General features: G+C 51.0%; 56 protein-coding genes and 1 riboswitch (1 of these 57 running past the window's edge). Of the genes, 3 read left to right on the forward strand and 53 right to left on the reverse strand.

Going from position 1 to position 57671, the window contains the following annotated elements; translation table 11 throughout:
- Positions 1 to 431: 431 nt before the first annotated feature.
- Complete coding sequence (locus L6H98_RS29600; protein WP_236421302.1) at positions 432 to 980, reverse strand: hypothetical protein; 549 nt, start codon at positions 978 to 980, stop codon at positions 432 to 434.
- 95 nt (positions 981 to 1075) lie between these two features.
- On the opposite strand from L6H98_RS29600, the gene L6H98_RS29605 reads away from it, so the two are divergent.
- Positions 1076 to 1672 carry a TetR/AcrR family transcriptional regulator gene (locus tag L6H98_RS29605; protein ID WP_236421303.1) on the forward strand — a complete coding sequence of 199 codons (597 nt, stop codon included), beginning with the start codon at positions 1076 to 1078 and terminating at the stop codon, positions 1670 to 1672.
- A 110-nt stretch (positions 1673 to 1782) separates the two neighbouring features.
- On the opposite strand, the gene L6H98_RS29610 is transcribed toward L6H98_RS29605, so the two are convergent.
- The 37 genes from L6H98_RS29610 to pth all read right to left on the reverse strand — a co-directional run bounded on the left by L6H98_RS29610 (position 1783) and on the right by pth (position 42079).
- Positions 1783 to 3120, reverse strand: a complete 1338-nt coding sequence (locus L6H98_RS29610) for a TrkH family potassium uptake protein (RefSeq protein ID WP_236421304.1) — start codon at positions 3118 to 3120, stop codon at positions 1783 to 1785.
- Positions 3121 to 3307: 187 nt separating this feature from the next.
- On the reverse strand, positions 3308 to 4819 hold the full coding sequence (lysS, locus tag L6H98_RS29615) for a lysine--tRNA ligase (protein ID WP_236421305.1): 1512 nt from the start codon (positions 4817 to 4819) through the stop codon (positions 3308 to 3310).
- A gap of 235 nt (positions 4820 to 5054) precedes the next feature.
- On the reverse strand, positions 5055 to 5531 hold the full coding sequence (gene greA, locus L6H98_RS29620; protein ID WP_236421306.1) for a transcription elongation factor GreA: 477 nt from the start codon (positions 5529 to 5531) through the stop codon (positions 5055 to 5057).
- Between the two features lie 248 nt (positions 5532 to 5779).
- Positions 5780 to 6799 (reverse strand): tRNA dihydrouridine synthase DusB, encoded by a 1020-nt coding sequence (gene dusB / locus L6H98_RS29625; RefSeq protein WP_236421307.1) that lies wholly within the window; start codon positions 6797 to 6799, stop codon positions 5780 to 5782.
- 108 nt (positions 6800 to 6907) lie between these two features.
- The gene (locus L6H98_RS29630; RefSeq protein ID WP_236421308.1) at positions 6908 to 7111 is read right to left on the reverse strand and encodes a helix-turn-helix transcriptional regulator; all 204 of its coding nucleotides are present in this window, start codon (positions 7109 to 7111) and stop codon (positions 6908 to 6910) included.
- A complete protein-coding gene (gene folK / locus L6H98_RS29635) occupies positions 7063 to 7611 on the reverse strand; it encodes a 2-amino-4-hydroxy-6-hydroxymethyldihydropteridine diphosphokinase (protein ID WP_236421309.1) in 549 nt (182 codons plus the stop codon). The genes L6H98_RS29630 and folK overlap by 49 nt, the downstream gene beginning before the upstream one ends.
- Positions 7612 to 7619: 8 nt before the next feature.
- Positions 7620 to 7982 carry a dihydroneopterin aldolase gene (gene folB / locus L6H98_RS29640; protein ID WP_236421310.1) on the reverse strand — a complete coding sequence of 121 codons (363 nt, stop codon included), beginning with the start codon at positions 7980 to 7982 and terminating at the stop codon, positions 7620 to 7622.
- Between the two features lie 123 nt (positions 7983 to 8105).
- Complete coding sequence (gene folP, locus L6H98_RS29645; RefSeq protein WP_236421311.1) at positions 8106 to 8969, reverse strand: dihydropteroate synthase; 864 nt, start codon at positions 8967 to 8969, stop codon at positions 8106 to 8108.
- The gene (locus tag L6H98_RS29650; RefSeq protein WP_236421312.1) at positions 8966 to 9850 is read right to left on the reverse strand and encodes an aminotransferase class IV; all 885 of its coding nucleotides are present in this window, start codon (positions 9848 to 9850) and stop codon (positions 8966 to 8968) included. Before L6H98_RS29650 ends, folP begins: the two co-directional genes overlap by 4 nt.
- A gap of 3 nt (positions 9851 to 9853) precedes the next feature.
- Positions 9854 to 10429: an aminodeoxychorismate/anthranilate synthase component II gene (gene pabA / locus L6H98_RS29655; RefSeq protein ID WP_236421313.1), complete on the reverse strand. Its 576-nt coding sequence runs from the start codon at positions 10427 to 10429 to the stop codon at positions 9854 to 9856.
- Positions 10430 to 10472: 43 nt separating this feature from the next.
- The gene (locus tag L6H98_RS29660) at positions 10473 to 12107 is read right to left on the reverse strand and encodes an anthranilate synthase component I family protein (protein ID WP_236421314.1); all 1635 of its coding nucleotides are present in this window, start codon (positions 12105 to 12107) and stop codon (positions 10473 to 10475) included.
- Between the two features lie 138 nt (positions 12108 to 12245).
- Positions 12246 to 13184 (reverse strand): cysteine synthase A, encoded by a 939-nt coding sequence (gene cysK / locus L6H98_RS29665; protein ID WP_236421315.1) that lies wholly within the window; start codon positions 13182 to 13184, stop codon positions 12246 to 12248.
- 363 nt (positions 13185 to 13547) lie between these two features.
- Positions 13548 to 14498 (reverse strand): peptidyl-prolyl cis-trans isomerase, encoded by a 951-nt coding sequence (locus tag L6H98_RS29670; protein ID WP_236421316.1) that lies wholly within the window; start codon positions 14496 to 14498, stop codon positions 13548 to 13550.
- 18 nt (positions 14499 to 14516) lie between these two features.
- Positions 14517 to 15407 (reverse strand): Hsp33 family molecular chaperone HslO, encoded by an 891-nt coding sequence (hslO, locus tag L6H98_RS29675; RefSeq protein WP_290371512.1) that lies wholly within the window; start codon positions 15405 to 15407, stop codon positions 14517 to 14519.
- A gap of 165 nt (positions 15408 to 15572) precedes the next feature.
- On the reverse strand, positions 15573 to 16343 hold the full coding sequence (locus L6H98_RS29680) for a type III pantothenate kinase (RefSeq protein WP_236421317.1): 771 nt from the start codon (positions 16341 to 16343) through the stop codon (positions 15573 to 15575).
- A 6-nt stretch (positions 16344 to 16349) separates the two neighbouring features.
- Complete coding sequence (gene nadC, locus L6H98_RS29685) at positions 16350 to 17216, reverse strand: carboxylating nicotinate-nucleotide diphosphorylase (RefSeq protein WP_236421318.1); 867 nt, start codon at positions 17214 to 17216, stop codon at positions 16350 to 16352.
- Positions 17213 to 18850: an L-aspartate oxidase gene (gene nadB / locus L6H98_RS29690; RefSeq protein ID WP_236421319.1), complete on the reverse strand. Its 1638-nt coding sequence runs from the start codon at positions 18848 to 18850 to the stop codon at positions 17213 to 17215. The genes nadC and nadB overlap by 4 nt, the downstream gene beginning before the upstream one ends.
- A gap of 35 nt (positions 18851 to 18885) precedes the next feature.
- Positions 18886 to 19824 carry a quinolinate synthase NadA gene (gene nadA / locus L6H98_RS29695; protein WP_236421320.1) on the reverse strand — a complete coding sequence of 313 codons (939 nt, stop codon included), beginning with the start codon at positions 19822 to 19824 and terminating at the stop codon, positions 18886 to 18888.
- Positions 19825 to 20123: 299 nt separating this feature from the next.
- The gene (gene ftsH, locus L6H98_RS29700) at positions 20124 to 22172 is read right to left on the reverse strand and encodes an ATP-dependent zinc metalloprotease FtsH (protein ID WP_236421321.1); all 2049 of its coding nucleotides are present in this window, start codon (positions 22170 to 22172) and stop codon (positions 20124 to 20126) included.
- A 100-nt stretch (positions 22173 to 22272) separates the two neighbouring features.
- Entirely contained in the window at positions 22273 to 22812 is a 540-nt protein-coding gene (gene hpt, locus L6H98_RS29705; protein WP_236421322.1) for a hypoxanthine phosphoribosyltransferase, read from the reverse strand.
- Positions 22813 to 22864: 52 nt separating this feature from the next.
- Positions 22865 to 24304 (reverse strand): tRNA lysidine(34) synthetase TilS, encoded by a 1440-nt coding sequence (gene tilS / locus L6H98_RS29710; RefSeq protein WP_236421323.1) that lies wholly within the window; start codon positions 24302 to 24304, stop codon positions 22865 to 22867.
- Between the two features lie 45 nt (positions 24305 to 24349).
- Positions 24350 to 25297, reverse strand: a complete 948-nt coding sequence (locus L6H98_RS29715) for a serine/threonine protein kinase (protein WP_236421324.1) — start codon at positions 25295 to 25297, stop codon at positions 24350 to 24352.
- On the reverse strand, positions 25281 to 26033 hold the full coding sequence (locus L6H98_RS29720) for a VWA domain-containing protein (RefSeq protein WP_236421325.1): 753 nt from the start codon (positions 26031 to 26033) through the stop codon (positions 25281 to 25283). Before L6H98_RS29720 ends, L6H98_RS29715 begins: the two co-directional genes overlap by 17 nt.
- Positions 26034 to 26117: 84 nt before the next feature.
- Positions 26118 to 28622, reverse strand: coding sequence for a stage II sporulation protein E (spoIIE, locus tag L6H98_RS29725; protein WP_236421326.1), 2505 nt, complete (start codon positions 28620 to 28622; stop codon positions 26118 to 26120).
- Positions 28623 to 29037: 415 nt separating this feature from the next.
- Positions 29038 to 29535, reverse strand: coding sequence for a S1 domain-containing RNA-binding protein (locus L6H98_RS29730; protein WP_236421327.1), 498 nt, complete (start codon positions 29533 to 29535; stop codon positions 29038 to 29040).
- A gap of 196 nt (positions 29536 to 29731) precedes the next feature.
- Positions 29732 to 30067, reverse strand: a complete 336-nt coding sequence (locus L6H98_RS29735) for a septum formation initiator family protein (RefSeq protein ID WP_236421328.1) — start codon at positions 30065 to 30067, stop codon at positions 29732 to 29734.
- 12 nt (positions 30068 to 30079) lie between these two features.
- A complete protein-coding gene (gene yabQ / locus L6H98_RS29740; RefSeq protein ID WP_236421329.1) occupies positions 30080 to 30649 on the reverse strand; it encodes a spore cortex biosynthesis protein YabQ in 570 nt (189 codons plus the stop codon).
- Positions 30646 to 30930: a sporulation protein YabP gene (gene yabP / locus L6H98_RS29745; protein WP_236421330.1), complete on the reverse strand. Its 285-nt coding sequence runs from the start codon at positions 30928 to 30930 to the stop codon at positions 30646 to 30648. Before yabP ends, yabQ begins: the two co-directional genes overlap by 4 nt.
- 196 nt (positions 30931 to 31126) lie before the next feature.
- Complete coding sequence (locus L6H98_RS29750; protein ID WP_236421331.1) at positions 31127 to 31405, reverse strand: RNA-binding S4 domain-containing protein; 279 nt, start codon at positions 31403 to 31405, stop codon at positions 31127 to 31129.
- On the reverse strand, positions 31405 to 31677 hold the full coding sequence (locus L6H98_RS29755; RefSeq protein WP_236421332.1) for an HU family DNA-binding protein: 273 nt from the start codon (positions 31675 to 31677) through the stop codon (positions 31405 to 31407). The genes L6H98_RS29750 and L6H98_RS29755 overlap by 1 nt, the downstream gene beginning before the upstream one ends.
- Positions 31678 to 31960: 283 nt before the next feature.
- Positions 31961 to 33454 (reverse strand): nucleoside triphosphate pyrophosphohydrolase, encoded by a 1494-nt coding sequence (gene mazG, locus L6H98_RS29760; RefSeq protein ID WP_236421333.1) that lies wholly within the window; start codon positions 33452 to 33454, stop codon positions 31961 to 31963.
- 130 nt (positions 33455 to 33584) lie between these two features.
- On the reverse strand, positions 33585 to 35288 hold the full coding sequence (locus L6H98_RS29765) for an oligosaccharide flippase family protein (RefSeq protein ID WP_236421334.1): 1704 nt from the start codon (positions 35286 to 35288) through the stop codon (positions 33585 to 33587).
- 134 nt (positions 35289 to 35422) lie between these two features.
- Positions 35423 to 35965, reverse strand: coding sequence for a stage V sporulation protein T (spoVT, locus tag L6H98_RS29770; protein WP_236421335.1), 543 nt, complete (start codon positions 35963 to 35965; stop codon positions 35423 to 35425).
- A gap of 270 nt (positions 35966 to 36235) precedes the next feature.
- The gene (locus tag L6H98_RS29775) at positions 36236 to 37402 is read right to left on the reverse strand and encodes a peptidylprolyl isomerase (RefSeq protein ID WP_236421336.1); all 1167 of its coding nucleotides are present in this window, start codon (positions 37400 to 37402) and stop codon (positions 36236 to 36238) included.
- The gene (gene mfd, locus L6H98_RS29780) at positions 37386 to 40913 is read right to left on the reverse strand and encodes a transcription-repair coupling factor (protein WP_236421337.1); all 3528 of its coding nucleotides are present in this window, start codon (positions 40911 to 40913) and stop codon (positions 37386 to 37388) included. Before mfd ends, L6H98_RS29775 begins: the two co-directional genes overlap by 17 nt.
- Before the next feature lie 270 nt (positions 40914 to 41183).
- Positions 41184 to 41414 carry an anti-sigma-F factor Fin family protein gene (locus L6H98_RS29785; protein WP_236421338.1) on the reverse strand — a complete coding sequence of 77 codons (231 nt, stop codon included), beginning with the start codon at positions 41412 to 41414 and terminating at the stop codon, positions 41184 to 41186.
- A 104-nt stretch (positions 41415 to 41518) separates the two neighbouring features.
- The gene (gene pth, locus L6H98_RS29790) at positions 41519 to 42079 is read right to left on the reverse strand and encodes an aminoacyl-tRNA hydrolase (protein WP_236421339.1); all 561 of its coding nucleotides are present in this window, start codon (positions 42077 to 42079) and stop codon (positions 41519 to 41521) included.
- 137 nt (positions 42080 to 42216) lie between these two features.
- Here pth and L6H98_RS29795 point away from each other — a divergent pair, with 137 nt between their 5' ends.
- The gene (locus tag L6H98_RS29795; RefSeq protein WP_236421340.1) at positions 42217 to 42417 is read left to right on the forward strand and encodes a hypothetical protein; all 201 of its coding nucleotides are present in this window, start codon (positions 42217 to 42219) and stop codon (positions 42415 to 42417) included.
- A 93-nt stretch (positions 42418 to 42510) separates the two neighbouring features.
- On the opposite strand, the gene L6H98_RS29800 is transcribed toward L6H98_RS29795, so the two are convergent.
- The 13 genes from L6H98_RS29800 to L6H98_RS29860 all read right to left on the reverse strand — a co-directional run bounded on the left by L6H98_RS29800 (position 42511) and on the right by L6H98_RS29860 (position 55283).
- Positions 42511 to 43464 carry a ribose-phosphate diphosphokinase gene (locus tag L6H98_RS29800; RefSeq protein ID WP_236421341.1) on the reverse strand — a complete coding sequence of 318 codons (954 nt, stop codon included), beginning with the start codon at positions 43462 to 43464 and terminating at the stop codon, positions 42511 to 42513.
- Between the two features lie 106 nt (positions 43465 to 43570).
- Complete coding sequence (glmU, locus tag L6H98_RS29805; protein ID WP_290371513.1) at positions 43571 to 44968, reverse strand: bifunctional UDP-N-acetylglucosamine diphosphorylase/glucosamine-1-phosphate N-acetyltransferase GlmU; 1398 nt, start codon at positions 44966 to 44968, stop codon at positions 43571 to 43573.
- 382 nt (positions 44969 to 45350) lie between these two features.
- Positions 45351 to 45635 carry a septation regulator SpoVG gene (spoVG, locus tag L6H98_RS29810; RefSeq protein WP_017691372.1) on the reverse strand — a complete coding sequence of 95 codons (285 nt, stop codon included), beginning with the start codon at positions 45633 to 45635 and terminating at the stop codon, positions 45351 to 45353.
- 185 nt (positions 45636 to 45820) lie between these two features.
- Positions 45821 to 46648 (reverse strand): pur operon repressor, encoded by an 828-nt coding sequence (purR, locus tag L6H98_RS29815; protein ID WP_236421342.1) that lies wholly within the window; start codon positions 46646 to 46648, stop codon positions 45821 to 45823.
- 95 nt (positions 46649 to 46743) lie between these two features.
- On the reverse strand, positions 46744 to 47598 hold the full coding sequence (gene ispE, locus L6H98_RS29820; RefSeq protein WP_236421365.1) for a 4-(cytidine 5'-diphospho)-2-C-methyl-D-erythritol kinase: 855 nt from the start codon (positions 47596 to 47598) through the stop codon (positions 46744 to 46746).
- Positions 47599 to 47743: 145 nt separating this feature from the next.
- Complete coding sequence (locus L6H98_RS29825) at positions 47744 to 47920, reverse strand: small, acid-soluble spore protein, alpha/beta type (protein ID WP_236421343.1); 177 nt, start codon at positions 47918 to 47920, stop codon at positions 47744 to 47746.
- 232 nt (positions 47921 to 48152) lie between these two features.
- A complete protein-coding gene (gene veg, locus L6H98_RS29830; RefSeq protein WP_236421344.1) occupies positions 48153 to 48428 on the reverse strand; it encodes a biofilm formation stimulator Veg in 276 nt (91 codons plus the stop codon).
- Positions 48429 to 48580: 152 nt separating this feature from the next.
- The gene (gene yabG / locus L6H98_RS29835) at positions 48581 to 49474 is read right to left on the reverse strand and encodes a sporulation peptidase YabG (RefSeq protein WP_236421366.1); all 894 of its coding nucleotides are present in this window, start codon (positions 49472 to 49474) and stop codon (positions 48581 to 48583) included.
- A 91-nt stretch (positions 49475 to 49565) separates the two neighbouring features.
- Positions 49566 to 50462: a 16S rRNA (adenine(1518)-N(6)/adenine(1519)-N(6))-dimethyltransferase RsmA gene (rsmA, locus tag L6H98_RS29840; protein WP_236421345.1), complete on the reverse strand. Its 897-nt coding sequence runs from the start codon at positions 50460 to 50462 to the stop codon at positions 49566 to 49568.
- A 5-nt stretch (positions 50463 to 50467) separates the two neighbouring features.
- Positions 50468 to 51013, reverse strand: coding sequence for a ribonuclease M5 (gene rnmV, locus L6H98_RS29845; protein ID WP_236421346.1), 546 nt, complete (start codon positions 51011 to 51013; stop codon positions 50468 to 50470).
- 150 nt (positions 51014 to 51163) lie between these two features.
- Entirely contained in the window at positions 51164 to 52351 is a 1188-nt protein-coding gene (locus L6H98_RS29850; protein WP_236421347.1) for a 3D domain-containing protein, read from the reverse strand.
- Between the two features lie 267 nt (positions 52352 to 52618).
- Positions 52619 to 52871, reverse strand: a riboswitch (cyclic di-AMP (ydaO/yuaA leader).
- 240 nt (positions 52872 to 53111) lie between these two features.
- Positions 53112 to 53882, reverse strand: coding sequence for a TatD family hydrolase (locus tag L6H98_RS29855; RefSeq protein ID WP_236421348.1), 771 nt, complete (start codon positions 53880 to 53882; stop codon positions 53112 to 53114).
- Positions 53883 to 54005: 123 nt separating this feature from the next.
- Complete coding sequence (locus tag L6H98_RS29860) at positions 54006 to 55283, reverse strand: HD domain-containing protein (RefSeq protein WP_236421349.1); 1278 nt, start codon at positions 55281 to 55283, stop codon at positions 54006 to 54008.
- A 358-nt stretch (positions 55284 to 55641) separates the two neighbouring features.
- Here L6H98_RS29860 and L6H98_RS29865 point away from each other — a divergent pair, with 358 nt between their 5' ends.
- Complete coding sequence (locus L6H98_RS29865) at positions 55642 to 55896, forward strand: AbrB/MazE/SpoVT family DNA-binding domain-containing protein (RefSeq protein WP_024633700.1); 255 nt, start codon at positions 55642 to 55644, stop codon at positions 55894 to 55896.
- A 281-nt stretch (positions 55897 to 56177) separates the two neighbouring features.
- Here the strand turns inward: L6H98_RS29865 and rsmI are convergent, their stop codons facing one another.
- The gene (gene rsmI, locus L6H98_RS29870) at positions 56178 to 57059 is read right to left on the reverse strand and encodes a 16S rRNA (cytidine(1402)-2'-O)-methyltransferase (protein WP_236421350.1); all 882 of its coding nucleotides are present in this window, start codon (positions 57057 to 57059) and stop codon (positions 56178 to 56180) included.
- Positions 57060 to 57671: the 3' portion of a tRNA1(Val) (adenine(37)-N6)-methyltransferase gene (locus L6H98_RS29875; RefSeq protein WP_236421351.1), read on the reverse strand. 177 nt of this gene lie beyond the right edge of the window; the window shows 612 of its 789 coding nt (coding positions 178-789); its start codon lies off the right edge, out of view — the gene reads right to left on this strand; its stop codon occupies positions 57060 to 57062.

A 57671-nucleotide genomic window follows, 5' to 3' on the forward strand; every position in this document is an offset into this window, starting at 1 on the left:
TTTATACAGTCATACGACATGCACCAAAAACCCTCGCATTACTCACTCGTTGTTCAGTTTTCAAAGATCAAACTTCGTTTTCGTTACTAAGTTGTTGTCCTTAGCAACTCTTATATCTTATCACATCCGAACCAACTTTGCAAGCACTTTTTTTAAGTTTCTTTTTTCGAAGCTTATTTGCTTTGCTTGCCGCACCATGTTTCTCGGTGTTTTCTTGGCCGGAAATAGAATATACCATGTACATAAATATTATGCAAGTGTTTTTTTGAAAAAAGTGTTTATCCTTATTGGATCTATAACTCTGGCGACCTAATTAAAATGGATATAATGCATCTCCCTCTCAAAATCATGAACATGCACACTGAACTGAACCAAACAAATTCAGGCGCACATGCCTTCAGCTCCCCACATGCGCACCCTTCTCACTCCACCTAGTTTACCTTCTTCAAAGGCTCTTTCTTTGGCCACAATGTGTAACTGAAACTGATCACAAAGTCGATAACCAGAATGATTCCCCATATTTGGACCAAGTCCGAAAATGCCTTTGTTCTCTCAGGGTCACCAATCCACCAAATCATGATATACAGGAATCCACTTCCGATACACCAAGCGACTGCATGCCGCAACCATCCTTTCCGCTCATGGCTGGCATGATCTTTGCCGTATCGCTTCATTTCCCGAGGATGGCTTCCTCCTTTAAACCAAAATTGAAAGTATCGATCAGCCCAAGAGATCATCTGATGCCCATAAGCAATGCTCACCCCGATGTATATGGCTGCTATGCCGTGTACCAGACTTGCCGTTGCCCCTCGTTGTAAATCAATGACGGTAGCTATAAGCAACAACAGATCCACCACCGGAGTTGCCGCGAGCAATCCCATACCCACCCTTTTCATTCCAAGCAAATATCGCACACTCAAACCGGCTATCACAAAAATCCAGAATGCAATCTCGCACCCAATGATAAAATAGGCAATCACTGTTCTATCTCCCCCCCTTTTTTTTATAATACAAGTGTACTGAAAACAATTTAACACAATTGTATTATATTAATCAATAGTGATATAATTCGTATATGCCTAAAATTGTAGATCACGACAAACAGCGCTTGCTCGTAGCCGAGGCAGCATGGCGCGTCATACGAAGGGATGGCATGGAACAAGCCTCTGTTCGCAAAATTGCCGAAGAGGCCGGCATCTCGCCCGGCTCCATGCGTCACTATTTTTCCACTCAGTCCGAGTTGTTGTTATATGCAATGACCTTGGTCTCGGAGCGTGTACACGAACGCATTAAAAGGCTGGACCTTAACGGCCCGCCATTGGAAAATGCAAAGAGGCTGCTGCTTGAGGTATTGCCGACGACGGAAGAGAACATGGCCGAAATGGAGGTGTGGTATGCTTTTACGGCCAAATCCAAGACAGATCCGGCGCTGAAATCGCTAGCAGACCAGGTATATGGAGAATTGCGTTATACCGCTTCCTCCGTCATTCAGTATTTAATCAAGCTCGGGTTGGCCAAACCCGATATGCAGGAACAACTGGAAACGGAACGTTTATACGCATTGATTGACGGCCTTGCCGTTCATGCCATATTGAATCCCGAGCAGATGGAACCCCAACTGTTGGAGGACATCGTTGAGCTGCATCTATCCTCTCTATGCAGTAAACCGTAATACAGACGAAACCAGACCCTGAAAAAAAAAAAAACCGCAAAACCCGATTCGACATTTCGCCCGAGCTGATGCCCTGGATGAAATTCGGCGGGTTTTGCGGGTTATTTGGTTTATCCGATAATGATTCGCCCTTCCGGATGGCGGTACAATCTCTTCTCCTTGCGAGGGCGTAATGCATACGCAATCGTTAACGGGCCGATCCGGCCGATGAACATGGTAAGGGAGATAATGATTTTTCCCCAATCGCTAAGCTCCGGGGTCACCCCTACTGATAGTCCTACCGTTCCGATCGCCGAAGCTGCTTCAAACATCAATGCAAGAAACGGCGCATCTTCTGTCGTGAGGAGAAGCATAACAACGATCATAAAGATGATCAACGAGACCATAATGATGGTTAATGCACGCATCAACAGCTCCTTGGGTACGCGATGCCGGAAAAACACGATATCCCGATTCCCTCGAATCATGGCGTACACTGCCCCGATCATGATCAGGAACGTCGTTGTTTTGATGCCGCCCCCGGTGGAGCCCGGCGAGGCCCCGATAAACATCAGCAGTATGAAGAAAAACTGCGTAGCCTGCCGCATTTCGGTAATATCAATGGTGCTTGTACCCGAAGAACGCGTCGAAACGGACTGGAAGAAGGAAGCATAGATCTTTTCGTCCCATGTAAGCGAAGCAAGCGTATGGGGATTGGTGAACTCAAAAATGAACAATACAAGCGCACCGATACCGATTAACGAACCCGAGACGGATAATACCAGCTTCGATTGCAGAGACAAACGCCGTTTTTTACGATACTCGAACAGATCATTAAGCACCACAAACCCCAGTCCGCCGGAAACGACGAGAACGGATGCAGTAATGTTGAACAACCAGTCTCCCGTAAAATATTGAAAACTGTTGCCGAACAGGTCGAAGCCACCGTTGTTGAATAAAGATACGGAGTGGAAAATTCCGTAATAAACCGCTTGGCCAAAGGGCATTTCAAGCGCCCATCGAAGAGCCAATATCACTGCAGCAATCCCCTCAATGGTAAACGAAAATATCAGCACCTTGCGGATGATGCGCACGATGCCTTCCATGCTGTCGGCATTAATGGCCTCTTTAAGCAGCAGCCTGTCCTTCAGGGAAATCCGCTTACCCACCACAAGCGCAAACAAGGTTGCAAGTGTCATGAATCCCAGTCCGCCCAGCTGCATTAATACCATAATAACGATCTGGCCGAACAGATTGAACGTCGTACCCACATCCACCACGACCAACCCTGTAACGCAAGCAGCTGAGGTGGCGGTAAACAGCGCATCGATCAATGGCAGATGTACTCCGCTCTGATTGGCAAAAGGCATCATAAGCAGAATGGTACCGATGGTTATGATCAATAAAAATCCACCTACCAGGATTAACGGAGGAGACAGGATTTTGGCTAAATGAAGCTTGAACTTCATAAAGGGCACCTCTTCTAAAACATAATAAAAACCGCATATTAAACCTAAAGAGGAACTTGCGCCAGCGGTAATGCCGAACAGCAGGTTCCTCTTCTATTATGAACGCTGGATGCGTCCCTTATTATTAACCGCAGCCGTTATTCGCAGAACGCCGACTCTCGATACTTTGACTCTTGCAGTACAACTCCTAGTCTTGCGTACGCGGACGCATATGAGGGAACAGCAGAACATCGCGAATGGACGGCGAGTTGGTCAACAGCATGATGAGACGATCAATGCCGATCCCCAGTCCACCTGTCGGCGGCATGCCGTATTCCAACGCACGGATGAAGTCGTCATCCATTTCATGCGCTTCGTCGTTTCCGTGCTCTTTCTCCAGCAGCTGCGCTTCGAACCGTTGACGTTGGTCGATCGGATCGTTCAGCTCCGTAAAGGCATTGGCATGCTCGCGACCGACGATGAACAATTCGAAACGGTCTGTAAAACGCGGGTCTACATCACTTTTCTTTGCCAGTGGAGAAATCTCAAGCGGATGTCCCATAATAAACGTCGGCTGAATCAGCGTCTCTTCTACGAATTGCTCGAAGAACGCATTCAGGATGTGACCGAAAGTCATATGCGGTTCAACCGGAACCTTATGTTCTTTGGCCAGACGATGAGCCTCCTCATCCGACATGTGCACGGAGAAGTCTACACCAACGACTTCTTTGACTGCATCCACCATGGTCACACGGCGCCATTGAGGCGTCAGATCCACCTGATGGTCTCCGTACTGGATGACCTGCGTGCCAAGCACTTCTTGGGCGATATGAGCAACCAAATTTTCAGTCAGACGCATGATGTCTTTATAATCGGCATATGCCTCATACAGCTCGATCATCGTGAACTCAGGGTTATGACGTGTCGACATCCCTTCATTCCGGTAAACACGACCGATTTCATACACTTTCTCCAATCCGCCTACGATCAGACGTTTCAGATGAAGCTCAATTGCGATCCGCATGTACAATTCCATGTCCAGCGCATTATGATGCGTGATGAACGGACGCGCAGCGGCACCACCAGCGATAGTATGCAACGTAGGGGTTTCCACCTCGAGATAGCCGAGGGAATCCAGGTAACGGCGCATCGACTGAATGATTTTGGAACGTGTAATGAATGTTTGTTGTACTTCAGGGTTCGTAATCAGGTCCACATAGCGCTGACGATAACGCAGCTCCACATCTGTGAGACCATGATATTTATCAGGCAGTGGGTAGAGCGATTTCGACAACACTTCCAAATCTTTAACTTTGACAGACGTTTCACCGGTTTTGGTCTTGAAGACCACACCGCTAACACCGACGATATCTCCGAGATCAAGCAGGCTGAATGCAGCAAATTTCGACTCTTCCACCGAGTCTTGACGAACATAAATCTGGATTTTGCCGCTCAGGTCCTGAATATGCGCAAAGCTCGCTTTACCCATTCCCCGCTTCGCCATAATCCGTCCGGCAATACTGACTTCGATTTGCTTTTCCTCGAGCTCTTCCTTCGTCAGTTCATTGTACTTCTTCAGAATAGAACCGGCTTCCTCGGTACGTACGTACTTTTTGCCAAACGGGTCGATTCCCAGATTGCGGAGCTCGTCCAGCTTGTCGCGGCGAATTTGCAAAAGCTCGCTAAGTTCGGTTTCCTGATTCAAGACTTCATCCGTCATGATCTATATTCATCTCCTTATTTACATTGCAGACAAAGGCGAATCTGCGCTTCCTCTCATGCCGGGAACATCGTTCATCGATGGTTTCCCGCAAAAGGCAGACCACGGTTGTCGGAAGTTTATGTTGCAGTATCAGGATGCAAGTGTACATCAATGTTTATGCATGCCGGACATGTTGAAAAAAGCTCCCCTAAGGAAGCTTTTGCCTCATTTCCCGACTGCTTCATTGATTATATTACTTCTTAATATCTACAATTTTATATTGAATAACGCCTGCAGGCACGTTTACGTCAACCACCGTACCTTTTTTCTTGCCCAAAATCGCTTTTCCGACAGGGCTTTCGTTCGAGATTTTGTTCTGCAAAGGATCGGATTCAGCCGTACCTACGATGGTATACTCCATGGTGTCGCCAAATTCCAAATCCTCAACGATTACCGTTGCGCCTACGCTTACAGCGTCGGTATCGATCTCGTCATTGTTGATGATGCGCGCGTTGCGGAGCATTTTCTCCAGCGTAATGATGCGGCCTTCGATGAACGCCTGCTCATTCTTCGCATCTTCGTATTCGGAGTTCTCGCTGATATCGCCATAACCGATGGCTACCTTGATCCGCTCAGCCACCTCACGGCGCTTGACAGACTTCAGCGTCTCCAGTTCTTCTTCCAGTTTCTTGAGTCCCTCTTGTGTAAGGATAACTTCCTTATCGCTCATCTCAACCGATTCTCCTGTCATGGGAATAATTTGATTGCACGGCAACGGAACCCATGATGTCTTTCAAAAGCCCCGCCCGCATATATCTTGAAAACTATATGAAGTTCTCCGGAGAAACAGAACGTTTCCCCTGATGCACTAAGCCTTATGACACACATTGGCGAATTTATACTGAGAAATTATAGGGGAACGACATCGAAAAGTCAATGTCACTCCCCATATGGCTGTAAACGTTTTACAACGTCGTCTTAGGATGCATTTTCAGCAACGGCACGTTCAGCGTCAGATGGCCCCTCTTGATGCAGTTGACTTACGAAATTCTCCAAAATATGCACCATTTCGTCACGTTTCGTTCCTTCCATAATAACGTCCTTGATACGTGCGGAGCCTTTGAGCCCTTTCAGATACCACGCCAAATGTTTGCGCATCTCGCGTACAGCGACCACTTCGCCCTTAAGGGCAACGAGACGATCCATATGCAGGATAGCCACGCGGATTTTTTCTTCGGCTTCCGGATCAGGCAGCAGCTCCCCGGAGCTTAAATATTGAATGGTACGATACAGCATCCATGGATTGCCGAGCGCAGCACGGCCGATCATGACGCCGTCGCAACCCGTTTCATCCAGCATGCGCCGCGCATCCTCCGGAGTAGCTACGTCCCCATTGCCGATGACCGGAATGGATATGGCTTCTTTCACGTTTTTGATGTGGGACCAATCGGCTGTTCCCGTATACAGCTGCTCCCGGGTACGACCATGCACGCTCACTGCCTGTCCTCCAGCACGTTCTACGGCAAGGGCATTTTCGACCACATAGATATGCTCACTGTCCCAGCCAATACGCATTTTGACCGTGACCGGCTTCTCAACAGCATCAACTACGGCAGATACCATCTCGTAGATTTTGTCCGGATTTAGCAGCCAGCGTGCCCCTGCATCGCATTTCGTTATTTTGGGTACCGGGCATCCCATGTTGATGTCAATGATGTCTGCATTGGTTTCCTTATCGACTACTTTGGCAGCCTCCACGAGCGATTGGCGGTCGCCTCCGACAATTTGCAGGCTGAGCGGCTTCTCCCGCTCATCCACGAACAGCATCTGGCGCGTGCGCTTGTTGCCGTGAACGATCGCTTTGTCGCTGACCATCTCGGCGCAAACGAGTCCTGTTCCGAATTCTTTGGCGATCAAACGAAAAGCCGGATTGCAGACACCGGCCATAGGCGCCAGCACGACCTGATTTTTCATTTCAATATTGCCTATTTTCAGCATCCCTTGTCCCACTCTCCTTCATTTTGCAGGCATCCCTCAGAAGACCCGCAGTCAAAATTGAACATTGTATGTCGAACGTCAAGCTGTCATTCAAACTGAAGATACGATCTATTGCCCTTGAAGCTCGCTGGCGCTGACCCCAAGCGTTTCAACGATCCGTGCCAGCTCCTTTTCCGTCACCACGCGGTTGCCCCGCTCAATCGTGCCCAGAACAGCCAGCGATATGCCGGTTTTTGCAGCAAGCTCCTGCTGCGTCAAACCTCTCAACTTCCGGAATGCCCGGATGCGATTGGCCAGTTGCATGTTTTCCAAAGCCGAATTCCACCCTTTCCATCCAGCGCAGACAACGATGCGTGTACAACGTCGTACAAACCTGTAGTCTCCCCTTCGGACACGATGTCGGACAACGGAACCAGCACAAATGCCCGCTCACCCATTCGCGGGTGCGGCAGCTGCAGCAATTCCGTATCCCTTGTCTCCCCATTTACCCAAAGCAGGTCCAGATCAACGGTGCGAGGGCCCCAGCGAACATCCCGAACCCGGCCAAGCCGATTCTCGATCTCCAGCATCGCAGTAAGCAACTGCTCAGGCTGAAGGCTCGTTTGGAGCGCTGCCGCCATATTCAGAAAAGCGGGCTGATCCACGTAGCCTACCGGCTCCGTCTCATAGAGCGCAGAACCCCGAAGAACCTTGATCTGCGGGTGTTCGTCAAGCAAATTCAGCGCCTCAAGCAGCGTCTGCTCGCGATCCCCCAAATTAGCCCCTAAAGCAATATAAGCCTCTGAAAATTCAGAGGTCGAATGTGCATTCATATCCGTTCTCACTTTCTTGTGCGCCGAAGCTCCACGGTCACGCCGCCAAAATGAATATCGAACGGCGGATGCGGCTTCGTCACCTTGACTGTAAGTGCAATGATACTAGTATAAGTGTCCAGTAATGAAGATGCAATATGTTCACCCAATGCTTCAATTAACTGGAATGACGTATTCTCGACGATGCCCTTCACGAGCTCGTGGATTTCCGCGTAATTTATCGTTTTGGTCAGGTCGTCCGTACGCCCGGCTTCCCCCAGGTCCATATCCAGCTCCAGGTCTATGTAATAGCGCTGCCCAAGTTTCCGTTCTTCCTCAAACACGCCATGATACCCGTAATACTCCATTCGATGCAAAACCATCCGGTCCATCAATTCATCCTCCTTCAACCTTTATGCAGTCCGCCAACTCATCAAACGCATTCCGTTAGCAACCTTCTCCTCTTTCCCAAAAACGCTGCGCTTCCTCCGGACGGGTCCAGGCAGACCGCCGTTTCATCTTCTCCGCAAGCCCGGAGAAGCGTATAACATGGCGTCACACATGTCCACCGTGCGCCGAATCGGCTTCACGTCATGGACGCGAACCATCTGGCAGCCTTGGGCGATGCCGAAGGCAACCGTTGCCGCCGTGCCTTCCACCGCATCGCCCGGCTCCACGCCGAGCGTGCTCTGAATGAACCGCTTGCGCGATGTGGCGAGCAGAACGGGATATCCCAGCTCGTTCAATTCCCCAAGCGCAGACATCAACGTCAAATTCTCGTTCAGGTCCTTTGCGAATCCGATGCCTGGGTCCAGCCAGATTTGGTTTTCTTTTACGCTCGCCTCCTTTGCGATCCGCACGCTCTCCTGGAGGTCGCGGACAACGTCAGGCACATAATCGGTGTAGTCGCGCGCCTGCCGATTGTGCATTAGAATGATGGGACATCCCAGCTCTGCAGCCGTGCGGGCCATATCCGGATCAGCTTTCGCCCCCCACACGTCGTTAATGATGTGAGCTCCGGCAAGGATGGCTTCACGGGCAACGCCCGCCTTGTAGGTATCCACCGAAATAGGAATATGCGGAGCTTCCCGGCGCAGCGCCTCGATCACCGGAACGATCCGGCTCATCTCTTCCTCGGCGGTCACGACCTGTGAGCCGGGACGCGTCGACTCTCCGCCGATGTCGATCAGGTCGGCGCCGTCCTCCATCATCTGAAGCGCATGAGTGACGGCGCGCTCCACATTGTTGTAACGCCCTCCATCCGAAAACGAATCGGGCGTAACATTGAGAATGCCCATAATAAGCGTCCGTTCCCCGAGCTTTAGCCCGGCCGGTCCCCATGCATAATCTCGTTCATATATGATTGGTGCAAGCGTCATGAATTTAACCCCGCTTTCTCTCGGTACTTATGAAGAAGCCCGGCTGTAATTGGACCTATTCTTCCGTCGCTGATGATTCGGACTTCACCCATCGGATCACGCAGCGAAGTCACGGGGACCAATTCGGCCACGGAGCCTGTCAGGAAAATCTCATCCGCCTCCAGCAGGCTGTCCCATGCATACAAACCTTCTTCGCAAGGTATGTTCTGCCCGCCCGCCAATTCCAACACCATTCCACGGGTGATGCCAGGCAGTATGCCCGTATGGATGGACGGCGTATACAGGACACCCGATCTTATCCAAAATACGTTGCTCACGATGCCTTCCGCCACATAGCCCTCCCTGGTCAGCTGAAGGCCTTCCGCGCCATGAGCCGCCTCGCCATATCCATTCAGCTCGCGTTTGGCTAGAATGCTGTTCATGTAATGCAGCGATTTCAGCCGCACGGCCCCTTCCGGGGTGTTGCGGGGCAGCTTCAGGCATTGCAGCATTTTGCCGCGTTCGTGCAATTCAGACGATGCGGGCGGCAGTGCCTTGGCCAGGACGATATGATTCGGCGTTCCGTAATCGGATGAAGGCAAACCGAGCGGCGCCTCCCCGGCTGAAACGGTATAGCGTACATATGCCTCTTCCAATCCGTTCGCCTGCATCAACTCCCGAATCCAGCTCTCCACCTCGGGCGCAGTCACATGGAAGGGGATGCCCAACTCCCGGCAACCGGCCGCCATCCGCTCCAGATGACGTTCCAGCAGGAAAGGTACGCCCTGATAGGTCCTGAACGTCTCGAAGAGTCCCAGCCCGTACAAAAAGCCGTGATCCGTTACCGGAACCACGGCTGCTGCCATGGGAACGACTTTTCCATTCAATGCGGCATATTTCATCGCCTATGCCTTGACCTGACCTGCCAGGAAATTACGCAGCATTTGGTGCCCATGATCCGTAATGATCGACTCCGGATGGAACTGTACACCTTCGATCGCATATTCCTTATGACGCAGGCCCATAATTTCGCCTTCGGCGGTTTCTGCCGTGATTTCCAAACAATCCGGCAAACTGCTGCGCTCAACGATCAAGGAATGATAACGCGTTGCCGTAAACGGAGATGGCAATCCGGCAAACACGGACGTGCCGTTATGGAACATCTCCGACGTTTTGCCATGCATCATGCGCTCTGCGCGAATGACATTGCCGCCAAACGCCTGTCCGATGGATTGATGGCCCAGGCATACGCCAAAGATCGGGATGCGGCCTTTGAAATGTTCAATAACGGCCAAGCTGATTCCCGCTTCATTCGGCGTACAAGGGCCGGGAGAGATCAAAATGTGATCCGGGGCGAGTGTCTCAATGCCTTCCAGATCAATCTCGTCATTGCGTCTTACTTCGACGGTTTCCCCCAATTCGCCCAAATATTGAACCAAGTTGTAGGTAAAAGAATCATAATTATCGATAACCAGGATCATCGCTCGTGCTCCTCCTCTTCCGTCCTGCTTGAAGACGGCTCTCTTATTGGGCCCGGACCGGCTCAGCCTGCCCGGACTGCTTCTCTGTGGAATCGGTATGTTCCACCAATGCTCTGCTCTGAATCTCTTCTTCACTGTGCTTCACGGCTTTAATCATCGCTCTGGCTTTGTTGCGGCACTCTCTGTATTCTCGGTAAGGGTCGGAATCGATCACGATGCCCGCCCCGGCCTGGACGTAACCCACGCCATCCTTGACGGCAAGCGTCCGGATGACAATATTCAATTCCATGTTTCCACTGAAGTCTATCCAGCCAATCGAGCCCGTGTAGGGCCCGCGGCGAACAGGCTCCAGCTCCTCGATGATTTCCATCGTTCGCACCTTCGGCGCGCCGGTAATGGTGCCTCCAGGAAATGTAGCTGCGATGACATCGTACACCGATAATCCCTCGGCCAGCATTCCCTCCACTTGGGAGACAAGATGCATGACGTGCGAATATCTCTCGATCGTCATCAACTCCGGAACACGCACCGAACCGTAAGCGGCAATCCGGCCGATATCGTTTCGTTCCAGATCGACCAGCATAATGTGCTCGGCCCGTTCCTTTTCGCTGTTCAACAGCTCCGCAGCCATCGCCTCGTCCTCAGCCTGGTCCCGGCCCCTTCGCCTTGTTCCCGCAATAGGACGTGCGCTTACCTTGCCCTGATCGACCTTGACGAGCAGCTCAGGCGATCCGCAGACGAGTTGAAATTCCGGACTGCGCAGCAGGCCCATGTATGGAGACGGGTTGACGATCCGCAGCCATTCATAGATATCTTCAGCCGAAGACTGCAATCCTTTTTGTTGACGCAGGGACAGATTCACCTGAAATACGTCGCCCTGCCTGATGTACTCCTGCACCCGCTGTACCGCATTTTCGAAATCCTGCCGCGGAAACGGGGTTTGCCAACCTTCCGTTTCCGCGTCCGCCGGTTCGTTCTGCTGCACGGCCCACCGCTGCCTGCGTTGATCCAAAATCCGCTGCTGCTCGTCCGACTTCGCCGCATCCATCATCTGCGACCACTGTCGCTGCATCGCTTTTGCACGGCCTTCCGCCTTTTCAAACGCAGCGCGAAGGCCGCTGTCATTCGCTTCCGGCTGTACAGGCGCCGGCACATGGATCATGCAATAAAGCGCACCAGACTCATGATCGTAGGCCCACAACTCTTCGAAACGCATCCACCAGTAATCCGGCAATGCCGGATCATCCTTCGCTAGTGCAGGCAGTTTCTCCAGCGAGCGGGCCACGTCATAACTTAGATAGCCTGCACATCCGCCAGCGAAGCCGGGTACTCCCTCTACTCGGGGAGCGCGATAGGGCTGTGCCCAACGCTGCAGAACCTCCAGCGGCTTACCCTGATCATTTCGCCGCTCTCCACTGGCCAGCTCCTCGATTACGGCTTCGCTTCCTTTTCCCGAAATCACCGATACCGGGTGCAGTCCCACAAACGTATAGCGTCCACCCTTGCCGTTCTCCAAAACCATGGCATGAGGAGCGGCCTGCTGCCACGCTTCAGCCCACGTCGGCGGCAAACCGCCATGCTTCGTGCCACCGTCCGACCGAATGATATAAGGCAGCATCGTCCAGTCCTGAACGGCCCACTCCATCCAATCGGCGTATGTTGTCATCAGCTCTGTCATCGCGGTTTGCCGCCCTCCATCTGTCGCAAGTTCTATTGTTTGATAGTATACTAAAGCGCCGACCCTTTTAAAAGCATCCAGACAAAAAATCCCCCACACCCGATACACGGGCATGGAGGATCGATCCAGCGCATAAAATTAAGCTTCGAAGTTGTACAATGGCGTACTGAGGTAACGTTCACCGTTACTTGGCACGATCACGACAACGCGTTTGCCTGCCCCAAGCTGCTTGGCTACCTGCAAGCCGGCACGAATGGCCGCACCGGAGGAAATACCGGAAAGGATGCCCTCTTCCTTGGCCACCTGGCGGGCAGTTTCGAATGCATCATCGTTCTCGATGTGAATGATCTCGTCATACACTTCTTGGTTAAGGATTTCAGGAATAAAGTTCGCGCCAATTCCTTGGATTTTATGTGGTCCCGGTTTGCCGCCGGCAAGAATTGGAGATGCTGCCGGTTCAACCGCGTATACTTTCACCGATGGGAACGCTTCTTTAAGCACTTCGCCTGCACCCGTAATCGTTCCTCCCGTACCGATGCCCGCAACGAATGCATCCAATGTGCCTCCGATGGATTCGATGGCCTCCACGATTTCCGGACCTGTCGTTTCACGGTGAATTTTTACGTTCGCCTCATTCTTGAATTGTTCTGCCATAAAGTATGTCGGATTGGCTTTCTGCAGTTCTTCCGCCTTCTTAACGGCCCCGTTCATGCCCTCGGACCCTGGCGTCAGCACCAGTTCGGCTCCGTATGCGCGCAGCAGGTTGCGGCGCTCCAAACTCATCGTTTCAGGCATGACGATCACTGCCTTGTAACCTTTGGCTGCGGCAACCATGGCCAAACCGATCCCGGTGTTCCCGCTGGTTGCTTCAATAATGGTGTCGCCCGGCTTCAGCTTGCCTTCCTTTTCCGCTTCTTCCACGATGCTAACGGCAATGCGGTCTTTAACGCTGGAGCCAGGGTTTTGGTACTCCAGTTTCACGAATACTTCGGCACTGCCCTCCGGAACGATGCGGTTCAAACGCACAAGAGGAGTTCCCCCGATCAATTCTGTTACGTTATTAACGACTTTAGCCATATGAATGCCCTCCTTAGGTTGGATGAGTAAATCTTGGTCCTGCGGGACCCTTCTGCGGCTGAACCAGCCTCTGGTTGCTGTATAGAAGAACCGCGGAAACCCCTTGCTTCATATTCATCCTGTCAACGACAACGCATTGGCAGGCCAGGTCTCCGAAGGTTTCTTTTCAAAAAGTATATAAGCACAAATCATGTTTAATCCGAGTAAAAAAGTAGGTATTTGCTATTTTCATCTTATCAACGTTACACCTTATTGTCAATATGAGTGCCAAAAAAAATACTCTTTCCATGGGCATTTGGGCCCACAAAAAGAGTCTATTTATCACAATGCTGTCGGCAGGCTGCAACGGGGAAGAGTCAGGCTTCACGAAGCCGGAATTTCGGCAATGATGACCGCTTCGTATTTGTCGCGCAGTCTCTCTTCCACTTCGGAAAGGGGATCTGCCTGACTTAATGCGAGCTGCATGCGGATCTCTTCAACGATCTCCTCGTCCGAAGGAACTTCTTTTTCTTTTCGGTCATTCATTTTGAGGATCGCATACCCTTCTTCCACCGGAATGGGACCTGCGATTTCGCCTTTTTGCATATGCTCGGCCCGGTTCATGATCGCTTCAGGCTGAAAGGGATCAGTTCGTTCGATCCAACCCAATCGCCCGCCGGAGTCGCGCGAGTAACTGTCGATCGATTCCGTTCGCGCGGTTTCTTCAAAGTCGGTGCCCTTTTTCAATGCATCCACCAAATCCTCGGCATATTGCCTGTCCTTGACCACGATAAGAGATAGATCGTATTTCTCGGGTGTCACGAAATCTTCCTCATGTTTGCTCCGGTAGTCCTCAATGTCCGATTCCCTCACCTGGATGCCGATCGTTGCGATCTTTTCCAGCAGCAGCTTGTAGCCTGCCTCTAATTCCAGTTCTTCTTTGGTCAGGCCCAGTTGGGACTGCATCTCGTCAAAATACGCCTGCACCGAGTCGTATCCTTCCATCGCCGCGTTAAGTTCCCGACTAATTTCACGAGGGGTTACCGTCAGATTGCGGTTGAGCGCTTCGGCATACACCGCTTTGCGATTCAACATCTGAATCAGCAATTCGTTTCCGTAACGTCGCTTCAGCGCATCCGTCCATTCCTTGTCGGTAATCACTTCCCCATTGATTGTTGCAATGACATTGCCATCTCCCCGTCCGTTCTCGCCGGATGCATCCGCGTCTTCGCGTTGTGGCCTGAGGCCCTGCATAACCATCATGGTCCCCATCACCACCATGCCGAGCGTCAAGACAACTACCGCCGTCCACAACCCTTTTTCCTGACTTGTCATTGCGTGCCCCCGCCCGAATCAGCTCTTGGCTTGTTCTAGAATGCTCTCGAGCTGTTCGCGATCAAATTGGTAAGCTTCGTTGCAAAATTGGCAAACCACTTCCGCTTTGCCATCTTCTTCGATCAATTGCTCCATCTCGGATTGCCCAAGACTAATCAGCGTTTTTTCCACGCGCTCACGTGAGCACTCGCAACGGAAATGAATGTCCATGCCATCCATAATACGCACGTCCGGAAGCACCTGGCGAAGCAGTTCCTCCAGCTCCATTCCTTGCTCCAGCAAAGTGGTTACCGGGGACAACTCGCCAAGGGATGTTTCAATCGCTGAGATCTCGTCATCGCTCAATCCTGGCAGCAATTGTACGATAAATCCGCCAGCGACGATGACCGAGCTATCCTGATCGACCAGCACACCCAAACCAACCGCAGAGGGCGTCTGCTCGGAAGTTGCGAAATAGTAGGTAAAATCTTCGGCAAGCTCGCCGGAAATGATCGGCACGCTGCCGCGGTAAGGCTCCTTCAATCCAAGGTCCTTGGTAATATGAAGGAATCCTTCCGTACCAACCGCTCCCGCAACATCGAGCTTTCCTTTGCTGTTGCTTGGCAGATGCACATGCGGATTGTGTACATATCCGCGCACTTCGCCCTTGGCGTTGGCATCGGCAACAATCTGGCCGATCGGCCCGTTTCCTTTGATCTGAACCGTCAGCTTCTCCTCGCCCTTCAGCATGGCGCCCATCATGGCCGCAGCCGTTGCCGTGCGTCCCATCGCTGCCGTGGCTGTAGGGAACGTATCGTGTCTTCGGCGCAATTCTTCTACCAACGCCGTCGTTTGAACGGCGAAGGCTCTGACCCGTCCCTCCATGGCCGTCCCACGAATCAGCCGGTCTTGCTTGTGGTTGTTTTCCAAGCTTTTCAGCCCCCTTAGTTGTTTCATCATCATATCGATGATGTTTAAATTATTTAATGAACCCGATTTCAATCCAATGATAAAGAGAAAAAGCTCCTGCAAGCGACAGAAAAGACGGCCCGTACTTCAGACTGTCCACCAGCCCGCTGTCTGCCGTCCTTATCCTTACCTTTCCCGGTTCCGTTCATAAATGATACGCAGCCCTTCCAGTGTAAGCAGCGGATCAACCTTCTCGATGCTGCGAGTCTCCTCGGCAATCAGTGATGCCAATCCCCCTGTTGCGATCACCGTCGGCTTCGCGTCCATCTCTGCGCAGATGCGTTCCACGATGCCGTCGACCTGGCCGGCATATCCGTAAATAATGCCTGATTGCATGGCATGTACGGTGTTGCGGCCAATAACCTTTTTGGGCTTTTCCAATTCGATGCGCGGCAGCTTCGAAGCCCGTTCATACAGCGCCTCGGTGGCGATATGAATGCCAGGCACGATCGCTCCGCCGAGATAATGGCCTTTCTCGTCAATGCAGTCGAAGGTCGTTGCCGTCCCAAAATCGACAACAACGAGCGGTCCGCCATATTTGGCGGTGGCAGCCACGGCATTAACGATCCGATCGGCGCCTACCTCGCGCGGATTTTCATATCGCAGATTCAGGCCGGTTTTGATACCGGGCCCAACCAGCATCGGCTTTTGGCCGATGTATTTTTCACACATCGTTTCAATCACGTTCACCAGCGGCGGAACCACCGATGAAATGATCACGCCTTCAATGTCTCGGGCAGACATGCCGGACATATGAAATAAATTATAAATCAATACGCCGTATTCATCCACTGTCGACTGGCGTGAGGTACTCAAGCGAAAATGATGGAGCAGCTCCCGTCCCCGGTATACCCCAAGCACGATATTGCTGTTGCCCACGTCCACAACAAGAATCAAAGAGGTTCACCCCTCCTTCTTTTCGTTTAAATCCAGGCTGATATCGAGGCTCTCGAAAGAATAGGTTAACCTGCCTACCGAAATTACATCCACACCCGTCTCGGCAATTCCTCGGATCGTCTCCAAAGATACATTTCCTGAAGCCTCCACCTTAACATGTGGGGCCTGCTCACGAATGACGGCGACGGCTTCACGCATCAGGCCGGGCTGCATGTTGTCGAGCATGATGATGTCCGCGCCGGCCTGCAGCGCTTCCTGCACCTGTTCCAGATTCTCCGTCTCTACTTCAATGGTCATTGTATGCGGAATAGCCATTCTTGCCCGTTTGACCGCTTGAGTGATACCGCCTGCACCTTTAATATGATTGTCTTTGATCATGACTGCATCATAGAGGCCAAACCGATGATTCGCTCCCCCGCCGACGCGTACGGCATACTTCTCCAGCATGCGGTGGCCCGGCGTCGTTTTGCGCGTATCCACCAATCGGGTTGGCAACCCTTCCAATGCGTCCACATACATACGCGTGCGGGTCGCAATGCCGGACATGCGTTGGAGCAGATTCAAGGCAAGTCGCTCTCCCGTCAGCAGACGATGCGTACTGCCCTCCACCTCGGCTAAAATCGTTCCACGTGTAACACGATCGCCATCTTTCACTTTGGCGGCAAAAGAAAGCGTTCGGTCCACCTCGCGGAAAACAAGCTCGGCTACATGGATTCCGGCAACGATACCATCGTCCTTGGCATGGATCACCGCTTTGGATTGATGACCTTCCGGGATCGTTACAGTTGTCGTTACATCACCCGAACCGACATCTTCGCGAAGCCAGCCCTTAATCGATTCAATCAGTGCTTCATTATATCCATCGAGTATCATGACATCAATTCCTCCACGATCGCTTGTTCCCGCTGCTGCAGGCTGTGTCTCTGCCAAACCGCGTCATTACGTTCGGGGTAATCCTCACGATAATGAGCTCCCCGGCTCTCCTGCCGGTGCAAGGCTCCGCTTGTCACCAGCCAGGCACATGTCAGCAGGTTTGCATATTCCATTTCCTCAACTTGCTCAAGCTCCTGTTCAAAAAAGGCCATCTCCTGCTTCAACTTCTCGGAGGCTTCGCGCAATCCGTTCAGGTTACGCCGCAATCCGACTTGTCTTACCATTAGCTTCTGTAACCGTAGACGCCGCTCGGAAACAGGTTTTTGATCTAACGTTATCCGGTTGACTCTTGGATCAGGGTTCCCGATGAAACTTGTTTTCGAATGGTTTTTCTCCTGTGCAGTTAACGGAGGCAGCTGAGAAATCCGTTCGACGATGCGGCTTCCGAACACGATCGCTTCGGACAATGAATTGCTGGCCAGACGGTTTGCACCATGCACGCCTGTGGACGAGACTTCCCCGCAAGCGAACAATCTTGAAATGCTGCTCTCCCCGTTCATATCCGTCTTCACGCCACCCATCATGTAATGGGCCGCAGGAGCGACGGGTATCCAATCGGATGTCAAATCAAGTCCGTAACGCATGCAGGTTTCATAAATGGTTGGAAAACGGTGTTTGACCATCTCTGCCGATTCATGCGTAATGTCCAGATAAACAAACGTGCTGTTCGTAGCTTCCATCTCGCTAATGATCGCCCTTGCTACGATATCGCGCGGTGCAAGCTCCAGCTGCGCATGATACCGCGCCATGAACCGTTCGCCCTTCACGTTGCGCAGATACGCGCCCTCGCCGCGAACCGCTTCGGAGATCAGGAATCTCGGGGCATCGGGATAACAGAGCGAGGTTGGATGAAACTGAATGAACTCCATATCACGAACGACGGCGCCAGCACGATACGCCATAGCTACCCCGTCGGCTGTCGCTACTTCCGGGTTCGTTGTGTATCTATACAGCTGCCCCGCCCCGCCTGAGCAGAGCACTGTGGCCTTTGCCTTCACAAATACTCTTGTTCCATCAGGCTTTTGCACAAGCACGCCTCTACACTCGCCATCCCCGGTTATCAAGTCGATGACGAAGTGTTCATCCCAAACGTCGATGCCGGGATGCTCGCTCACTTCAACGGCCAGCGCACGCACGATTTCGTAGCCTGTCGCATCTCCGTTTGCATGCAGTATGCGGCGGTGGCTATGCGCGCCCTCCTGTGTCAGTGCCAGCTCGCCGTCCTCGAGATCGAACAAGGTGCCCAGGCGGATCAGTTCCTTGACTCCGTCGGGCCCTTCATTTACCAAAGCTTCCACCGCTTCAGGACGACAAAGCCCGGCCCCGGCCACCATCGTGTCCTGCAGGTGGTATGCCGGCGAATCGTCCTCAGCAATCACCGCGGCGATGCCTCCCTGAGCATAACGGGTATTGCTTTCGAGCAACGATTTCTTCGTAATCATGAGTACGCGGTTCTGCGCGCTCGCCTTGATGGCCGTAAACAAACCTGCGATGCCCGATCCAATCACCAGCACATCCGTTTCATGCACCGGCAGCAGGGATATATCAAAATCTACTACATATTGCGGTATCATGTTATTCACCTGTCTTGGAGCAAGAGTAGCGCACGCTACTTCACGAGTAACATGCGCTCTAGCGATTCTCTGGCTTTATCGGCAACGGCCGGCGGTACGTAAATTTGCGGTTTCATCGTTTCCAGGCATTTCACCAGTTTCTTCAGGTTGTTGACCTTCATGTTTGGACATACGAGGAATTTGGTCGCGAAATGAAATTGTTTATCCGGGCTGTCCAAACGAAGCTGGTAGCCTGTTCCGTCTTCGGTTCCTACGATGAATTCTTTGGCCGTAGAATTTTTGCAATATTCCAGAATGGCCGTTGTGCTGCCTACGAAATCCCCCATGGCCACTACTTCCGGGCGGCATTCCGGATGCACGACAAATTCGGCGTTCGGATACTTGGCTTTCATCTCCACAACATCTTTTACAGTCAGCATGTCATGTGTGTTGCAGTAACCTTCCCAAATAATCATTTTCTTGTCCGTGTGCTGCTGCACATAATGGCCCAGATTTTTGTCCGGCACCCAGATGATTTCGTCAGAATCGACAGATTGAATGACTCTGACCGCATTGGCTGATGTACAGCAAATATCGGTTTCTGCCTTGATTTCGGCGGAAGAGTTGATGTAAGTAACAACCTTGGCATTCGGATGCTGTGCTTTCAGCTTTCGCAATCCGTCCACATTCACCATATCTGCCATCGGGCAGCCGGCACGTTCGTCCGGGATGATAACCGTTTTGTTCGGCGCCAAAATCTTAGCGCTCTCCCCCATGAAGTGTACGCCGCAAAAAACAATGACATCGGCATCCGTCTGCGCTGCCTTCTGGGCAAGCAAGAACGAATCCCCACGAAAATCGGCGACCTCCTGCACCTCGTCACGTTGATAATAATGGGCAAGAATAATGGCGTTACGTTCTTTTTTCAACTGCAGCAGCCGCTCCCGCAGCTCCCGATTCATCTCAGCCTTGCGCTCTAATGCCAGAGCTTCCACCTGCGATCCTCTCCTTTATCAGGACAGCGCATAGCGCTGTGTTGTATAAGGTTGTGTACCGTAATTTTCGCTTGAGAAACGAATCACAAGCGGTTTAACACCTAATGTACACAACGTTCACGAGTCTGTCAATTAATGAAAACGCCACAGAATTGCCACGTATCGGCCCATTTCCTGCCCGGTTCGCGTCCTAGCTCTCCATTTGCGTTATCTTGATCCATTCATGTATTTTTGCAAAAAAAAAGAGCCGGAAGGCTCTCTTTTTAATCCGCGCTAACAACGAGCGGTTATGATTATGCTTAGGATGTCGGCTTCGAACCACCATCGCTTGGATCGGTGCTATCGCCTTTATCCAGGTTCGGAGCTTCGTTGGGAACATCTCCGGCTGGTGTCTCAGGCACTACATCATCCTTGCCTTGAATACGAACGCGCACATCACCGATATTATCAATGATTGCCTCGCCGCTTTCATTAGGTGTACCTTCATTGCCATTGTCGCTGGCGGCTTTATTGCCCAGGGATCCTGTTTCAATCAATTGCTTGATTTGTTCCATCTCCAGGGTTTCTTCTTCCAGCAACGTTTGTGCAATCAGGTGAACTTCCTTCGAATGTTTCACGAGCAGGTCTTTACATTTCTCATAACATTCCGTGATGAAACGCTGCATCTCCTGATCGATCTCATAAGCGATGGAATCCGAGTAGTTTTGTTCGTGACCGATATCGCGACCAAGGAACACTTGCCCTTGCGAGCTGCCGAATTGCATTGGTCCCAATTTCTCGCTCATACCGTACTCCATTACCATGCTGCGAACAATACCTGTTGCTTGCTGGAAGTCGCTATATGCGCCAGTACCAATCTCGCCGATGAACAATTCCTCTGCTACACGGCCCCCCAGGAGACCCGTAACTTTGTCCAGAAGCTCTTGCTTGGTGACGAGCATGCGATCCTCTTTTGGCAACATGATGACGTATCCACCCGCGCGTCCACGCGGTATAATGGTCACTTTATGTACCATATCGGCATGTTCCAGGAAATAACCTACGATGGTATGACCCGCTTCGTGGTAAGCAACGATGCGTTTCTCGCGATCACTGATGACACGGCTTTTCTTCTCCGTACCCACGATGACACGGTCAATCGCTTCATCTACCTCGCGCATCGAAATATCTCTCCGATTACGGCGTGCCGCAAGCAATGCCGCTTCGTTCAGGAGATTTTCCAGATCCGCACCGGAGAATCCGGTTGTACGCTTCGCGATCACATCCAGCTTCACATCTTTGGTGAGCGGTTTGTTACGGGAATGTACTTTCAGTACAGCTTCACGGCCTTTAACATCCGGACGATCTACCGTAATTTGACGGTCGAAGCGGCCTGGACGCAGCAACGCCGGGTCGAGAATGTCTGCACGGTTGGTTGCGGCAACGATAATGATGCCTTCGTTCGCCCCGAAACCGTCCATCTCAACGAGCAACTGGTTCAGCGTCTGCTCACGTTCATCGTGACCGCCGCCAAGTCCGGCACCACGTTGACGTCCCACGGCATCAATCTCGTCAATGAAGATGATACATGGTGCGTTTTTCTTTGCATTTTCAAACAAATCGCGTACACGGGAAGCACCGACACCGACGAACATTTCCACGAAATCGGAACCGGAAATGCTGAAGAACGGCACTCCTGCTTCACCCGCTACGGCACGCGCAAGCAAAGTTTTACCCGTACCCGGAGGACCTACAAGCAATACGCCTTTCGGAATCCGTGCGCCGACAGCCGCAAACTTGCGAGGATCCTTGAGGAAGTCAACGACCTCGACAAGCTCCTGCTTCTCTTCGTCCGCACCGGCAACATCTTCGAACGTGACCCGTTTCTTCTCTTCATTGTAGAGACGGGCACGGCTTTTACCAAAGTTCATTACTTTACCGCCGCCGCCTTGAGCCTGATTAAACAGGAAGAAGAACAGGAGGAACATAATGATCAAAGGAATAAAGGAGGTCAGCAATGTCAACCAAATGCTGTCACCTCTCATGGGCTCCTGATTAAACTCGAAATTATTGGTTTCGCTTGCCTTTACAAGCTCCCCAATCGCTTCGTCTGTAGGAGGAATGTACGTCGAGAAATTTTCTGATTTGGCTTCTGCTGGCTTGGTTCTGTAATGACCGGTTACCAGAAATGACTGTCCATCGAACTGAACCGTCAAATCTTTGACGTTATCGGCCTGAATCGCCGAACGCAACTGATCATATCTAGGATTATCGGTGGCTTCGCCGCCATTGCTGACGAATTGGACTATGCCCACCACAACTAAAAAAAGAATCAAATAAAAACCAGAATTCCGGATGAACCGATTCATCCCCTACCTCCTCTCGAGACACTTTATTTATTTTAACATAGCCCGATATGGCTTCTCAACAGAAGCAAAAAAGCCGCTCGGGGCTGGGGTCCAGCACAGATTAACTGGTGTAAACCTCTGGTTTCAAGATCCCGATATAAGGGAGGTTCCGATACTTCTCGGCGTAATCCAGACCGTAACCAACAATAAAGGCATCCGGAATGTCAAAGCCCGTATAATGCGCTTCCAGCTCGACCTTGCGGCCGGACGGCTTGTCAAAGAGTGTCACTACGCGAACCGATTTGGCTCCGCGGCCTTGCAGCAGTTCGATTAAATAACTGAGCGTAAGTCCGCTGTCGATGATATCTTCAACAATCAGGACCTCGCGTCCATCGACGGATACGTCCAAATCCTTGATGATTTTGACAACGCCGGACGATTTGGTTGAAGCGCCGTAGCTGGATACCGCCATGAAATCCATCTCCACGGGTACAGTAATGTTTTTAACCAAATCAGCCATAAATATAAACGCACCTTTGAGCACGCAAATGACCAAAGGATTGCGACCTGCATATTCGGCGCTCAATACTGCACCAAGTTCCTTCACCTTGTTTTGAATCTCTTCCTCGCTGATCAATACTTCCTGAATGTCGTTCTGCAACTGCGTGAACCTCCTAAGTTATACTATGAAAGCCTTACCTGAACCATAACCACTACCCCTGAATCGCTGAATCGCCTACAGTCATGTACAGAATGGCAGAAGTATCCTCCTTCACCGGAGCCAGACTGGACCGGCGCACGCCCGGCAACCAAATAATGTTGCCAGCACCGTCACATACCACAGGAATGCGTGGTCGGACAGAGGGAGGTACCTTTTCGTCGATGAAAATATTTTTCACCTTTTTGCTTCCGTTTAATCCCATGACCTTCATGGTATCTCCAGGTAACCGTGAACGCACAACGAGCGGCATGATCAGTTCGTCCGCATCAAATGCGGCCACGTCAGCCGATTCGGGTGCAAGGTAGTCCTTGGGGCTCAGGGGGAATAACCGCAGTTGACGATTAATCTCCATGAGCGAAAGCTCGCAAACTCCGCTCCATCGCTCGAGACGATACTCATAAGATTGATCCTGTACTTCATTCCGTACGCCAAAGGAAATATTGTCGTATTCCCGAGTACAGACAAAGGTTTGTCCCAGATCCAGACTCCAGGTCGTCGAATCGTTCTCCGTGACCTTGCGCCGAATGGTTTCGATCCGGGTAAAGTCGACAAAATCACTGTCCAAAGGCAGATAATTCAATATTAGTTTAATCAACCTCCGTTGTAAAGCGACATGTAACTTCAAAAAGGAAGGCAACTCAAAGGTCTGCCTTCCGCCGTTCTTCTGCACTAGACAGCTGTATGCGTCGAGTGCACCCTGCCCCATGAATTCGTCTTCATCGCCCACGATTTCGGCAAGACGATTCAAAGACGGCGTGATCTGTCCGTTAAATTGCTCCAAGAAAGGGAGCACATCCAGACGGATGGCATTCCGTGTATATTTTCGGTTGGTGTTCGACTCGTCGTTCACATACGGGAAACCTTGTGTATTACAAGCTTCTACAAGGTCCGTCTTGTTTATACGAAGGCATGGCCGAATTAGTTCCACATTTTTTTCGCGACGTTTAAACCTCATGCCGGCAAGGCCGGAAAGCCCGGAGCCGCGCAATAAATGAAGCAAAACCGTCTCCGCCTGGTCATCGGCATGGTGAGCCAGCGCAATGCTGGATGCATCGTATTTGCGTGCGACCTCATGCAAAAAGGCATAGCGACGGTCGCGTGCAGCTTCCTGCGAACCCAAGCCTGTAAGCTTCATATACGAAGGAATATCGGCTTTGATCCACTCGAAGGCAATCCCTAACCGACCTGCCAATTCTTTGACCATCTCGGCTTCCTGGTCCGATGCTTTTCGGAACCCGTGATGCACATGTGCACAGATCAGTTCAAGGGGCGTATGGCGGGTGCTGATTTCATGCATGATATGCAAAAAGGCCACCGAGTCCGGTCCGCCGGACACCGCAACGACGATCCGATCCCCGGAAACCCATAACCGATGCTCTTCTGCTGCTTCCATCACATTCTTCACCAACATGTCCAAGCCTAAAGCTTCCATCCCTGCTTCCTCTTTCCTTGCGTTATGTATATGCACTCGCATCAGTCAGTTCAGGAGTGCATAGATGAGCGCCACAATAAGTATAATGATAGAAATGGCAAATGCGCTTTTAAGCCAGCCCGGCGTCGCACCTCTGGACGAACGGCGGAGCTTGGACGGCCGCGCCATCATCTCTTTCCAGCCGCGAATCGCTTGCTCCGCATCGGTGAACTGTCCCCGCAAGGCTTGGACCGTCCAGCTCTGGAGCGGCTTCATCCGCTCGCTGCGCATAACCAGGGCAACGAGTTGATTGACGCTCCGCAATTGCGGCAACCCCTCTGCTGCCAGCCTTTTTAATTCTTCTCCCTCCAACACATGAATAAGCAATAAAGCAAATGCAAAAATATCATAAGTCCCGTCAGCAGCACGGCTTCCTGCATTCCAGAATCCGCGATCATACCATTCGGTAAATTGTTTGACGCTGCGCCCCATCGATGTTACACCGCCGTAATCAATCAGTTCGACTTGGCCGTAATCGGTTACGAGCACGTTCTGCGGTTTGAGGTCTCCGAACACCCATCCGGCCTGATGCAGTTGGGACAGCTTCTGCAGCAACCGCAGACCGACAACGATTGTCCACTCCGTTCCCTGGCGCCTTATAAAGTGATGAAATGCCTCGCCGCGAACGTAACGCATCACGTAGAAGGGGATATCCCGTCCCTCAACGGAGTAATCGTCAACCTCTTTTAAATAAGAAGGAATGCCGCTCTGTTGCAAGGCCTCGTGCTTGCGTTGCAGTTGAAACGATTTGAGCACGTTGACTTCCGATTGCAGATCTACCGGATCGAACCCCATTTTGAGTGCATAATGTTTCCCGTTTTCCCGCCGCTGGACAAGAAAAACGATGCCGTTGGCCCCCTTGCCCAGCAGCTTCCGGACGGTATAACGGCTTCGATTCCATTTTCCCGTAATGACGGTGCCCGGCGGGAAAGAAGCATCAGACAACGTTGTCACCGAGCATCCCTTCTCTTTCAATGCGATAGTTCCCTTCTATTTCCTGCTGTTCCTCCAGTGTACCATAACGATAAAAATCAATCACCCTCTGAATCGCGGGTCCCGTGGGCGTCGCGCCTTTCATTTGCAGACGTCCAAACAGCGACTTCACGCTGCCAGGATCGTCCGTCCAGTCTATATCCATCACGGCCTCTTCACCGCTGTGCCGGCCGGGAAAGTGAAATACCGCAAGCCGGCTCTTTCCAACCCTCGCCTGCAAGCTTAGCATCAAGTCGCGGATGCCTTCTTCCACGGCAGGCAGCTTGGGCTTCATGCTTGCACTGACATCGATCAGCAGCACAACCTGCAGCGGAGCGGTTTCCGTCATGTTATCCATAACTTCAACAACCTGCGCCCGCTGCGCAGGCGCAAGATCGGTCACGCTTTTAGGCGAGTTTTCTCCGAAAATCTGCGTGAGCTCGCGGTTAACGGCCTGTTGGATCGTCTGTACCACCGTTTTTCTGGTCATCATCTGCATCGTTTGGGCCAGCTGTCTGGTGCCCACGATCTGACTGATCCCTCCCCCGGCTCTGGCAATGTCTTCGATTTCTCGGCTTCCGAGTTCTCCAATCGTGCCATAATCGATAACCCCGACCACATTCACAGTTATGCCTTCTTCATGCGCCTCAGCCGCAGCAAGCACAGGACTTGTGCCCACATTGGAACAACCGTCGGTAATCAATAGAATTTGCTTCATCCGATATCCCTCCGTTTCGTTACTCTTCAATTCTATGACTAGCATTGCCAGATTGAAGAGATTTCAAACAAGAGGGAACGGGCTTCAACTTACGGTGCGCGGCCGTTCCATCCGGCTAATTCCGGGGACCCGCAATGTGGCCCACTCCGGATGGTAGTGCTCTACCTTGGCCACGATCACGGTCATGTCGTCATAAATCTCATGCTGCTGGTATCGGATCACGCTCTCCAACAGGCAGTCCGCCACTTCCTGCGGGTCTTCGCTGCTCACCTCCTGAATCAGGCGTTTGATCCACAGTTCTTTGTTCACGGCATAACCGGGTGCATCATAAATGCCGTCTGTCATCATGATCAAAATATCGCCGGGCTGGAGCTGTACGGTCACCAGATCGACCTCGATATCTTTGATGATGCCAATCGGGAGATTGCTGGCCGACACTTGAATGACCTCGTGTCCCCTTTTAATGAAACTCGGCGTTGAGCCGATCTTCATGAAGGTGGTTTCGGCCGAATACTCGTCAATGAGCGCCATATCGACAGTAGCATACATTTCTTCAGGGGAGCGCAGCATCAGAATGGAATTCACCGATTTGATCGCCAGTTTTTCATCCATCCCGGATTGCAGCAGCTGCTCCAATATATTTAAAGCCGCACTGCTCTCCATCCGTGCCCGCTCACCATTGCCCATGCCATCACTGAGGGCTACCGCGAACGTGCCGTTCCCCATCTCCACCGTGCTGAAACTATCGCCGGAAAACAGATCCCCGCCTTTGGCTGCGGCGGCCACTCCAGTCGTAATCTCAAACGTTTTGGCCGACCCGAAGGTGACGGTAGCCAGCCCCTGTTTAGGATCGGTCATCGTTTCATGCAGGACAGCAATGTGCTCGTCCAGCACCTCCGAAATGAGCGGAGCGATCATTTTGCGGCACTCGTCAAACCCCCGCGTGTAGGCGTGGACAATTTCAATTTCCACATTGCCTGCCTCCAGACTAATGATCTCGATGGAATGAATCAACAGGCCGAATGATTCCAGCGCTTCCCGAATTTGTTCCTCCTGCTGCACCATCTCCTCGCTTTCCCGCTGAATCTCCCTCGCCAGATCCTCCATCACCTGGGATACGCCCGACAACTGCTCCGCAACAAGCTGGCGGCTGTCCATGATCTGCCGCTTCCACTGCAAATCATGCTGATACAGTCCATATTGGGCACGCATAACTTCAAGCACTTCCTCCGGTTTGGCACAGATCCGGTTCCATCCCACCGGAATCTGCTCTGCCGTCATCTCGGGGTTGGCCTCAATCGAACTCATCACGTCAGTCATATACCTATAGGTTTGAATGAACTTGGCGTCCCAGCATTGGGAACGTTTGAAGCAGGACGCGCAGGTGCCCTCCGCAACAGCATTCATGAAATGCTCCATACCACCCTCATTTTTCACGGCTTCGCCCGCCCCTGACATCTGGTCGAAGCTTCGGGACAACTGGCGGAACACTTGCGAAAAGCGGGTAACCCGCTCTGCCGTCACGTCGCGAATGCGTTTGGCATACTCATGCTGTGACTTCGTGTGGTCTTGCGTGCCTGGCACATATCTGGATATGGCGGCCATAATGCTTTTGGGGGTAAGTATGAACAAGGCGATGGCTGCACAGGTTTCCCATAACGAATTCATTACGTCATTAGGCCCGCCAAGGTAGATAGACAGAATAGATGAGCCGAGCAGCATGCCGAGTATAACGCCCGGGCGTTTCCCCTCCCGCAGCATCCCGGCCAGCATCCCGGCAAAGGCGAGCAAACTCATCTGATAGATGGCGCTCATATCAGCCAGGCTCAAGATCAGGCCGGTTATGACCCCGACCGAAGCTCCCAAGGGCGCTCCGCCTACCAAAGCAAAGATCAAAATTAGGTATCGCGATAACATATGTTCCACGGAGAGAGATTGTATCGTCCATCCTACGGCACCTGTCATGACGGAAGCGAGCAGAATGATCAAGCAAAGGATCTCCTCGCTTTTCAAGTTAAGCTTTTTTTTGCGGAACGTGAAGAGTGGAATCGCTTGTATGAACACAAGGGTAAGCACGAAACTGAGCACCGAATCCAGCGTCAGCATCATCATGGCATACCAGCTGAACGAAGGGCCGATCACGACGGCAAACAGCTTGACCAGAAAAGTGGTCATGAACACCATGGCCGGCGCATAGGATAATTCAGCGCGATCATATGTGGACAAACCTTTGTAGAGCAGCAGGAAAATGGCAATTTCGGCCGCAACGATCAGCACAACCGGGAAGGGCGCGAAGAAGCTGCCTGCCAGCAAAGCAATGCCCACCGGGATGACATAGTCTTTCCGCATAAACGCAATGACGGCAAAATACGCGATGGCAAAGGGGGACAGTTCATTCAGAATCATCGCCTTCCCGAGTAAAAAACCCATCGCAGTGAGCAGCATTACCCACTTCCGTGCAGCAACGAACTGGACCGCCTTGCGGGAGCTGAACCATTGCTTGATTCTTCCGGACAGATCCTCCCACGCCTTCGTACGTTCTTTCCCTGCTTTCCATCCCGGAAATTGAATGACATTCCACTTTTCCATATCCCAAGGCACCCCATTCGTATGTTTTCAATTCCATCTCATTGGTACCGATTATAGATAGAATGAAAGACATAGTTTGTCACAATAACTGGACAGGCCATAAAAAATTTACGACAAAAGACTCGGCGATTGCGCAGTGCGGCAGAACCCCGTCCCTATGCTTGCTTTGCCGATTTTTGCTCCTCCATCCAAGGGAGGCGATTGTCTGATTTTGAATCGTTTCTGTTCCAAGCGCTGCAGCATTCAAACAAAATACCTGCGGAATGCCATGGAATGCTGTCGGTAAAAAATGGTAGACGACAAATGTTCTTATTTACTGCCTGGGCAGCTGCAAAAATCGCAAAGAACGCTAAAAAGCCGCCAGCCCGAGGGCTAACGGCTTTGAACGTATATATTTTAAATCAGGTTGAACAGATTAGACACGTTTAGCTCCGCGACCTCCGCGTTTGCCTTCCGTGTTCTTCTTGAGCGAAGAGATCCGTTCCTCGCTATCTTTCAGGAAGCGTGACATTTTATCCTCAAATGAAGGTTTGCCTGCTGCGGGCTTGAAGGAACGTCCTCCGCGGTCACGGTTGAAACCACCTCCGCCGCCGCCACCGAAACGTTCGCGATCTCCTCCACTGCGTTCCGGTCTAGGACCTCTCGGGGGTCTCGACTGCGTCTGTTGCTCAACCGGTTTGTCAACAGCCTGCTTGATTGAAAGTCCGATCTTTCCGTCTTTGTCAACGTTGATGACCTTCACTGTAACCACGTCATTAAGCTTCAGGTGGTCGTTGACATCTTTGACGTAATTGTCGGCGATTTCCGAGATGTGAACGAGACCCGTGACACCTCCTGACAGATCCACAAATGCTCCAAAATGCGTGATGCCTGTCACCTTGCCCTCTAACTTGGTGCCCACTTCAATTGCCATAGAATAAAATGATCCTCCCTTAAAAATATACAACCCGATTTTTGGATGCAAAAATCAATGCTGTGCTAAACTGATTATACCTTATGCCTCAAACCAAGGTCAACTGAGCTGCTCCCTATAATAGAGCCTATTTTTTCCGGATTCGATGACCCTGGAACCGTATCGAGCGCCTATCCCTTCGTATGGACCAAACTCGTCAGTTTCCTGAGCCCTCCACCTTAATCGGCGTTTCTTCAGGGAGGTAATACCCTTTTTTACGTGCCAGCTGTCCTATGTATTCAGGGTCCTTCAACCGGCTGACTTCATACTTCAACTGATCCAGCTTTTTCAACGTCTCTTCCTGGGATGCCTGTTGAGCGGCCAGTCGAGAGCTCTTGTCCGAAATCTGTGCGTTCTGTACGAAGAACGTATAGAGTGCCCAGATGGTGAATAAAACAACAAAAACCATCCATAACATCAACCTTCTTCGTGAAGCAGCAGATTTCCCCTGGCCTGTTGGAGCGGCGGTTCGCCCCAAGGTTGTTCTGCCCATATACGGACCTCCTTAAAACCAGCGTTTCCATATCGCTGCAACCCTTGTCCACGCCTGAATCATCCAGCGCGGCGTTACCCAATGCTTCAGCAGCGGCCTGAACATCCAGCGAAGCAGCTTTCCGAAAGGCACCAAGCATTGTAATACGAGCTTGCCCACAAAAAGGAGAATCGCCAGTATAAATCCCAACAACACGCGCACTAGCTTATATACCCCTTTGGCGGGCATGACGACAAGGACGTTAAGGATATGTCCACACCAATGAATCAGCGTTCTTGCGAGTTTAATTAACATTACCACAAAACGTTGGGTTGTAACACTTAAAAGCCAAAAATAGAAGCAAACCCCCACAATCAGCCCCAAAAAGACATAAAAACGCAGCTGCCCATGGTTGCCGGCGTACAGCATCCGAAAAACGAACAGCGCCGAAGCGATCCAATACAACAGATCGAGCGTGTGGACGCTCCATCTCGGAAATCGTAGTTGCCCGCATAACACCCGGTAACTGTCATAGGCCACTCCCATTACGGCTCCCGAAAGGACCATCCACACCAAAGTGATCCATTGAGTATCCGGACTCATCGGAACATCTTGCCGAACAAGCCCTTGCCGTTTTTGGTCTGGGAACCGGGGTCCAGATACTGGAGTGAACTCACTGTACCTTCTATGGACAGCAAACCTTCCTCCAAGTTCAGGTTTTTGATATGTAAATTATGTCCGCGGATGGTCAAATGTCCAAGTTCAGTTTGAAGCAAAAACTCCTCGCTGTCAAAACTCTCCACATTCGAAACACCTGTCAGATCCAACAGCTTTCGATTTTGCATGTTCACATGATGCTGCTTTGGCTTACCGTACTCAACCATGGCATGTACCCCTCCTTCTACACCTAGCTTATGGAGCAGAAGAAAGGAATAGAACCTTGGGTACTAACAGAAACAAAATAGAATTGTCGCTGAACGAAAAGCCAAAAGGGCTGCCCCTCGTCAATTGCATGACTTACGGGACAGCCCTATGTCGATGGTTTTGCAGAAAGATGCTGCAAGGCATCCCAGGCGAATGTTACCAGTTCAGCCCGTTATCCTTTGCGATCGGCTCTTCCTTAACCAAGGTATAGAGGCTGGTCGCCTCCTCCTTCTTGGTGCTCTCCGCAAGTCGCTCTACCTTTACCGTGACCAGTTTCTGACCGAACTGAACCGTCAGCTCATCGCCTACCTTAACGGCAGCGCTTGGCTTGGCTTCTCGTCCATTGATCAGCACGCGTCCCTGTTCGGAAACGTCTTTGGCCACCGTGCGGCGTTTGATCAGCCTTGAGACCTTCAGGAATTTATCAAGACGCATTATTTTACAGCTTCTTTAAGCTTGTTGCCCGCTTTGAATGCAGGAACAATGGACTCAGGAATAACGATTTCATTCCCTGTTTGCGGGTTGCGGCCAGTGCGGCCGGAACGTTTGCGGGTTTCGAAAGTGCCAAAGCCGATCAATTGTACTTTGTCTCCGCTAGCAAGTGCATCTGTAATTTCGCCCAAAAAGCCGTTCAGTACAGCTTCGACGTCTTTTTTAGTCAATCCGCTTTTCGTGGAAATGTTGTTGATCAGGTCTGTTTTGTTCATCTTTTAGAAGCCTCCCAAATTGAAAAAAAAGTATCTGCGAATGCGCTGCAGCATATAAGCCGCACCTTGATTCGCGCAAGGTTACTACACATGTATTCTGGCTTCGGCTTCGAATTCCTGCCTTCGGCGACGACTTTTTTTAACAATCGCCACACCAATTCGCCAAAGACCGTCAAGTCCAATACCTAAACCGATCCATGCCAATCAACATTATACGGGATTTCAAATCCAGCGTCATTCATCTAAGTTGGATTTCTAAGAACGAATGTACCGACCGCTCCGTTTACAAGCCTCTTTGCTTGGCCTCCTGCCAGTATCTTTCCATCTCCTCAACATTGCTCTCTGCAGAGGTTTTCCCCTGCTCGCGCAACCGGGTTTCGATGTAGTGGAAACGCTTCGTGAACTTCCGGTTGGTTGCAGCCAGCGCTTCTTCAGGATCAGCATCGATGAAACGTGCCACATTGGCAGTGGCAAATAAAAGATCGCCGAGCTCCAGCTTGCGTTGTTCGTCGGAGTGATTCTGTTGTACGGCTTCCTTCAGCTCAGCCAGCTCCTCTTCGATTTTGGCAAATACGCCATCGACATCGTCCCAGTCAAAGCCGACTTTGGCTGCTTTTTTCTGCAGCTTGTATCCTTTCATCAGGGCAGGCAGGTCGGGCGGTATGCCGTCCAGAACAGAGGCTGCCTTCAGGTCCTGGCCTTTGCGGCGTTTCTCTTCTGCTTTCATCTGTTCCCAATTCTGCAGCGCTTCATGCGCATCGCTGGCCTGATTTTCGCCAAAAACATGCGGATGCCTGAAAATAAGCTTGTCGTTCAACCCTTCAATGACATCGTACACGTTAAAAGTGCCGACCTCCTCCTCCATTTGGGAGTGCAGCATGATCTGCAGCAGCAGGTCGCCGAGCTCTTCCTTCATGTGGTCCGGATCGTCCTCGTCTATCGTTTCGATGACCTCGTACGTTTCTTCGATCAGGTTTTTGCGGATGCTCTGATGCGTTTGCTCCTGATCCCACGGACATCCGCCAGGGCTGCGAAGAATGTTCACGATCTCGTGCAGGCGGGCAAATGAGCGGCGGCGCAAATGATCTTCCGTATTTCTTGGCACATAGATCAGCGACAGATTCCCATATCCTTCGACCCGATCGAGATCATGCAGCGGCACTTTCCGGATGATTTCCTGATCCTGCACGCCCAGCGCATGACCGACATAGACCGGATACTCATCCGGATACACTTCCATCAGGCACAATTTCACGTCGGAAGCGGTGAACGTGTCATACACTTGTCCGATCAGCGTATGCAGTTGGGGCTGAATCAACTCCGGACTCAAGCTGCTTGCATCAAGCAGCTGGAACCCTTCAATCGGGTCAAAACCGAGGCGGATGAACGCTTCGTCCAGAAAACTCTCTCCGCCCATCACCCGCAGCGATATTCCCTTGTCCGGACAGCGCTCCTTCAACAGCCGCACGCTGGCTTCGGCAACCATGGGATGCCCTGGAACGGCATATACGATTTCGCTTCCGCCTTCACCTTGACATGCAGCTTCGATAAGCCGGTTCGCAATCTCGTCATACACTTCCGGAAAAGAAGCCTTCGATTCATAGATGGAATCGAACGACGTCATCTTGAGCCCTTCCTGCCTGAGATCGTCCAGAACAGGGTGATCCAGCGTGCGGACGTACAGAACGGCCGCCTGCTTCATTTTTTTCACGATTCCTATCGTCAGTTGATCGGCATCTCCCGAACCCAGGCCAACCACCGTTAATGCTGCGCTCATGCACAAACCTCCGTATCTTGCGTCCCGCTCTTTCGAACCGGGCGTCGCATCATGATTACACGTATTATACCAGAATCTGCCGCTCGCCTGTAAATGGCGCTCATGCAGGCTGTGCAGCATGAGCGGGTGACTAGCGCAGAATACGCAGTCTGCGCAAGATCGCGGCCAGGCGAGCGCCCACTTTCGGAACGGACGCCAGCTCTGCGGCGGTAAGCAGCCCGGTTCGCGCCGCGGCCAGCACAAACACGGCTATGCCTGCGGCCATGCCCAGCAGGCTGATGCCCATCGCGGCCAGCCTGCGATCGGCCGCGATGCCCACGCCGCCGAGCACCGCTTCGGCGGCCCAAGCCGTGACCGCCGCCGCCACACCCATGGCGGCGATCACCAGCGCCGGCTTCGCCAGGGCGGCGCCGATGGCCGGGCGCATGCCGCTTCGCCGCGCCAGCAGCGCCACGTTCAGGCCGGCCGCCAGCATGTAGGCGGCCGCGCCTGCCAGTGCCGCGCCGCTGATGCCCAGCGCCGGCACGAGCAGCACGTTCAGCAGCGCCTTGACGCCTGCGGCGGCAAGCATGCTGAACGCGGGAGCGCGCACGGCGCCGAGGCCTTGCAGCAGCGCCGCCGCGATAATGCTGACGGTGCTGCCCGCGGCCGTCAGCGCCATGTACCGCAAAGCTTCCGTGCCTGCGGCATCCCCGTACAGCATGCGGTTGATCGGCTCCGCCAGCACCGCAAGCCCAGCGGATGCTGCCAGGCCGATGAGCCAAAACCAGCGCAGCGCCATGCCCGCTTGCTGTCTTACGGCTTCCGGCCCACCCTTCAGCCGGGCTTCGGCCATCGCCGGGATGAACAGCACCGATAGTGACGTGGCCAGCATCGTCACCATCTGCACGAGCGGCAGGCCGCGATTGTAAATACCGAAATCGACCATGACCCCGATTTCGTCCAATCCTTCGCGCTGAAGCAGCCGCGGCACAGTGAACGTGTCCACCAGGTTCATGAGGGGAACGGCCAACGAACCGAGACAAACCGGGATCGCGTAAGCCATTAACATACGAACCCACTCGGCATTGCTGCGTTTGCCTGCTGCCCCGGTTGTCTCCATCTGCCCTTGTACGGGGTCCTCCTTCCATCGTCCTGTCCTGCTCCATGTACCCGTCGGTCCGCTCTGGTCCACAGCCTTCAGGCGATGGCGATGGCGATACCAGAAATACAGCATAACCAACAGTCCAGCGATGCCGCCCGCTGCCGATCCGAGCATCGCACCTGCGGCAATCGTCTCCAGCGAGGCTTCTTTCCTTAACAGCCATAACAAAAGAACAATCATGACCGTCACCCGAACCGTTTGCTCCAAGACTTGGGATACGGCCGTAGGCACCATTTGCTGCAGTCCCTGAAAGTAACCTCGCAGTCCTGTCATCAGAGGCACAAAGAGCAACGCAAGCGAGGCGGTACGTATTGATGCTGCTACATGGCTGTTTCCGATAATCTTTGCCAGAAGGGGGGCTCCCGCATACATCAGGGCAGCCATGACCAATCCGATTCCCCCGAGCAAGGCGGAAGACAGGCGGGCAACTCTCCGTCCTTCTTCCGGTCTCCCCAATGCATTTTCTTCAGCCACGAACTTGGAGACCGCAGCAGGCAATCCAGCCGCTGCAATCGTGATGAGCATCATATAGAACGGGTACACCGTGTTATAAATGCCGAAAACACCGTCGCCCCCCAAGTTTTGCAGCGGAATCTTCTGAAAAGCTCCGATGACTTTCGACATAATGGCCGCCAGCGCGAGCACAAACGCACCCTGCAGCAACCTCGAAGCCGTAGATGGCTGTCCCATAATCTCCTCCTGCACCATTTCCGATCAAGAATAACAAGCATATGCTTGTATTATACCTCCCGATCGGTGCGCAGACGAATAAAATAGAAAAACTCCTGTTCGCCAAAGCAGGCTTCAGGAGTTGACTAAGTAATTTATTGTTCCATTTGTTTGCCAAGAAACCCTGCGGCCGTCTCAGCCATCTTCACTTCCAACTGGGACATTTTCACGGATTCGTCCTTGTTGAACAAAATGACGGTTCCAATCGGGTCTCCACCCGAAATGATCGGTGCGATGACAAAGGATGATAACGTCTCGTCATGATCCTTGCTGATTTCGTAAGAGCCGCTTCCTGTTTCCAGAATGGTCTTCCGGTTCTCCATGCAATTTTCGACCATCTGGCCGACCTGCTTGTCCAAATATTCTTTCTTGGAGCCTCCGGCTACAGTGATGATCGTATCACGGTCCGAAATCAGAGTGACGTGGCCTGTGCTTTCATACAGCGATTCAGCATATTCCTTGGCAAAGTCCCCAAGCTCGCCGATCGGTGAGTATTTTTTCAAAATGACTTCTCCGTCGCGATCCACGAAAATTTCCAGCGGGTCACCTTCGCGAATCCGTAACGTACGGCGAATTTCCTTCGGAATGACCACGCGGCCGAGGTCATCAATACGGCGAACAATACCAGTAGCTTTCATTTCACATGTTGCCCCACTTTCTCGAGAAGATTTTTAAACTACTGTTCGTTAATGGGCAGAGGAGAATCCCAGAACGTGATTTGTAATATCTTGACCATAGTATTCATCTGTTCCCATTTCCTTATACATGCCTTGGGGGATATCGTTGTGCTTACCAGACAAAAGGTGACTTTATGCCTATTCTTCCCCGATCAGACAGCAAAAAAGCAAGGGCAGGCCAAAAGGCCTCCCTCGCTTTCATAACTTGTCCACCCACCGGTGTATTGGCTCTTACTTGCTGCCGGATTCCGTGCTTTCGCTTTTTGCATCTGTTCCAGTCGTACCTTGATCCGTTTTGGAATCGGTGCTGCTTGTACCGTCGGTTTTCGTTTCGCCGGCTTTATCGCCTTCCTTGCTTGTTCCTGCATCGGTTCCAGTGCCCGTTGTTCCGCTTTCCGTCTTGCCTTCTTCGCTCGTTTCGGACTTAGGCAGTTTTACTTCTTTGACGATCTTATCCAGTTCATCAGACATGAACTTGTCGATCTCGGTAGCGGCCAGCTGGCTCTTCAGGCTCTCTTTTTGCTCATCCGTCAATTTGGCATAATCTGCTTCCGTGCGCGCTTCTACCTTCATGATGTGATAACCGTACTCGGTTTCGATCGGATCGCTGATTTTGTTGAGCGGCAGCGTTTTGGCAGCCTCTTTGAAGGCTTCTACCCAATTGCCGACAGGCACGTTTTCATACAGGCCGCCTTTCTCCGCGGAACCCGGATCTTCGGAATATTCTTTCGCCACTTTGGCGAAATCATCGCCGGCATCCAGTTTCGCTTTTACTTCTTTGGCCAATTTCAACGCGTCTTCTTTTTTGCGTTCTTTTTGCGTATCCGGATCCGTGAAATTGATCAGAACGTGACGAACGGTTGCCGTCGTGTATTGATCTTTGTTCGTTTCGAACTCGGATTTGATCTGGTCTTCGGTTACACCCGTTTCCTTGTCCTTGATGACCGTCATGATGCGAGTCATGTAATCCTTGATGTTTTGGTCGGTCAAGTTTTGTGCCTTGGTCATTTCGGTCCATTGATCGGCTGCGACCTGAGCTTTCATTTTGTCAAACTGCTCGGTCGCCGCCTTGGCGCCTGCCGTCTTTGCTTCTTCGCTAGCCTTGTTGCTCAGGTATTCATAAGCGACTTCCTGACGTACCAGAAAGTCCTTGAAGTCGTCCATGTCCATCATTTGTGCGTATTCCGGATACAGGAATTTCATAACCCGTTGTTCCATATCGAATTCATTGGCGGTAATGGTACCGCCCTCGTAGCTTGCCACAACAGCGCTCGTATCCTTCGGATCGTTCGTGCTTTCGGCATCCTTTTTGCCGCATGCGGCAAGCAAGGACAGGGAAAGTACTGCAACCATGCTGACGGACAGCACTTTCCTCACGTTTTTATACTTTAGTAACATTCTTTGGTTCCCCCTTTGATTTAAAAGCACTTTGTAAGGACTCCATAAACTTCTCGACCAGTTCCATCAATTGCTTGTCCTCGAGACCTTTGCCTTTGACATGGACCAGCATGTGGCTCCCTTGCTCAAATTGTACACGTCTTTCGAACTGATTTCCAATGTTCGCGATTTTGGACAGTTCAAAGGCATGTTCACGGCCTTCATAGAATTTGATGGTCAAGTCATCGCCACGGCGGGTTATGGACTCAATGCCGTAGGTTTTTCCATACACTTTAAGTCTCGCTACAGCCATGAGGTTAATAACCGCCTCCGGCAGATCGCCGAATCGGTCTACCAACTCGTCTTCCAACTCCATCGCGTCCTCAAAGGAGGAAATTACCGCTACTTTTTTGTAAATCTCTATTTTTTGAATGCTGTCGTAAATATAATCGGACGGCAAATATGCGTCAATGCTGAGATCAAGCGTCGTATTCCACTGATCGGATGGCACTGGTGCTTCGCCCAACATGGTTACTTTACGTTTGTTGATCTCCTCGGCAAGCATCTGGGAGTACAGATCGAAACCGACGGATGCGATAAAGCCGTGCTGCTCCGCACCGAGCAGATTGCCCGCCCCGCGGATCGACAAGTCGCGCATCGCGATTTTGAAGCCGGAGCCCAGTTCCGTAAACTCTTTAATGGATTGCAGGCGTTTTTCCGCCACCTCGGTCAACACTTTATCCCGCTGATACGTAAAATAAGCATACGCAATCCGGTTGGAGCGCCCTACACGTCCGCGCAGCTGATAGAGCTGGGATAATCCCATCTTATCGGCATCGTGAACGATTAACGTATTGACGTTCGGAATATCCACGCCCGTTTCGATGATGCTTGTGCTGACGAGTACGTCATATTCGCCATCCAGGAAGTCCAGAATGGTTTTCTCCAGCTCCGTTTCCGACATCTGTCCATGGCCTACGCCAACCTTTGCTTCCGGCACCAGGTCGGATATCTCGGCTGCCTTTTCGTGAATGCCCTGAACCCGATTGTACAAATAATACACCTGCCCTCCCCGGGCAAGCTCGCGTTCGATGGCTTCACGCACCAATGTCTGGCTGTGTTCGACGACATACGTCTGCACAGGGAAACGGTTCTCCGGCGGTGTTTCGATGACCGACAAATCCCGTACGCCCAGCATCGACATGTGCAGGGTACGCGGAATCGGCGTCGCCGTTAACGTCAGCACGTCCACGTTGGTTTTCAATTTTTTGAGCTTTTCCTTATGGGTAACGCCAAAGCGCTGCTCTTCGTCGACGATCAGCAATCCGAGATCCTTGAATACCAAATCCTGAGACAACAGCCGGTGCGTACCGATTACGATATCCACCGTTCCGGCCTTGATGCCTTTGGCTGTCTCGTTCTGTTCCTTGCGGGAACGGAATCGGCTGAGCACCTGAATGTTGAAAGGGTATTCGCCGAAACGTTCGCGAAACGTCTCGTAATGCTGCTGCGCCAAAATCGTTGTGGGCACAAGTACAGCAACTTGTTTTCCCTCGATGGCAGCTTTGAAGGCAGCACGAATGGCGACCTCTGTTTTGCCGTATCCGACGTCACCACACAATAGGCGGTCCATAGGCCGATTCTGTTCCATATCCTTTTTGATTTCCTCGATGGCACGAATCTGGTCCCGCGTCTCGTCATAAGGGAACATGGCCTCGAATTCCTGCTGCTCCGGCGTGTCTTTGTCGAAACCATATCCTTGGGACGTTTGGCGCTCGGCGTACAGCTTGATCAGATCATCCGCAATATCCTGAACGGAGGAACGGACCTTGTTTTTTACGCGCGTCCACTCGTTGCCGCCCAGCTTGTAGATTTTCGGTTCCTTCTCTTCGGAACCGACGTATTTCTGAATCAGGTCGATCTGCTCGATTGGCACGGACAACTTGTCTCCGCCGGCATACAAAATGTGCATGTAGTCCTTATGAATGCCCGCAACCTCTAACGTTCCGATCCCCAGATATTTACCGATACCATGGTTCTGGTGCACGACATAATCGCCGACCTTCAGTTCGCTGTAGGATTTGATCCGCTCCGCATTGTCGACATTGCGGCTGGATTTGCGAACTTTGCGCTGTTTCTGCGAAAACATCTCGCCTTCCGTGACCACAGCCAGGTGAATCGATGGCAGCTCAAAGCCGGTTTGCAGATTTCCGATCAGCATTTCCGGCTCAGGAATTTCATAATCCGCAAGCACGCGCCGCATGCGCTCCAATCGTTCCTCGCCGCTCGCGAGCATGACAACGCGAACCCCTGCTTTATGCCAACGCTCCATTTCGGCCTTGAGCACGTTCATCTGTCCATGGAAATCCTGCATGCCGCGACTGATAAAGTTGAGGATGTTTTGCGGCTGCGTATGCGGTACCTGACGCAAAAAGATTGACATGAAGAGCGTCTGGAACGGACGTTCATATATCAAATCATCCCCGTCCGCGGACAGATGCAGATCCGGCAGCGTTTTACCGTTTTGCATCAAATGCAGATTCCACTCGGACTCGTCCCGCTCCAACTGTTTCGAAGTCTCTCCCAGCCTTGCAGGTTCATCCAGCACAAGGAGCGTATCCTCAGGCAAGTAATCATAAATCGTTTTGTGCTCCGGATAGAGCGGGGATATATATTTATATATTTCATCAAAATAGACATGTTCTCGCAGCAGCTCAATCTCGCGATGAATCTCTTCGCGCAGGCGCAGCTTGGCCTGCCGGTCCGTCACCTTCTCCAGCTGTTTCTCCAGCATAAGTGCAGCCGTGTCGGCCGCCCGTTCCATCCGATCGCCGTCGGCGATCAACTCTCTGCATGGCAGCACCGTGATTTCGCCAATACGTTCGATCGAGCGCTGGTCCGCTGGATCAAATGTCCGGATGGAATCAATTTCGTCGTCGAACAGTTCTACCCGGTATGCAACGGAGGACGTCACCGGGTAGAAATCAATGATTCCGCCGCGGACGCTCATCTCTCCTCGTGATTCAACCCGTTCTACCCGCTGATACCCGAGCTTCACCATCTCCAGCAGGAAGGCATCAAGCTCCAGCGTTTCTCCCTGTTTTAGCGTGATTCGGGCGCTGGCCATGACTTCTGGAGTCGGTACATATCTGCGTACCCCCGAAAACGGGATGACAACGACCCCTCGAAAGCCTTGGGCACACTGAACGAGCACGTCAATACGCTGACCCAACGTTTCCGGACTGGAAACGGCGGCTTCAGCGGCAACAAGCTCATTGGCGGGGTATAGAAGCACGCGCTCTGGTGAAAGCGCTTCCTGTAAATCTTCTGCAATTTTTTGTGCGGAAAACATATTATGCGTAACGACGAGCAATGGCCGGTTCATCTCTTCATGAAGTGCAGCCAGCATGATCTGCCGTGCTGATCCGGACAACCCCGAAACCAGCTGCTCCTTCATTCCGGACTCAATACCGGCAGTGATGGACCCAAAGTCCGGATCTTTGGAAAAAGCCTGTATAAGTGCTTGTAACAAAAGGGGCACCTCTCTTATAACTTACTTAATGATGTACGCAGCCAAGCGTTCTTTTAACATTTGGATAACATTGCCTTTTTCTCCTGTTCCATCATAAGGGATTTGCCGTTTCTTTGCCACAATCCGTTTGATGCGGATTCCCTATTGTGGGGGAGAGACTGTTTTTACCCAAACCGAAAAGAAGCCTCAGCAGGCTGCCAAGGCTATAAAGGTGGAGCATTTCGCTGCCGCCATCATCTGTAATCGGTTGATTGCTGCTGCCCAGCTCCGCTACTGAAGCGGGTTGGCCAGCAAACTGAGCTCGGGATTGGAGTCCAGAGCTTCTTTGCAATAATCGCAAGTAATCCGGACGGTAATGTCACCACCGGAATTATACGCTATTATATCCCTCCGCTCGTCGGGGGTCAAGAAATGAAAACCGAGCTGCGTCTCCGTGATTCGAGCCGAATCGATCCGTCCAATAAAGGTGCGGCAATGCCTGCACACATAATTCACTGACATATCTATGCCTCCTGCACGTGGTTTATACGTTCAGCATACCCCATTCGGACCGATTTCAACCTGGAAACGATCTGTCTTTGTTCTCGCTAATGCTTCAGAGCGGTTTAGCCATTGAATTTCGCCATCGTTTGTTCAAACGTATGGTCCAGACTGAACTCCAGCGCATTGCAGGTCTGCTCAATCGTCTGTTCAAGCGCTTCTTTTTCTTTTTTCATAAACGTCGACAATACATAATCCACGATGGCATGTCCAGGTTCGGGACGGGATATTCCCATACGCACCCGGTTGAATTGCTGCGTGCCCACATGTTGGATGATCGACTTGATTCCGTTATGTCCGCCTGCGCTTCCTTGATACCGCAATCGCACTTTGCCGATTTCCGTATCCATGTCATCATACGCCACAATCATGTCCTCAAGGCTGACTTTGAAGAAGTCCATGTATGCACGTACCGATTCACCCGAAAGGTTCATGTAGGTCATCGGCTTGATCAGCACCGTTTTTACTCCATTGATATTCCCTTCTCCAATCAGCGCTTTGCATTTGTTCTGCGTGATGGAAATGCCGTGGCGCTCCGCCAGGCGATCCAGCGCCATAAAACCGATGTTGTGCCTCGTTTTGGCATAATTCGAGCCCGGGTTTCCGAGTCCGACAATCCATTTCATTGTATTCCCTCCTTCGGGTAACCAACATATAGCATAGACTTCGATTGATATATTACATATAATATCAGGAAAGTGAACTTCCAATTTGCTGTAACTTTCACAGCCTAATTTCATCGACTCAGGAAGGTGAGCGGGTTTTGCGCGAAGACAATGGACAACTGACTCAGCATCATGATTTCATCTATCATCTGGAATCTCGTACCCCTGTGCAGGTATATGACCGCGATACCCACGTAGAAATCGGTGTGATTACACGTTTCGACCATCAATTTGTCGAAATTGCCGACACGCTGTTCCATCGGCGCCGGTTTCGTTTTATTTCCCGCCCCGGTTATTGATCGGGGTTTATTTTTATTAGCACGCCGACAGGGGTTACATTTTCCATTGAACTGGAAAACGTAACCCCTCACTTCTAGATGATGCAGACAGCCTTATTCTATTTCAAATAGTTTGCTAATGGACAGTTCCTCATGAACCCGGATGATCGCTTCACCAAGCAAAGGTGCAACAGACAGCACTCTCAGCTTGCTCGTTGGATTGGCATGCGTAATTGGAATGGTATCCGTCACGATGACCTCTTTCAGCGGTGCGTTTTCCAAACGCTCCATCGCAGGACCCGACAATACCGGATGCGTACAGCATGCATATACTTCTTTCACGCCGCCTTCCATCAAAGCATTTGCCCCCAGCACAATGGTTCCTGCCGTATCGATGATATCGTCGATCAGGATCGCCGTTTTCCCTTCAATGTTACCAATGATGTTCATGACTTCGCTGACGTTCGGCTCCGGACGGCGTTTATCAATAATCGCAAGCGGTGCGTTCAAGAAGTCAGCCAGCTTGCGCGCGCGAACCACACCGCCATGGTCAGGCGAGACAACAACGGGATTTTCGATCTGTTTCGAACGGAAATACTGTGCCAGAATCGGCACGCCGAGCAGATGATCGACGGGAATATCGAAAAATCCTTGGATCTGCATGGCATGCAAGTCCATGGCAATGACGCGGGTAGCCCCTGCTTTTTCGATCAAATTCGCCACCAGTTTCGCCGTGATTGGATCACGGGAACGAGCCTTGCGATCTTGACGTGCATATCCGTAATACGGAATGACAACGTTGATCGTTTTGGCGGAAGCCCGTTTCAACGCATCGATCATCACGAGCATTTCCATCAAATTGTCATTCACCGGCGCACAAGTAGACTGCACGATATATACATGACAGCCGCGCACGCTCTCGGAGAGTTTTACTTGAATCTCGCCGTCACTGAAACTGGTCGTGTGAGATTCGCCCATAGGAATTCCGATATAATCCGCGATTTGATGGGCAAGCTTTGGGTTAGAATTACAAGTGAATATTTTCAATTTCGAATCAAAATAAGTCATAAAATAAAAACCCTCCGTGCTGGTTCATTGGAATCTGTAAGCGTCTGCGACATGTCGGCACCTTCCGGGCTTCCGGAAGGAAAAAAGGAATATAGATATCCCGAGTTTACTCGGACTTCGCTTGTTTCTTTGCTTTTGCACGGCCGCGAATCTTCTCCGCATAGCCCGCTTTATTCTCTTGGCGTGGACGCGCAATGGCGAGATCGTTATCGGGAACAGCATGGGTAATCGTGGAACCGGCTACAACGTATGCTCCTTTTCCGATCGTTACCGGTGCAATGAGATTGACGTTGCTGCCCACGAACGCATCGTCTTCGATTGTCGTCACTGCCTTATTATATCCATCATAATTCACCGTTATTGCACCACAACCAATATTAACGTTTTTGCCCACTTGGGCGTCTCCAACATAACTCAAATGAGACACTTTGGAGCCTTCATCAATTGTAGCATTTTTCACTTCGACAAAGTCGCCGATTTTCACTTTGCGTCCCAATTTGGTGCCTGGACGCAAGTTGGCGAACGGACCCACGGTCACTTCGTCTCCAATTTCGGATTTCGAAACAACCGAATGTTTGATGGCCACGCCGTTATGAATGACACTATCCTCGATATCCGCATGCGGCCCGATCTGGCAAGCCTCGCCGATCGTCGTTGTTCCTTTCAGAACGGTCCCCGGATAGAGTACGGTATCTGCTCCAATCGTAACATCTGCCCCGATATATGTCGATGCCGGATCAATGATCGTAACCCCGTTCAGCATATGATGTTTGGCCAAACGTTCGCGCATGAATCCTTCCGCCTCGGACAAGGCCAGTCGGTCATTGACTCCGATCGATTCAGCGATGTCATCCGACATGTATGCTTCCACAACTTCACCTTCGTTACGGAAAATGCCGATCACATCCGTCAGGTAAAATTCCCCCTGAGCGTTCTCGTTCGTCACTTTTTCCAAGGCGGCAAACAGTTTTGCATTATCGAAACAGTACGTCCCCGTATTGATCTCTTTCACTGCATCTTCCTGCGGGTTGCAATCCTTTTGTTCCACGATCCGCAGTACGGACCCGTCTTCACTGCGAATGACGCGGCCATATCCATGAGGTTGATCCAGATTTGCCGTTAAGACGGTAGCTGCCGCCCCTCGGCTTTCGTGAAGCTCCATCAGTCCTTGCAACGTCTCGCTGGTTACCAGCGGTGTGTCGCCGCAAACGACGATCGTCGATCCTGACTCGCTTCCGAGCAGATCCTTTGCCTGTTTAACGGCATGCCCTGTACCCAACTGCTCGGCCTGAAGCGCATATTCCGCCTTTGTACCCAAAAAGGCTTGCACCGCTTCGGCTCCATGGCCAACCACGACGACAGTGCGCTCAACACCTGCCCGAAGCGCTGCATCCAGTACGTGGCCAACCATCGGTTTGCCGCATACGGGATGCAGCACCTTGTACAATTTCGACTTCATTCGTTTGCCTTGCCCTGCAGCAAGAACGATTGCCATTTTTTTCAAAATCCACGACCTCCTGTTCTGAAAATCCTCATTGACATCCCCTTTTGCGAAGCCTTGTCAACGAGCAACGTTCAGCCGGCTTGAGCCGGTCTTGTTCATCAACCACTGTCTCAGTCATGACACGTAACAACGCGGACACCGATCATCGCAGTTATACGTATACGCCATTATCTGTAAGCCTTCGAATGTCACGACGCTTTCAGAATACGCCTGCCGTATATATTTTTGCGCACGCATATTACCCATGCGAAACATGGGAACACAGTCGCTGCGCAGATCTCCTGCATGAATAAACTCAATACTGAATATATCTTATTCCGGACAAAAAGAAAAGAGAGCCATAAGACATGGCTCTCTTTTCCTTTGAACCCCAATAATGTTCTCAGGCACCTTCTTCAATGACTTCTTCCTCAGTCGCGGCACGGTCATACTCAGTCAAAACAGCAGCCTGAATCTTCTCGCGCGTTCCGGAAGAAATCGGGTGGGCGATATCACGGAATTCTCCGTCAGGAGTCCGCTTGCTCGGCATTGCAACAAACATTCCGTTGTTGCCATCAATGACGCGAATGTCATGAACGACGAATTCGTTATCGATGGTAATGGATGCGATTGCCTTCATTCTCCCCTCAGAGTTAACTCGGCGGAGTCTGACATCCGTAATTTGCATGTGTGTTCACCACCTTTTTCCATCAGAACTTGGTGTATAATTCCACACAGCATATACGAACTCCTTCTTTTAGAACCATAAAAATGTCCTAATATCAGGAATTTTTTTATTTAATACACAATTCGACAGTATTCATGTTTGATCGATGGAATAGAAGCTTTCTCGACACGTAAACCGTCAACATTTTACTGATCGAAGTAGTTCCCCGGCTTCACGGAAATCTGTCTGCTCTTGGCGTCAACCGCTGTCAGCTTGGCCAAAGAGACGTAATCGGTCAGCAGTCTTTCCTCCGAATCCACCGCTCCCGATTCCACCAAAACGCCTACACCGGCAACCGTTGCATTAAACTCGGCCAGCAAGTCGATCATCCCTTGAACCGTTCCTCCCGCTTTCATGAAATCATCCACGATCAGGACCCGGGAATGCTCTCTCATAGCCCTGCGGGACAGGGTCATTGTATGCAGGCTTTTATGGGACCCGGAAACGTAATTGATACTAACAGCCGATCCTTCCGTAGCCTGATGGTCCCTGCGAACGAGAACGACAGGCAGGTTAAGTTGGGCTCCGGTCGCATACGCCAGCGGTATTCCTTTGGTCTCTACCGTCATGACCACATCGATATCCATACCGCCAAATGCCGTGGCGAAAATTTTGCCTGCCTCGTTCATCAGGGAAGGTTCACCTAGAAGATCCGACATGTACAGGTACCCTCCCGGCAAGATCCGATCCGGTTGTTCCAGTTCACTGCATAATTTTTCAGCAAAATGAAGAGCATGTTCTCTGGATACTTTCGGTATCCACTTCACTCCTCCAGCCGCCCCAGCCAGCGTTAAAAGCTCGCCCGATCCACCTTCTTCGAACACTTCCTTGATAATCGCCAAATCTTCGCTAATTGATGACTTCGCGGCACCGTAACGTTCGGCAAAAGTGGTGAGCGGAATGACTGTATGCGGTCTTGCCAATAAGTACTGCGTCATTTCAACCAGCCTTGCGCTTCGTTTTAATTTCTTCACAGAGATCCATCCTCACGATCACGGAAACATCCAAATCCGAATAATTATCTAAAAATATAACACCTTTATACGTGTTTGTACATTAAAATGTAAATTTAAGTCAACATGCGTACCGCATACACTTCTTTGCAGAAACCGCGAAGCCCGTTGTATATGCGGGCAACCTTCGATTCCTTCGAGACAAGCCCGAATACGGTTGGACCGCTCCCCGACATAAGAACTCCATCCGCCCCAAGCCGGATCATGGCTTCCTTCAGATGCCGGACTTCAGGATACAGCCGCAGCGTCACGTCCTCAAGCACGTTTCCTAATTGTGCGCACACCTCAGGGAATGATTCGTTACGTATGGCTTGCTCCATTTTCTCCGCACTTGGATGCCGAACGATTTTGTCGCTGCGGAATCGCCCATATACGTCCGCTGTGGATACGTTAATAGGCGGTTTGGCCAAAACGACCCAACACTGCGGCGGATTCGGAATCGCCCGAAGCTTCTCTCCCCGGCCTGTGGCGAGCGCTGTTCCTCCCGTAATGCAGAACGGAACGTCCGACCCTAGCTCGGCCCCGAGCTTCCAGAGCTCTGTGTCGGGGATATCCAGCTTCCAGAGACGGTTCAAGCCGCGCAGGGCAGCCGCTGCATCGCTGCTCCCTCCGGCGAGCCCTGCCGCCACCGGAATTTTTTTATCCAGATGGATGTGCACGCCGGTCTTGACGTCATAACGCTCCTTGATCAATCGGGCTGCTTGAAAAGCCAAATTTTTCTCATCCAGCGGGATATACCCTGCCTGACTGGAAATGACGATCGTGTCGCGTGGAAGCTCCGACATTTCCAATCGGTCAGCAAGATCAACCATTGTCATGATCATTTCCACTTCATGAAATCCATCGCTTCGTTTATGTAAGACGTCCAGCATCAAATTGATTTTAGCAGGCGCTTTTTCGTAAATTTTCAAGGCGTTCACCCGTCCTCACCTTTTCCCTAAGACAACTTAACATATTATATCAAAATGGGACTGTCAAGTCATTGCCATTCGCCATGTATGGGGAAAAAGCGAGGTGCTCCTAACGGATTCCCCCGCCCTTTAGCTTTTAAACCACTTACGATTTGCGCGCCGCCTGCTCTGCCATCTGGATGGCCCGTTTCACCATGTTTCCAGCATCCTTGGCTTTGATGCCCCCCCAGCCCTCCTGCTGGATCGTATCATAAAAACCAAGATCCTTGGCGAGCTCGTATTTCAGCTCTTCCGACATTACGCTTCTTCTTCTCCGACTCATGCCATCGTCCTCCTCGCATAAATTAAACCATGATTAGTCCAGACCACCACAGTGATTCATGCTGCATATCCGTTACAGGCATCAAACCTAAGGGTAAAGCAAATGGTTTTGAGCCTGTCCGCATAGTATGCCAAGTGCCCCTGCGTCTCATTCCTGTCTTCGCGGAGAGAAATATGCCGGAAACGAAAAAATGCGGCTCGCCTGATCGGCAAACCGCATTGTCAAATCTTGCTTACGTCTCCATGAAGGAGTTATCGGTAGATTGGCCGGGATCAACCACCATGACCTCCACCGACTCCGTAAGTATATCGGCATAACTGTAAGAAACTCGCTTAAAGGTTTCGTGTTCCTCATCGAGCTTGACAATAAAAACAGAAGGGTACGTTTCTTCCAATACTCCTGTACGCTCAATCGTCTTGCGGCGGCCACCATTGGCGCGCAGCATGATCTTCTGACCGATATGAGCATCGAGATTGCGTTTGATATCCAACAGCGTATTTTTAGCCATTGTCGACGACCACCTCTTTTCTTGTCCATTATACCTCTTTTTACAGTCAATGTCAAATTAAAGACAAATATTATATCAACCTGTAAAAGCAGTTGTCAATGAATTTTTTTGCAACAAAAAAAGCCCCTGTTTGGGACTTCCTCTGCCCACCCTTACACAACCGATGGATTGACTTTGAGCGTAGATAAATCGTTGAGCCCCGGCAAACCGACGCGGTAGCTGCCTCGGGTTTCCACACCGCCAACTCCCTGGCTGCCACTAATGGTATTGTGCAGAATATCATTCATGTTCACCGTTTCCCTTACCGAAGTAAATGCTGCCTTTGAAGCCACGTATACGGGATCAAGGGCATGAATGAGTATACGGCCCGGCGAGCTGGCGAAGTTCGCCCCTGCCCGCAATAAAGCTTCAAAATGGGACTGGCAGGCTCCCGCTACGATGGTGAGTGCATCCAAGTGGCGTTCGTACTGGCGTGCGACCTGGATGGCAGACACGAAGTTTTGGGAGTTTTTGTAGCTCGAAAGACTATACAGGTCATAGGGCTGACGGGACTTCAGCACTCCATCATGCCCCGTGATCACGACAATGTCGGGACGCACTTGGGGTAAAAGGTGGTACAAGGTATCGGCCATTGCCGATTCATGCACATAATGGCCCTCGGCCGGCACGCGGAGCTGTTCGTACAGATTCATGCTTTTTTTCAGATAATTGGGGTCGCCGTCCAGATGCAGCACCTTACCCGGCATTTCAAAGTAGGCGGGCTCTTGGGCAGACCACTCCTGAAGCAGGCCTTCCCGGTTTCGTTCAGCCTGGTCCATCCGATTTTGCTGCAGACGCGTGAGCGTCTGGTGTGCTTTCACATGTGCGCGTCTCGATTTGTCACTCTGCGCCTCTTGAGTCACCTGTATCAAATCGTCTAGCGGAGAATCGGCCAGCAACCGGAATTCGGTTCCCTTGATGATCGCTTTATCCAGTTGAAGGACCTCTACCCGAAAAGTTACGTCTCCGCCATATGATCTTCGAACGACCAGATCTCCGACATTCATCAACATCATCACCTCTACCCCATCGTATGGGCAGGAACCCGGATTGGTTCATCCAAACCGAAAATGTGAAGAACGAACGGGGCTGGGAGCCTTAATCGCGAATGCCTGCTTCCCACATAACGGTACTAAGCGCTGCGTATTCCTGAAGGCTGAGTGTCTCTCCCCGTCTGGAAGGCTGAATTCCCGCCTGTTCAAGCAATTGATCGGCTTGTTCCCTATTTTCCTTGGTGAAAAATCTGGCTTTGAGATTGTTCGATATCGTTTTTCTCCGCTGCGCAAAAGCAGCCTGAACCACTTCGAAAAAGAATGCTTCGTCCGGAACCCGAACAGGAGGCTCATCGCGGACCTTCAGCCGGATGACAGCCGATTCGACATTCGGCTGCGGAATAAAGACAGTATGCGGCACGATGCAAACCAGCTCCGGTTCGCTGTAGTATTGAACCGCAATGCTAAGGCTGCCGTAGTCCTTGGAGCCCGGAGCAGCCGCCATGCGCTCTGCCACTTCCTTTTGAATCATGACCACGATGCGATCTACCGGCAATTTCTCCTCGAGCAGCTTCATCATGATGGGTGTGGTCACGTAATAAGGCAGGTTGGCCACCACGCTTACCTTGTCCACCGAACCAAAATCATTGCGGAACAGCTCCGCCAGATCCAGTTTCAGCACATCTCCATGCTGCACTCTTACGTTGGAATACGGCTCCATAACCTCGTCCAGAATCGGCAGCAGCCGCTGGTCGATCTCTACGGCTGTTACAGTCCCCGCTACGCGAGCCAGGCGTTCTGTCAATGCCCCAATGCCGGGACCGATCTCCAATGCACCCTTGGACTCGTCCAGATCGGCAGCGTCTACGATTTTATTCAAAATATTCTGATCGATCAGAAAATTTTGGCCCAGACTTTTTTTGAAGGAAAATCCGTGTCGAGCGATAATTTCCTTCGTGCGTTTGGGTGTAGCAATTTCCAACCGTTCTTCCATGCCCTTCATGCTCCTCACATTCCTTCACGTTCAATTTTTGCCAGAGCGGCCAGGAACTCCTCCCGGGTAATCTGGAACACGCCCAGCCGCTTGTGAAACTGCTTGCCGTTGCAATAGCCGATACCCAGCAGATTGCCCATCTGCATCCGGCGTTCGGAAGCCCTGGGATGAATGATCAATCCCGCCTCGATCAGATCTTCCCAGTCAATCAGGCTAGGAACCCCTTCATACGATGTATGAACGCGGGACAACGCCAGACGGATCGCCTCCGGCGAAGCATTCTCCACGCCAATATCGCCCTTGCGGGTAGCATCCGCTTCCGGAATGAACGCATGCTTGCAGCCTGGCACCTTATTCGCAATAATTTTGCGAATGCGCTCTCCGGCATGGTCCGGGTCGGTCAGCACGATGACTCCCCGTCTCTCCTGGGCAAGCGCAATGCGACTCAGGATGCGATCATTGATGGCGGATCCTCCCGTTTCTATCGTGTCGGCTTCCACCGCCCGCCGAATCGCTACCGTATCGTCACGGCCTTCCACCACGATCACTTCTTTTATCATGTTCGATTTCTCCCTTTCTAACGCAAAAAGAAGAGGAGGACCCTCTTCTCTGGCAAACGACGTGAAAAGCATTTGCTCCCACTGCCGCATATTCCGCATGATTCAATCATGCACTATTTTATAGCATTCCCTATTTAAAGTAAAACGATTTTAGTTCAGTTCCGGCTTCACCGGACCGATGACATATACCGTCTTGCCTTTCTTTCTTCCGAAGTTCAGGGCATGCTTCACGCTATCATAATAAACATCGATTTTGTTTCCTTTGATTGCCCCTCCCGTATCCTCTGCGCGACGGAAGCCGAGGCCTTCGATGTAAACCCACCAACCGATCGGAATCACTTTCGGATCCACGGCAATGGTGCGTCCTTCGGTTACCTTCGTACCGGAAGCCGTTTTGGTTCCGATTCCCGGTTCTTCGGCGGAGTACGCCGTCATGGTTACGTTTTTGAGGACTTTGGAATATTTGAACGTCGTGCCCGAAACCGTGATGACCTTGCTGCCCGAAGCAGACTTTTTGGTCGAGCTTGCCGTTGTAGCCGATTTAGTTTTCGAAGTTTGGGCCGATACGGTTTGAACCACAGGCTCTTCCTTGACAACCGGTTTTGCTTTGGTTCCCACCGCAATGACTTTATCCACGCGATTCGTAGTCACCGTCTTGCCGACCATTTTTTTGGAGACCAATTCTCCATCCTGAAATACCTTTTCGATATGCTGCACCAATGTGCCTTCCTTGCCATTCACGATGACTCGATTGTCACCCTTGTACAGGCTCGGGTCAGCCGTTTTGACCACTTTATATGCGATCGGCTGTTCAACGTCGACTGTACGCTTTGTTACCCGCACTACGCGAATTTTCATATCTTTCTTGATCGAAGTATCCAAGGCTGGATAGATTTTGTCTTCATTCCCTACGGTGATGCCCGCCTTTTGAATGGCTTCTTCCACCGATGCATCCGTTGTATACAGAGTCTTGGTGTCTCCGTCTGCCGTAACATTAACTGGAACAGCACGCTCGATGACGATGCGATCGCCATCCGTAATGGACCCGTTCAATGGCATGGATACCTCATCGTGAGGCCCTACCGTGATGGATTGCTCATCCAGCAATTCCTGAAGCAATCCTGTACGAGTCTCAACCTCTTGAGATTTGCCGTCAATCACCAGTGATATTTGTTTTCCGGCCTGACCATAAACGACTAACAAGATCATGATTGTAAGTGCGATTGAGAAAATAGCGATCAACGCAATTTGACGCAAGTTCTCATGCTTCCACCTCAACGCGTAAGACTTACTGGATGATCGTGACTCATGGGTCTCCTCTGGTTGGAATGCGCCCACTTCTCCGTCCTCCTTCATAGCCCCGCCGTCTAAAGTAATGCATGATGTCTTTGACGCGACTATACCGAAATTTTCTACAGAACGGGTCAAAACAACAACCGGTTCTGCACCATGAACCCTTCTTCGCAACATGAGATCAGTCATCCTAAAAAGAACTCTATGATGACCGCATTTCTTTTATTCAAAAACAAAAAAGCCAAAGAAAGAGCTAAGAGGACTCTTTCGTGGCTTCCGAATGATTTTGAATATCGGAAATTCATGCACGAGATTACCTCTCTTTTTCCGCTTGCGAGGTTAGCTGTCGGGTTCGGACGAAAGAGAGCCGCCCTATCTCCGGTCACCCGCTCATGGCGGATACCCTTGAATTCACCCCGAGACCCAAAGAAGAAATCAAATACGGCTTCGCAGTCCATCCGCTGCTTTTGGGTCAGCGAATGACGCGGATCGGGAAATTTCACCGATATTCAAGCCCTATTGGTTCCCCCGCTCTCCGTGTTCGGAGACTCAGCGAGACTGGTTCATGAAAGTAAACGCTGCGTTCAAGGAAGAGTCCCTTTTGCTATCCCCCGAACATCTGTCCTTTTTCCACGCAACAATTCACTGAAAAGATGATATCCTGTTTCGATGCATGTTGTAAAGCAGCATTCAACTACGTTTTTCTAAATATTTGGTTAAAATATTGTAATAAACTTCGTTTATTTGGATCAAAAAGCAAATTCACTCCGTCTAGCTCGTTTTTTCACCTGAATTACTCCGATTTTCAACGAATCCCAAAACGTCCCATGGCATTTTTGTTTGTAATTGCCGCAATTTCCTCGACCGATACACCCTTGATTTCGGCAGCTGCCTCAGCCACGAGGCGAACGTGAGCTGTCTCGTTTCTCTTTCCTCGAAATGGATGAGGAGTAAGATAAGGGGAGTCGGTTTCGATATAAAACCGGTCCATCGGCACCTTGGCGAGTACCTCTTTTGGCTGCTTGGCATTTTTAAACGTGATCGGTCCACCGAAGGAAAGGTCAAAGTTCAGATCCAGACAAAGTTTTGCCGTTTCCCAGCTCCCCGAAAACGAATGCATCACACCGCCGACCTCTGACGCCTTCTCTTCACGCAAAATTCTCACAATGTCTTCATGCGCGTCCCGGTTATGAATGACAATAGGCATCTTCAGCTCGCGAGCCAATCCGATCTGCTGGCGAAGAACGCGATGCTGAACATCCTTGGGGGAGGTGTCCCAATAGTAGTCAAGCCCGATCTCGCCAATGGCTACGACTTTTTCGTGTTTGCACAAATCAGCGATCCATTCCAGGTCGCCCTCCTGCATGGTGATGGCATCTTGGGGATGCCATCCGACCGCGGCGTAGATAAACTCGTACGTTTCGGCAAGCTTCATGGTGGATGGAATAGTTTCCCGATTAAAACCGACATTAATCATGCGTCCGACGCCAGCGTCGACAGCACGTTGAATGACCTCCTCCCTATCCTCGTCGAATTGCGGCGCATCCAGGTGCGTGTGAGTGTCGAATAACATCATGGTTACATCTCCTTCTCCTTAATGGTCTGTCCGGAAAAAAATAATGAATTACAAAATTATGTCGATCTACATTTACTCTCCATTAAAGCAGATTACTGTATCATAAAAAAAATAAGTGCAGCTTCAAGAAAAATAACGGCGTATATGGGCTGGAAGATGGTGAAGAACGGCATCCACTTTATCCTGCGGATAATACAGATGATGCTTTCCACGCTGTATGCCGCTAATCGAACGCACAATATCGGATACCTCGGATAATTCATGCAATTTATCTTGGCGATCCAGCAGCAAAATCTGTTTCTCCGTCGATTCGTCCGGACGAAACACATCATACGGAAGATCGGTTGGAAAATCAATTTCGACATCGTACTCGGGCTCCAGTCCCACTTCGGCGAAGGCCTTCCGAATGTCATCCATCAACGCTACGTCATGCTGTTCAATCTCTACGTATTTGTACAACCTGCGATCCATGAAGCGTTCGCACAGTTCTCGAAGAATGGCATCGTTCTCCTTACGCCATTGCATAAAGGCGGTCTGGATGAGCGCTTCATCCAATTGCAAATACTCCTTGACCGAGAGCGATCCCTCAAACAGCTGCGGCAGGGGATCCAGCATGAAACGGAAGTTAAACTTCTGCTTCATCAGTTGTTTGGCCCGTTTGAATATTTGCCTAAGAATGATTTCAGAGCTTCGTGTTACCGGATGGAAATAGATCTGCCAGTACATCTGATAACGGGACATCAGGTAATCTTCCACCGCATGCATGCCCGACTCCTTGACGACGATTCTGCCATGGTAGGGCCTCAACATTCGCAAAATTCGATCAAGGTCGATCGTCCCATAATTTACGCCTGTAAAATAGGCGTCGCGCAGCAAATAATCCATTCGGTCCGCATCCAGAGGGCTTGTGATCAAATTGACCACAATAGGTTTGTCGTATGTTTTCTGAATCACGGAAGCGACTTTCTCCGGAAAGTCGGAAGCATACCTTCTCAGAATCGCCCCCACTTCGGTATCGCCAAGAATAATACGACAGGTCCAATCTTCATGATGCATATCGAATGCCTCTTCAATGGAATGGGAAAATGGACCGTGCCCCAGATCATGCAGCAATGCTGCACAAAGGGCCACAATCTTTTCTTCTTTTGGCCAATCCGGATAATGGCTTCGTTCAAACTGCGAGATGATTTTGCGCGTAATCTCGTATACGCCAAGCGAGTGGGAAAACCGGCTATGTTCCGCACCATGAAACGTGAGATAGGATGTCCCTAACTGACGGATGCGACGCAGCCGTTGGAACTCGGGCGTGTTGATCAATTGCCAAATGATTGGATCTTGCACATGAATGTAATTATGTACGGGATCTTTAAACACCTTTTCTTCCGTCAAGCGCTGCTCCATGTTAACTCACTCCTTTAAGATGATTTCCTGATCTAAGTCTACGATACGTTTGTTACTGCAGTTTATTGGATTTTGGCGAAAAGCACATCAACCATTCGACAAACAATGACGAATTATGTCGAATACAGTGATTTTGTCGTCTTCCAAATCGACAAAGCCGAACTTCGTGTCTATTTGCGAAAAAACTGCCCCAATCCCTTGCCCACCGTTACCTTATCAAAAATAACCTTAATTTTAAGCAAATTTTAAGGTTGACTGTTTTGGGAATCGTTGGTATGATGATTATCATAAAACATAAAATAATGTCGAATAATGACACTGAACTACTGATAGTTAGTTGAGAGGAGCACTGATTATAATGATGAAATCAACAGGTATTGTAAGAAAAGTAGACGAACTGGGACGGGTAGTTATTCCAATCGAATTGCGTCGTACTCTGGGTATCGGCGAGAAAGATGCTCTTGAAATTTACGTTGATGGCGAACGCATCATGCTGAAAAAATATGAGCCAGCATGCATCTTCTGCGGAAATGCCGAAAACGTGACATACTTCAAAGGTAAAATTGTTTGCAACGAATGTATTTCTGAAATCCCTGCACCTGTGACAAAATAAGAAAGATCAGGTATAATGGACTTATAACATTGTTAATTCTAACCTTTTTATATTCCTTGGTTGCCTTCCCGATGTGAACCCCATCGTTGGAAGGTCTTTTTTTTTGGAGCTGCCCAAACCGCTCGATCCTGTCTTAGGGCATTACCCCGTAATCATCAAAGGAAACGATGAAAAAATTTTTTTTCGTCGCTTCCTTTTTTCATATTTCTTTAATATTACATTAAGGTTGAAAGTCATCCATTTTAAGGATATGTTCTCCTTTTTCAGGAACATGCAAACCATTATACCAAAGCATTGTATACCTCGCGTTTCGATAAGCCTCGGTCCGTCGCCGTTTTTTTCATCGCGTCTTTCCGGTTGAATCCTTCTGATTCATAATGGCTGACGTGTTCCTCCAAGGACATTTGCTGCCACCATGCTTCTCGCTCCGCCTTGCGCTCTTCCTCCCGAATGCCCTCCACCAGAAGGCAGTACTCGCCAAGCGGAGGGTGCTCATCCAGCCATTCCATGCACTCGCTAATACTTCCCCTCGCAAATTCCTCATGCCGTTTCGTCAGTTCACGTGCAAGCACAACCGAACGATCGCCGAGCAGCTCTTCCAGGACGGATAACGTTTTGCGTATACGGTGCGGCGATTCATAGAACAACAACGTTCCATTGGATTCATTGAACCCTTCCAGCACTTTGCGCATGTCCTTTTTCTCTCGCGGGAGGAATCCGCCAAAAGTAAAGCGTTCCGTCGATAGTCCTGACACCATGAGCGCCGACAACGCGGCATTGGGGCCCGGGATGGGAACAACGCTAATTCCGGCTTCAAGAGCCAGCTTGACCAGGTCGGAACCAGGGTCGGAAATGGCCGGCAAACCGGCATCGCTAACCAGCGCCAAATTTTTTCCTTCTATTATATAGCGTATCAGTTCAGGCCCGCTGGCCACCTTATTGTGCTCATGATAGCTGAACAGCATGGATGGCGTAATTTCGAAATGGGTCAACAATTTTCGCGTTTGCCTCGTGTCCTCTGCTGCAATAATGTCGCAGCTCTGAAGTGTCTTGATCGCACGGAAGGTCATGTCATCCAAATTACCGATCGGAGTTCCAACCAAATACAATTTGCCGTAATGCTCCGGTTGGTCGGCAAAACTCTTTTGAACGTGCAGCGTCATTTACTCTCCTCCTTCCTGCCCAAGTTTCGAATTCGTGGAGCCATAGTAAATCTCCATAACTTCATCACAGTATGCCCCCTCTTCATTATAAACAATGAGCGGCGGCAGCATCCTTACTTCAGGCTTGCCTCCCTTGTGTGCCTCGATCAATACCATATTGGCTTCAAGATGGGCGCGTGGATGTACCAAACGGATCCGTTTCGGTTCAAGCCGGTACTGCCTCATGAGCGATATTATTTCAGCAAGCCGCTGTGGTCGATGTACCATGAACACCTTGCCTCCATGACGAACCAAACGGGTACACGCCTGAATGACCTCCTCCAACGTACATCCCAATTCATGTCTTGCCATGGCCTGATGTACATTGACCTTGATGTCGCTTCCGTTTAAGGGCATGTAAGGAGGGTTCACGGTAATCGCATCATAGACATCATGCCCGGTTTGTTTCACCCAATCGCGCAGATCTCCCTCGTGGATTGTAATGATGTCTTCCAGACCATTCAACTGCACGCTGCGTCTGGCCATATCGGCCAACCTCGGCTGAATTTCGATTCCCTCTAGTCGGGCCTGCGTTCGCGTCGATAATAGAATCGGGACGACTCCATTTCCGGT

Source organism: Paenibacillus sp. JJ-223 (genome assembly GCF_927798175.1).
GTDB lineage: Bacteria > Bacillota > Bacilli > Paenibacillales > Paenibacillaceae > Paenibacillus > Paenibacillus hubeiensis.

What these genes read in the sequence shown, in the direction of transcription:
- L6H98_RS29755 (WP_236421332.1), bottom strand. Translation starts at nt 31,677, where the DNA reads ATGAACAAAACAGACCTGATCAACAACATTTCCACGAAAAGCGGATTG.
- cysK (WP_236421315.1), bottom strand. Translation starts at nt 13,184, where the DNA reads ATGGCTAAAGTCGTTAATAACGTAACAGAATTGATCGGGGGAACTCCT.
- L6H98_RS29660 (WP_236421314.1), bottom strand. Translation starts at nt 12,107, where the DNA reads ATGACAGAGCTGATGACAACATACGCCGATTGGATGGAGTGGGCCGTT.
- rsmA (WP_236421345.1), bottom strand. Translation starts at nt 50,462, where the DNA reads ATGAAGGGCATGGAAGAACGGTTGGAAATTGCTACACCCAAACGCACG.
- folK (WP_236421309.1), bottom strand. Translation starts at nt 7,611, where the DNA reads ATGAATGCACATTCGACCTCTGAATTTTCAGAGGCTTATATTGCTTTA.
- greA (WP_236421306.1), bottom strand. Translation starts at nt 5,531, where the DNA reads ATGAGCGATAAGGAAGTTATCCTTACACAAGAGGGACTCAAGAAACTG.
- L6H98_RS29670 (WP_236421316.1), bottom strand. Translation starts at nt 14,498, where the DNA reads ATGACAAGTCAGGAAAAAGGGTTGTGGACGGCGGTAGTTGTCTTGACG.
- pth (WP_236421339.1), bottom strand. Translation starts at nt 42,079, where the DNA reads ATGAAATGGATTGTCGGACTCGGAAACCCGGGCTCGAATTATGCCAAA.
- dusB (WP_236421307.1), bottom strand. Translation starts at nt 6,799, where the DNA reads ATGCTGAAAATAGGCAATATTGAAATGAAAAATCAGGTCGTGCTGGCG.
- spoVT (WP_236421335.1), bottom strand. Translation starts at nt 35,965, where the DNA reads ATGAAAGCTACTGGTATTGTTCGCCGTATTGATGACCTCGGCCGCGTG.
- L6H98_RS29855 (WP_236421348.1), bottom strand. Translation starts at nt 53,882, where the DNA reads ATGATGTTATTCGACACTCACACGCACCTGGATGCGCCGCAATTCGAC.
- yabG (WP_236421366.1), bottom strand. Translation starts at nt 49,474, where the DNA reads ATGAATGTCGGAGATCTGGTCGTTCGAAGATCATATGGCGGAGACGTA.
- L6H98_RS29650 (WP_236421312.1), bottom strand. Translation starts at nt 9,850, where the DNA reads ATGAAATATGCCGCATTGAATGGAAAAGTCGTTCCCATGGCAGCAGCC.
- veg (WP_236421344.1), bottom strand. Translation starts at nt 48,428, where the DNA reads ATGGCTAAAAATACGCTGTTGGATATCAAACGCAATCTCGATGCTCAT.
- nadB (WP_236421319.1), bottom strand. Translation starts at nt 18,850, where the DNA reads ATGATACCGCAATATGTAGTAGATTTTGATATATCCCTGCTGCCGGTG.
- yabP (WP_236421330.1), bottom strand. Translation starts at nt 30,930, where the DNA reads ATGGTTGAGTACGGTAAGCCAAAGCAGCATCATGTGAACATGCAAAAT.
- L6H98_RS29785 (WP_236421338.1), bottom strand. Translation starts at nt 41,414, where the DNA reads ATGTCAGTGAATTATGTGTGCAGGCATTGCCGCACCTTTATTGGACGG.
- folB (WP_236421310.1), bottom strand. Translation starts at nt 7,982, where the DNA reads ATGGACCGGATGGTTTTGCATCGAATGGAGTATTACGGGTATCATGGC.
- L6H98_RS29800 (WP_236421341.1), bottom strand. Translation starts at nt 43,464, where the DNA reads ATGACTTATTTTGATTCGAAATTGAAAATATTCACTTGTAATTCTAAC.
- lysS (WP_236421305.1), bottom strand. Translation starts at nt 4,819, where the DNA reads ATGACGGATGAAGTCTTGAATCAGGAAACCGAACTTAGCGAGCTTTTG.
- folP (WP_236421311.1), bottom strand. Translation starts at nt 8,969, where the DNA reads ATGACGCTTGCACCAATCATATATGAACGAGATTATGCATGGGGACCG.
- L6H98_RS29825 (WP_236421343.1), bottom strand. Translation starts at nt 47,920, where the DNA reads ATGAGTCGGAGAAGAAGAAGCGTAATGTCGGAAGAGCTGAAATACGAG.
- L6H98_RS29765 (WP_236421334.1), bottom strand. Translation starts at nt 35,288, where the DNA reads ATGGGACAGCCATCTACGGCTTCGAGGTTGCTGCAGGGTGCGTTTGTG.
- L6H98_RS29730 (WP_236421327.1), bottom strand. Translation starts at nt 29,535, where the DNA reads ATGGCAATTGAAGTGGGCACCAAGTTAGAGGGCAAGGTGACAGGCATC.
- L6H98_RS29720 (WP_236421325.1), bottom strand. Translation starts at nt 26,033, where the DNA reads ATGAAGCAAATTCTATTGATTACCGACGGTTGTTCCAATGTGGGCACA.
- nadC (WP_236421318.1), bottom strand. Translation starts at nt 17,216, where the DNA reads ATGATACTCGATGGATATAATGAAGCACTGATTGAATCGATTAAGGGC.
- yabQ (WP_236421329.1), bottom strand. Translation starts at nt 30,649, where the DNA reads ATGAGTCCGGATACTCAATGGATCACTTTGGTGTGGATGGTCCTTTCG.
- L6H98_RS29605 (WP_236421303.1), top strand. Translation starts at nt 1,076, where the DNA reads ATGCCTAAAATTGTAGATCACGACAAACAGCGCTTGCTCGTAGCCGAG.
- rsmI (WP_236421350.1), bottom strand. Translation starts at nt 57,059, where the DNA reads ATGACGCTGCACGTTCAAAAGAGTTTTGCCGACCAACCGGAGCATTAC.
- ftsH (WP_236421321.1), bottom strand. Translation starts at nt 22,172, where the DNA reads ATGAATCGGTTCATCCGGAATTCTGGTTTTTATTTGATTCTTTTTTTA.
- pabA (WP_236421313.1), bottom strand. Translation starts at nt 10,429, where the DNA reads ATGATCCTGGTTATCGATAATTATGATTCTTTTACCTACAACTTGGTT.
- mazG (WP_236421333.1), bottom strand. Translation starts at nt 33,454, where the DNA reads ATGAGCGCAGCATTAACGGTGGTTGGCCTGGGTTCGGGAGATGCCGAT.
- spoIIE (WP_236421326.1), bottom strand. Translation starts at nt 28,622, where the DNA reads ATGGAAAAGTGGAATGTCATTCAATTTCCGGGATGGAAAGCAGGGAAA.
- L6H98_RS29610 (WP_236421304.1), bottom strand. Translation starts at nt 3,120, where the DNA reads ATGAAGTTCAAGCTTCATTTAGCCAAAATCCTGTCTCCTCCGTTAATC.
- L6H98_RS29865 (WP_024633700.1), top strand. Translation starts at nt 55,642, where the DNA reads ATGATGAAATCAACAGGTATTGTAAGAAAAGTAGACGAACTGGGACGG.
- rnmV (WP_236421346.1), bottom strand. Translation starts at nt 51,013, where the DNA reads ATGATAAAAGAAGTGATCGTGGTGGAAGGCCGTGACGATACGGTAGCG.
- L6H98_RS29775 (WP_236421336.1), bottom strand. Translation starts at nt 37,402, where the DNA reads ATGTTACTAAAGTATAAAAACGTGAGGAAAGTGCTGTCCGTCAGCATG.
- L6H98_RS29750 (WP_236421331.1), bottom strand. Translation starts at nt 31,405, where the DNA reads ATGCGTCTTGATAAATTCCTGAAGGTCTCAAGGCTGATCAAACGCCGC.
- spoVG (WP_017691372.1), bottom strand. Translation starts at nt 45,635, where the DNA reads ATGCAAATTACGGATGTCAGACTCCGCCGAGTTAACTCTGAGGGGAGA.
- L6H98_RS29735 (WP_236421328.1), bottom strand. Translation starts at nt 30,067, where the DNA reads ATGGGCAGAACAACCTTGGGGCGAACCGCCGCTCCAACAGGCCAGGGG.
- L6H98_RS29860 (WP_236421349.1), bottom strand. Translation starts at nt 55,283, where the DNA reads ATGGAGCAGCGCTTGACGGAAGAAAAGGTGTTTAAAGATCCCGTACAT.
- tilS (WP_236421323.1), bottom strand. Translation starts at nt 24,304, where the DNA reads ATGGAAGCTTTAGGCTTGGACATGTTGGTGAAGAATGTGATGGAAGCA.